The 57,671-nt window shown below is 49.8% G+C and carries 55 protein-coding genes and 3 pseudogenes (1 of these 58 running past the window's edge); 33 read left to right on the top strand and 25 right to left on the bottom strand.

Going from position 1 to position 57,671, the window contains the following annotated elements; genetic code table 11:
* From NZM05_03280 to NZM05_03300, 5 genes are all read left to right on the top strand, one after another.
* Positions 1-337, top strand: a 337-nt coding sequence (locus NZM05_03280) for a hypothetical protein (protein ID MCS7012644.1), incomplete at its 5' end; no start/stop codon positions are given.
* Between the two features lie 64 nt (positions 338-401).
* A complete protein-coding gene (gene purS, locus NZM05_03285) occupies positions 402-671 on the top strand; it encodes a phosphoribosylformylglycinamidine synthase subunit PurS (GenBank protein MCS7012645.1) in 270 nt (89 codons plus the stop codon).
* Between the two features lie 17 nt (positions 672-688).
* Positions 689-1,399 (top strand): phosphoribosylformylglycinamidine synthase subunit PurQ, encoded by a 711-nt coding sequence (purQ, locus tag NZM05_03290; protein MCS7012646.1) that lies wholly within the window; start codon positions 689-691, stop codon positions 1,397-1,399.
* Positions 1,400-1,414: 15 nt separating this feature from the next.
* Positions 1,415-2,287: a hypothetical protein gene (locus NZM05_03295; GenBank protein MCS7012647.1), complete on the top strand. Its 873-nt coding sequence runs from the start codon at positions 1,415-1,417 to the stop codon at positions 2,285-2,287.
* Between the two features lie 3 nt (positions 2,288-2,290).
* Entirely contained in the window at positions 2,291-2,641 is a 351-nt protein-coding gene (locus tag NZM05_03300) for a phage holin family protein (protein ID MCS7012648.1), read from the top strand.
* Positions 2,642-2,681: 40 nt separating this feature from the next.
* Here the strand turns inward: NZM05_03300 and NZM05_03305 are convergent, their stop codons facing one another.
* The 14 genes from NZM05_03305 to NZM05_03370 all read right to left on the bottom strand — a co-directional run bounded on the left by NZM05_03305 (position 2,682) and on the right by NZM05_03370 (position 17,496).
* Positions 2,682-3,671 carry a tetratricopeptide repeat protein gene (locus NZM05_03305; protein ID MCS7012649.1) on the bottom strand — a complete coding sequence of 330 codons (990 nt, stop codon included), beginning with the start codon at positions 3,669-3,671 and terminating at the stop codon, positions 2,682-2,684.
* Positions 3,672-3,860: 189 nt separating this feature from the next.
* Entirely contained in the window at positions 3,861-5,810 is a 1,950-nt protein-coding gene (gene asnB, locus NZM05_03310; GenBank protein ID MCS7012650.1) for an asparagine synthase (glutamine-hydrolyzing), read from the bottom strand.
* 203 nt (positions 5,811-6,013) lie between these two features.
* Positions 6,014-6,151: an Rpn family recombination-promoting nuclease/putative transposase gene (locus tag NZM05_03315; GenBank protein ID MCS7012651.1), complete on the bottom strand. Its 138-nt coding sequence runs from the start codon at positions 6,149-6,151 to the stop codon at positions 6,014-6,016.
* A 163-nt stretch (positions 6,152-6,314) separates the two neighbouring features.
* Positions 6,315-8,024: a heparinase II/III family protein gene (locus NZM05_03320; GenBank protein MCS7012652.1), complete on the bottom strand. Its 1,710-nt coding sequence runs from the start codon at positions 8,022-8,024 to the stop codon at positions 6,315-6,317.
* Positions 8,021-8,878, bottom strand: a complete 858-nt coding sequence (locus tag NZM05_03325; protein MCS7012653.1) for a class I SAM-dependent methyltransferase — start codon at positions 8,876-8,878, stop codon at positions 8,021-8,023. The genes NZM05_03320 and NZM05_03325 overlap by 4 nt, the downstream gene beginning before the upstream one ends.
* A gap of 8 nt (positions 8,879-8,886) precedes the next feature.
* Positions 8,887-9,900 carry a class I SAM-dependent methyltransferase gene (locus tag NZM05_03330; GenBank protein ID MCS7012654.1) on the bottom strand — a complete coding sequence of 338 codons (1,014 nt, stop codon included), beginning with the start codon at positions 9,898-9,900 and terminating at the stop codon, positions 8,887-8,889.
* 8 nt (positions 9,901-9,908) lie between these two features.
* Positions 9,909-11,147, bottom strand: a complete 1,239-nt coding sequence (locus tag NZM05_03335) for a glycosyltransferase family 9 protein (protein MCS7012655.1) — start codon at positions 11,145-11,147, stop codon at positions 9,909-9,911.
* 8 nt (positions 11,148-11,155) lie between these two features.
* Positions 11,156-12,040 (bottom strand): hypothetical protein, encoded by an 885-nt coding sequence (locus tag NZM05_03340; protein MCS7012656.1) that lies wholly within the window; start codon positions 12,038-12,040, stop codon positions 11,156-11,158.
* Positions 12,041-13,363: a polysaccharide biosynthesis C-terminal domain-containing protein gene (locus NZM05_03345; GenBank protein MCS7012657.1), complete on the bottom strand. Its 1,323-nt coding sequence runs from the start codon at positions 13,361-13,363 to the stop codon at positions 12,041-12,043.
* A 1-nt stretch (position 13,364) separates the two neighbouring features.
* Positions 13,365-14,555, bottom strand: coding sequence for a glycosyltransferase family 4 protein (locus NZM05_03350; protein ID MCS7012658.1), 1,191 nt, complete (start codon positions 14,553-14,555; stop codon positions 13,365-13,367).
* A 33-nt stretch (positions 14,556-14,588) separates the two neighbouring features.
* Positions 14,589-15,389, bottom strand: coding sequence for a class I SAM-dependent methyltransferase (locus NZM05_03355; GenBank protein MCS7012659.1), 801 nt, complete (start codon positions 15,387-15,389; stop codon positions 14,589-14,591).
* A gap of 5 nt (positions 15,390-15,394) precedes the next feature.
* Positions 15,395-15,805, bottom strand: a complete 411-nt coding sequence (locus tag NZM05_03360) for a hypothetical protein (GenBank protein ID MCS7012660.1) — start codon at positions 15,803-15,805, stop codon at positions 15,395-15,397.
* On the bottom strand, positions 15,802-16,611 hold the full coding sequence (gene rlmB / locus NZM05_03365) for a 23S rRNA (guanosine(2251)-2'-O)-methyltransferase RlmB (GenBank protein ID MCS7012661.1): 810 nt from the start codon (positions 16,609-16,611) through the stop codon (positions 15,802-15,804). The genes NZM05_03360 and rlmB overlap by 4 nt, the downstream gene beginning before the upstream one ends.
* 12 nt (positions 16,612-16,623) lie before the next feature.
* The gene (locus NZM05_03370) at positions 16,624-17,496 is read right to left on the bottom strand and encodes a class II glutamine amidotransferase (GenBank protein ID MCS7012662.1); all 873 of its coding nucleotides are present in this window, start codon (positions 17,494-17,496) and stop codon (positions 16,624-16,626) included.
* 277 nt (positions 17,497-17,773) lie between these two features.
* On the opposite strand from NZM05_03370, the pseudogene NZM05_03375 reads away from it, so the two are divergent.
* The 12 genes and pseudogenes from NZM05_03375 (at position 17,774) to NZM05_03430 (ending at position 31,421) form a co-directional block, all read left to right on the top strand.
* A pseudogene (locus NZM05_03375) lies at positions 17,774-18,481 on the top strand (TIGR00266 family protein).
* A 291-nt stretch (positions 18,482-18,772) separates the two neighbouring features.
* Entirely contained in the window at positions 18,773-20,683 is a 1,911-nt protein-coding gene (locus tag NZM05_03380) for an alpha-amylase family glycosyl hydrolase (protein ID MCS7012663.1), read from the top strand.
* Positions 20,684-20,710: 27 nt separating this feature from the next.
* Entirely contained in the window at positions 20,711-21,622 is a 912-nt protein-coding gene (locus NZM05_03385; GenBank protein MCS7012664.1) for a PfkB family carbohydrate kinase, read from the top strand.
* Positions 21,623-21,874: 252 nt separating this feature from the next.
* The gene (locus NZM05_03390; protein ID MCS7012665.1) at positions 21,875-23,686 is read left to right on the top strand and encodes a RecQ family ATP-dependent DNA helicase; all 1,812 of its coding nucleotides are present in this window, start codon (positions 21,875-21,877) and stop codon (positions 23,684-23,686) included.
* Positions 23,687-23,774: 88 nt separating this feature from the next.
* A complete protein-coding gene (locus NZM05_03395) occupies positions 23,775-25,475 on the top strand; it encodes an electron transfer flavoprotein-ubiquinone oxidoreductase (GenBank protein ID MCS7012666.1) in 1,701 nt (566 codons plus the stop codon).
* Between the two features lie 8 nt (positions 25,476-25,483).
* Positions 25,484-25,648 (top strand): hypothetical protein, encoded by a 165-nt coding sequence (locus tag NZM05_03400; GenBank protein MCS7012667.1) that lies wholly within the window; start codon positions 25,484-25,486, stop codon positions 25,646-25,648.
* Positions 25,649-25,842: 194 nt separating this feature from the next.
* Positions 25,843-26,766, top strand: a complete 924-nt coding sequence (locus NZM05_03405) for a cell wall-active antibiotics response protein (GenBank protein MCS7012668.1) — start codon at positions 25,843-25,845, stop codon at positions 26,764-26,766.
* Positions 26,767-26,916: 150 nt separating this feature from the next.
* The gene (carB, locus tag NZM05_03410; protein MCS7012669.1) at positions 26,917-28,413 is read left to right on the top strand and encodes a carbamoyl-phosphate synthase large subunit; all 1,497 of its coding nucleotides are present in this window, start codon (positions 26,917-26,919) and stop codon (positions 28,411-28,413) included.
* Between the two features lie 252 nt (positions 28,414-28,665).
* Positions 28,666-29,244 (top strand): annotated as a pseudogene (locus tag NZM05_03415) (AAA family ATPase).
* Between the two features lie 411 nt (positions 29,245-29,655).
* Positions 29,656-29,832: pseudogene (locus NZM05_03420) on the top strand (helicase C-terminal domain-containing protein).
* A gap of 135 nt (positions 29,833-29,967) precedes the next feature.
* A complete protein-coding gene (locus tag NZM05_03425; protein ID MCS7012670.1) occupies positions 29,968-31,122 on the top strand; it encodes a DNA methyltransferase in 1,155 nt (384 codons plus the stop codon).
* 68 nt (positions 31,123-31,190) lie between these two features.
* Positions 31,191-31,421: a hypothetical protein gene (locus tag NZM05_03430; protein ID MCS7012671.1), complete on the top strand. Its 231-nt coding sequence runs from the start codon at positions 31,191-31,193 to the stop codon at positions 31,419-31,421.
* 348 nt (positions 31,422-31,769) lie between these two features.
* Here the strand turns inward: NZM05_03430 and NZM05_03435 are convergent, their stop codons facing one another.
* Entirely contained in the window at positions 31,770-31,943 is a 174-nt protein-coding gene (locus tag NZM05_03435) for a hypothetical protein (GenBank protein ID MCS7012672.1), read from the bottom strand.
* A 91-nt stretch (positions 31,944-32,034) separates the two neighbouring features.
* Between NZM05_03435 and NZM05_03440 the strand changes: the two genes are divergently transcribed.
* From NZM05_03440 to NZM05_03490, 11 genes are all read left to right on the top strand, one after another.
* Positions 32,035-32,775, top strand: coding sequence for a dienelactone hydrolase family protein (locus NZM05_03440; protein MCS7012673.1), 741 nt, complete (start codon positions 32,035-32,037; stop codon positions 32,773-32,775).
* A 23-nt stretch (positions 32,776-32,798) separates the two neighbouring features.
* Positions 32,799-33,548, top strand: coding sequence for a dienelactone hydrolase family protein (locus NZM05_03445; protein ID MCS7012674.1), 750 nt, complete (start codon positions 32,799-32,801; stop codon positions 33,546-33,548).
* A complete protein-coding gene (gene cobT, locus NZM05_03450; GenBank protein MCS7012675.1) occupies positions 33,548-34,609 on the top strand; it encodes a nicotinate-nucleotide--dimethylbenzimidazole phosphoribosyltransferase in 1,062 nt (353 codons plus the stop codon). Before NZM05_03445 ends, cobT begins: the two co-directional genes overlap by 1 nt.
* Before the next feature lie 130 nt (positions 34,610-34,739).
* Positions 34,740-34,928, top strand: coding sequence for a hypothetical protein (locus NZM05_03455; protein MCS7012676.1), 189 nt, complete (start codon positions 34,740-34,742; stop codon positions 34,926-34,928).
* A 93-nt stretch (positions 34,929-35,021) separates the two neighbouring features.
* Complete coding sequence (locus tag NZM05_03460; GenBank protein ID MCS7012677.1) at positions 35,022-35,432, top strand: MerC domain-containing protein; 411 nt, start codon at positions 35,022-35,024, stop codon at positions 35,430-35,432.
* 21 nt (positions 35,433-35,453) lie between these two features.
* Positions 35,454-37,883 (top strand): TonB-dependent receptor, encoded by a 2,430-nt coding sequence (locus NZM05_03465; GenBank protein ID MCS7012678.1) that lies wholly within the window; start codon positions 35,454-35,456, stop codon positions 37,881-37,883.
* A 31-nt stretch (positions 37,884-37,914) separates the two neighbouring features.
* Positions 37,915-38,505 (top strand): hypothetical protein, encoded by a 591-nt coding sequence (locus NZM05_03470; GenBank protein ID MCS7012679.1) that lies wholly within the window; start codon positions 37,915-37,917, stop codon positions 38,503-38,505.
* Between the two features lie 204 nt (positions 38,506-38,709).
* Positions 38,710-39,678, top strand: coding sequence for an SDR family oxidoreductase (locus NZM05_03475; protein MCS7012680.1), 969 nt, complete (start codon positions 38,710-38,712; stop codon positions 39,676-39,678).
* Between the two features lie 2 nt (positions 39,679-39,680).
* Complete coding sequence (locus NZM05_03480; protein MCS7012681.1) at positions 39,681-41,033, top strand: DUF2029 domain-containing protein; 1,353 nt, start codon at positions 39,681-39,683, stop codon at positions 41,031-41,033.
* A complete protein-coding gene (folD, locus tag NZM05_03485) occupies positions 41,030-41,920 on the top strand; it encodes a bifunctional methylenetetrahydrofolate dehydrogenase/methenyltetrahydrofolate cyclohydrolase FolD (protein ID MCS7012682.1) in 891 nt (296 codons plus the stop codon). The genes NZM05_03480 and folD overlap by 4 nt, the downstream gene beginning before the upstream one ends.
* 69 nt (positions 41,921-41,989) lie before the next feature.
* The gene (locus tag NZM05_03490) at positions 41,990-42,958 is read left to right on the top strand and encodes an ABC transporter substrate-binding protein (GenBank protein MCS7012683.1); all 969 of its coding nucleotides are present in this window, start codon (positions 41,990-41,992) and stop codon (positions 42,956-42,958) included.
* Here NZM05_03490 and coaD read toward each other — a convergent pair.
* The 7 genes from coaD to NZM05_03525 all read right to left on the bottom strand — a co-directional run bounded on the left by coaD (position 42,946) and on the right by NZM05_03525 (position 47,642).
* Positions 42,946-43,449, bottom strand: a complete 504-nt coding sequence (coaD, locus tag NZM05_03495; GenBank protein ID MCS7012684.1) for a pantetheine-phosphate adenylyltransferase — start codon at positions 43,447-43,449, stop codon at positions 42,946-42,948. The genes NZM05_03490 and coaD overlap by 13 nt on opposite strands.
* Before the next feature lie 39 nt (positions 43,450-43,488).
* Positions 43,489-44,052: a 16S rRNA (guanine(966)-N(2))-methyltransferase RsmD gene (rsmD, locus tag NZM05_03500; GenBank protein ID MCS7012685.1), complete on the bottom strand. Its 564-nt coding sequence runs from the start codon at positions 44,050-44,052 to the stop codon at positions 43,489-43,491.
* Positions 44,053-44,118: 66 nt separating this feature from the next.
* Entirely contained in the window at positions 44,119-45,036 is a 918-nt protein-coding gene (locus NZM05_03505; protein ID MCS7012686.1) for a transketolase, read from the bottom strand.
* A gap of 152 nt (positions 45,037-45,188) precedes the next feature.
* Positions 45,189-45,635 carry a hypothetical protein gene (locus NZM05_03510; GenBank protein MCS7012687.1) on the bottom strand — a complete coding sequence of 149 codons (447 nt, stop codon included), beginning with the start codon at positions 45,633-45,635 and terminating at the stop codon, positions 45,189-45,191.
* A 10-nt stretch (positions 45,636-45,645) separates the two neighbouring features.
* Complete coding sequence (locus NZM05_03515) at positions 45,646-46,236, bottom strand: glycerol-3-phosphate acyltransferase (GenBank protein MCS7012688.1); 591 nt, start codon at positions 46,234-46,236, stop codon at positions 45,646-45,648.
* 8 nt (positions 46,237-46,244) lie between these two features.
* On the bottom strand, positions 46,245-46,904 hold the full coding sequence (locus tag NZM05_03520) for a DedA family protein (protein ID MCS7012689.1): 660 nt from the start codon (positions 46,902-46,904) through the stop codon (positions 46,245-46,247).
* Between the two features lie 18 nt (positions 46,905-46,922).
* The gene (locus tag NZM05_03525; protein ID MCS7012690.1) at positions 46,923-47,642 is read right to left on the bottom strand and encodes a phosphoribosylaminoimidazolesuccinocarboxamide synthase; all 720 of its coding nucleotides are present in this window, start codon (positions 47,640-47,642) and stop codon (positions 46,923-46,925) included.
* A gap of 228 nt (positions 47,643-47,870) precedes the next feature.
* On the opposite strand from NZM05_03525, the gene NZM05_03530 reads away from it, so the two are divergent.
* Positions 47,871-49,310, top strand: a complete 1,440-nt coding sequence (locus NZM05_03530) for an alpha/beta hydrolase-fold protein (protein ID MCS7012691.1) — start codon at positions 47,871-47,873, stop codon at positions 49,308-49,310.
* A gap of 33 nt (positions 49,311-49,343) precedes the next feature.
* Here the strand turns inward: NZM05_03530 and NZM05_03535 are convergent, their stop codons facing one another.
* Genes NZM05_03535 through NZM05_03545 form a run of 3 tightly spaced genes read right to left on the bottom strand, consistent with a single transcriptional unit; the run spans position 49,344 to position 51,945 of the window.
* The gene (locus tag NZM05_03535) at positions 49,344-51,002 is read right to left on the bottom strand and encodes an ATP-binding protein (GenBank protein MCS7012692.1); all 1,659 of its coding nucleotides are present in this window, start codon (positions 51,000-51,002) and stop codon (positions 49,344-49,346) included.
* A gap of 18 nt (positions 51,003-51,020) precedes the next feature.
* On the bottom strand, positions 51,021-51,821 hold the full coding sequence (locus tag NZM05_03540) for a hypothetical protein (GenBank protein ID MCS7012693.1): 801 nt from the start codon (positions 51,819-51,821) through the stop codon (positions 51,021-51,023).
* Positions 51,814-51,945: a hypothetical protein gene (locus NZM05_03545; GenBank protein MCS7012694.1), complete on the bottom strand. Its 132-nt coding sequence runs from the start codon at positions 51,943-51,945 to the stop codon at positions 51,814-51,816. The genes NZM05_03540 and NZM05_03545 overlap by 8 nt, the downstream gene beginning before the upstream one ends.
* A gap of 146 nt (positions 51,946-52,091) precedes the next feature.
* Between NZM05_03545 and NZM05_03550 the strand changes: the two genes are divergently transcribed.
* From NZM05_03550 to NZM05_03565, 4 genes are all read left to right on the top strand, one after another.
* Positions 52,092-53,243 (top strand): geranylgeranyl diphosphate reductase, encoded by a 1,152-nt coding sequence (locus tag NZM05_03550; protein ID MCS7012695.1) that lies wholly within the window; start codon positions 52,092-52,094, stop codon positions 53,241-53,243.
* A 268-nt stretch (positions 53,244-53,511) separates the two neighbouring features.
* Positions 53,512-54,957, top strand: a complete 1,446-nt coding sequence (locus tag NZM05_03555; protein MCS7012696.1) for a bifunctional UDP-3-O-[3-hydroxymyristoyl] N-acetylglucosamine deacetylase/3-hydroxyacyl-ACP dehydratase — start codon at positions 53,512-53,514, stop codon at positions 54,955-54,957.
* 58 nt (positions 54,958-55,015) lie between these two features.
* A complete protein-coding gene (dusB, locus tag NZM05_03560) occupies positions 55,016-56,089 on the top strand; it encodes a tRNA dihydrouridine synthase DusB (GenBank protein MCS7012697.1) in 1,074 nt (357 codons plus the stop codon).
* 83 nt (positions 56,090-56,172) lie between these two features.
* Positions 56,173-57,671 carry the 5' portion of an ATP-binding protein gene (locus NZM05_03565; GenBank protein MCS7012698.1) on the top strand. It continues 772 nt past the right edge of the window, so the window shows 1,499 of its 2,271 coding nt (coding positions 1-1,499); its start codon is at positions 56,173-56,175; its stop codon lies beyond the right edge, outside the window.

Below are 57,671 nucleotides of genomic sequence, written 5' to 3' on the forward strand. Positions count from 1 at the left end.
AACCGCTGCCAAGACGCTCCAAACTTGGAAAGAGTTAGATGATTTTCACACGGTGATGGCTGAGACATACCACCCGATAGAGGAAGGCAACTTTGCGCCAATTCGCGCTCGAGCAGGAGAATTGGCACAGCGCGCAAAAGAGTGGGCAAATTCTTCGCCACCTGCGAACTACACCGTAAAGCCTGAATTCAAAACGGCAATGGATTCGCTGGTGAAGGAGTCGGCGCACTTGGCTGAGATAATTGCAAAGAATGCCCCAAATAGCGAAGTCAAAATTGCGCTAACGGCACTGCATGAGCGATTCCATCAAGTAGAGGGAATGTGCCAGCGAAAGTAAAGAAGCGAGGGCAAAAACACCTTTTTGCGTGAATGAATCTCACCGCAAGCAAACCATCAACCCAATGACGTTCAAAGCACGGGTTAGCGTTACGCTCCGCAAGTCTATTCTTGATGTGCAAGGCAAGGCGGTGCTGCAAGCGCTAAGAAGTCTCTCTTACCAGAGCATTAAATCGGCACGAATGGGCAAGCACATTGAGTTGGAACTGGACGCAAACTCGCCAGAGGAAGCCTATCAGATTGTAAGCGCAGCGTGCCAGAAACTCCTTGCAAATCCTGTAATGGAAGACTTTCACATTGACATTGAACCAGTGGCTGAGCAAACCAGTTCATAGCCATATCTCTGAGCGATATGTCAAAACTGCGATTTGGGATTGTGGTATTTCCGGGCTCCAACTGCGACCATGATGCCCTAACCGTCTGCCAGTCGCTTCCGAATGCAGAGGCAAGGTTACTTTGGCACAAGAACACTGACCTTGAGGGCAGCGATGTGATTATTTTGCCGGGCGGGTTTTCTTTTGGCGATTACCTTCGTCCGGGCGCCATTGCGCGCGTTTCACCTATTATGCAAGAGGTCGTGCGGCACGCCAAACTTGGCAAACCCGTGCTCGGCATCTGCAATGGCTTCCAAATTCTCTGTGAGGCAGGGCTGTTGCCGGGCGTATTGCTAAGGAACATTCACCGACGCTTTGTGTGCAAAATGGTGCATCTCAAAGTGCTGGATAATCAATCCATTTTTATGGGCGACTACCAAGTAGGTGAGGTGCTACGTATGCCAATTGCGCACGGAGATGGAAATTACTTTGCACCACCTGAAGTATTGGACGAATTGGAAGCCAACGGGCAGGTGGTGCTCAAGTATTGCGATGCCACTGGCAACATCACTGATGCGGCAAATCCAAATGGCGCCGCACGCAACATTGCAGGGATTCTGAATCGAGAAAAAAACGTGATGGGACTGATGCCACACCCAGAGCGCGCCGCTGAAGCCCTGTTAGGCTCGACCGATGGACGCCGACTCTTTGAATCACTGGTGCAACGTGCCGTGGTGCAAGCAATGTAGACTGCATCCGCATAGATGAGCCGAAGCTACCAAATCTTAGCGCTATGGGTAATGCTAACTTGGGGACTGTGCGCCATAGCGCATACCTCAGCGTGGGCACAGCGTCAGCCGTATCCGCTTACGCTAAGTTATGACAAACAAGCCTACCGCGCCTTCTTGAAACGCTATGATGCATTCAAAAAAAAGTATCGCTTCAGCTACCTAACCGAAGTGCTGGACTCAGTGGCTTGCACCGTTGGGCAACTGGCATATGCGATGCAGCCAATTCAATTGCCGATTGCCAAATATCTGGCAAGTAATGATAGCACAGCGGCTTTGCTAAGAGCACTGCGCGAGTTCATAGACGAGAACGAAGGCCTGTTTCACACCAATTCAAAAGAGGTGGTGTTGCTTTCGCTGCGCGAGGTGGAGGACGCAATTGCTATTCTCTTTGAACGTGCGCAATACGGAAAGCTACGTGCTGGGGGCGAGACGCGTGGACGCTTGGAGTTTATCATGAATCGCAAAGGCGAAATCGCCGTGCTGGCTTCAACTACCACGCGTGTGCTGTCAGGATTACCCCAAAAGCCCACTATTTCAACCGATAAGCTCTACAAGAAGCTGATGGGCAAGCGGCTAAAGTTTAGCGTTGAGGATAAGCAAATTCAGTATGAGGTGGACCGCATTGATGTCATTAAGCCCGGGCCACTCTGCGTCTATGAAAAGAAAGAAGTGAGAACACTGACCAACAAGCAAGGCAAAGTGGAAAGTCGCTTGCAGCGTGCGACAGTGCACTTAGCTTATGAGGTGGAAATTGACATCAAATACAAGAAACCCATCGCACGCATCTATATTGATGCAATCACAGGCGAAGAGCTGGCAACGGAGTATCCTTTCCACACGAACTAACCAATGCTATCCCGACTGTTGCTAATCTGGCTGGTCAATGCCGTAGCCGTGTATGCAACGGCGATGCTGGTGCCAGACATTACGGTAAAGAGTTTCTGGTCTGCCTTGCTGGCGGCGCTGGTGTTAGGGTTGGTGAATACATTTCTGCGTCCCATTCTGACCTTGCTCTCGCTACCACTCATTGTCTTCACCTTGGGACTCTTTCTGCTGGTCATTAATGCCCTCATGCTGCTACTGGCTTCTGCTATTCTGCCGGGCTTTGAGGTGAAAGGATTTTTCACGGCGGTGCTTGGCTCGCTTTGCATTAGCATCGTGGCATACCTACTAAGCTGGCTGCTTGGAATAGGCGAGTAGTACCTGCTATGCTCTTCTTGCAGTGAGTCCTGCACCAGCGCTACAATTTTCTTAGTTTTTCGAGTCGCTCTTTTGCGTCTTTGGTCAGGTCGCTGGTTTGCTTTTCCAATGAGAGAAATTTCTCAAACTGCTGAGTAGCTTTTTCTTTGTCGCCTTTGGCTTGATGAGCCACGCCAAGATAGTAGTGTCCTGCTATCCATTTCCTATTTAAGGCAAGAGCTTTTTCAAGCTGTGTGATGGCAGCGTCGTATTCGCCTTTCTCAGTAAGATAGCGTCCAGACATTGCGTATCCGTAGTGGAGGTCAGGAAAGTCAGCGACGAGCTTTTTGCTAATTGCTCCTGCACGCTCATAGTCTTTCTTGGCAAGCAGTTCGCTTGCGGCTGTGTATCCATAGTAAGCAAAGTTGTCACGATAGAGTTCGAGCGAGGACTCATCTTTGGGCGGCACGATGCTGAAATGCTTGTCAGCATACTTGTCATACTCTTTCTTGTAGAAGTGCACGATGCACCAAAGCATTTGAGCCTTGTTAGCATCAATCGCTTCAAAGGCTTTAGCTTGACGCATCGCTTCATCCCAACTGCCACCTACAATACCAGGAGCCTGCATATGGAAGGCAACCAGTGCAAAGCGAGCATTAAGACTGCGTGGGTCTAATTCAACGGCCTTTTCAATTGAGCGTTTGATGCGTCCAACGGAGCCGATTTGCGAAAAAATACCAGCTTTTTGCACACTGCGTCCAAGTGACTGTGCAAATGCAAGGTGGTAGGTGCTGCTGTTCGGATGTAGCTCAATGCATCTTTCATGATGCTTTGAAGCCTCCTCTAACTTGCCTTGATGAAAGTATGCGAGACCCAAGTAGTAGTGAGCGGAGTCGTCATTTGGATTGGCTTTTAATTGCTCCTGCAGCATAGTTTCTATGTCTTTGAACTGTCCTTTTTTGAGCAAGTGTTTCACCTCCGCATAGTTTTGTGCAAAGAGGAGGGATGCTGGCAGCAGAAAGAGTAGCAAAAGCAAACAAGTGAAGTTCATCGTGCCAAAGTTGAGTGTTGATTGAGAAAAGCAATAGATGTGTAAAGATGCCAAATTCAACGGAGAAGATGGCGCACAGTTGCAAAATGCGATGCTGACGGAGAGCTATTGCAGTAGCGCAATCAGATTGCTACAAATTGTGCGCAAGTAAGTTGCTGAGAGAGGAACTGATGTGGCGCAAGCGGCAAGTTATGCTGATTGATGCTCAAAGTGCTGGGCATACCACTCTGCCAGCACCAGAAGTGTCCAAAGCTGCACGCCATAGTTACGCTCGCCCTTTCGGTGGGCTTCAAAGAGCCGCTTGATATACTTTTTGCTAAAGAGGTTGAGCGACATCAAACCTGACCCTAAGATGCGCGCTTCGGCAATTGGCGAGAGTTTCCCGCTTCGTAGCCATTCACTGGAAGGCGCAGCAAAGCCTTGCTTTTTGCGATAGATAATGTTGCGTGGGATAATACCTTCTGCGGCTTTTTTCAGAATGTATTTTGGCTCACCACGCTTTACCTTCAAGCTCTCTGGAATGCGAAAGGCGAACTCGACTAACCTGTGGTCAAGGAAAGGCACGCGTGCTTCAATTGAGACAGCCATAGACATTTTGTCGACACGCATGAGCAGCAGCTCCGCTAATCGGCTCTTAAACTCGGCATAAATCATTTTGCGCAAGTAGTCCTCGCCGCGTGCATCAGGCAGCAGTCGCTCTAACTCTGCAAAGAACTTCTCTGCAATTCGGCCGCTGGATTGCATCTTGCGGCGGAAAGAATCCAGCAGCAAATGCTTCTTCATTTCTTCGGTAAAGCTCACAGCCCCGCCATAGAAGGGAATATCGTTTTCACTAGCACGCCTTGCATATTCAGTGGGCAAGGAATCACCGCGCAAAGTTTTAGCAGCTTGGTAAGCGAGGTCTTTTATGGCTTGTGGCAAAAGGGAGTGATAGTAGTTGTAATAGCGCCATTCGCGTAGATAGTGCAGGTAACCGGAGAATTCTTCGTCAGAGCCTTCACCGACCTGCACCACAATCGTGCCCGAGTCGCGTGCAAGTTTGCTCACAAAATAAAGGGGCACGCAAACAGGGTCAGCATTTGGTTCATCCTGATGCCAAACCATTTTCGGCAAAAAGTCAATCGCATCTTGTTCTGTGAGAAGAATTTCGTGATGATTGGTGGCAAACTCCTTAGCGATTTGTCGGGCGTATTCGAGTTCGTTGTATTTCTCTAAATCTTTGAAGCCGACGGTAAAGGTCTCCACGGGGCGTGACATCAGTTCTGACATCAGTGCCACATTCATTGAGGAGTCAATACCACCCGAGAGCATCACACCGAAGGGCACGTCGGACATCATTCGCAGTTTAATGGAGTCGCGAAGCAGACGCCGAATGTGCTCTACGCAAAACGATTCTACATAGAATTTTTCCTGTGGAAAATGCTCGGTCTCGTGGGTTAAGTCCCAATACTTTACCTTTCGCATCTCACCATGCCGATTAATGATGGCGTAGTGTCCCGCTTCCAGCTTATAAATGCCTTTGAACATGGTTTCACCGGGCGGCGTAGTAAGCAGCGAGAGATAGTCGTAAAGCCCTTGCAGATTGAGTTCCCTTGTGATGCTAGGGTGTTTCAGCATGGCCTTGATTTCAGAGGCGAAGAAAAGCGCACCATGTTGGAAAGAGTAATACAAGGGTTTAACGCCAATGCGGTCGCGGATAAGATAGAGTTCTTGCGAGCGCGAATCCCACAGTGCAATTGCGAACATGCCGTAGAATTTGCTAACGCATTCAATTCCCCACTCCTGATAAGCATAGAGGATGGTTTCGGTGTCGGAGCGACCTTTGTAGCGATAGCCTTTTTTTTCAAGTTCTTTGCGCAGTTCTAAGTGGTTGTAAATTTCACCGTTGAAGACAAGCCAAATATCGCCTTCTGGATTTTTGGAGTTGAGTGCATTGCTCATTGGCTGATGTCCAGCTGGTGAGAGGTCAATAATCGCAAGTCGCCGAAAGCCGAGACCGATTTTGCAGTCAGGCGAGAGATAGATACCCTCGTCATCAGGACCACGGTGGACCATCTCTGCCGTCATCGCTCTCAGTATCTCTTCTGAGAGAAGTAAAGGTGAACCACTGTAGTTAAAAATGCCGACAATGCCACACATTTTAGGTTATGCAGATTTCTGCTTTTTCTTTTTGCGCTGCTGAGTGATTTGTGTGCTTTGGCAAGAAACTTCTGCAAAGCAATAAATCTTTGCAAGCCGCTGTGGCTCTGCTTTACGAATGCGTTGAGCTAGTGCCGAGCAACCACTTTTCCGTGTGTACGACCTCGTTTGCTGGGGCTACAATAAGTTTGACGATAGCGATGCTAAGATGACTTTGCCAGCTCCACAATCTCATCAAGGTAGATGCGCCGAAGATACCGCTTTGCTAGTTCCGCATAGACGCCTGTTGGTCTCACTTCTGCTCGACATAATGGATACATCATCACCGCTTGCCGCTGCATTATGCTGGCAAAGATAGAAGAAAATTTCCGAAAAGAATTGCGCATAGAACAGGCAGTTCTGTTAGAAAAGCGAATCTCCAAGAAGTGGATGGACACTCGCTGTAAAAGAACATGGAAAGACTTGCGGTAAAGCTAAAAAGGCTTAGTGAAAATAGAATCGTTGTCATCGTCGTTCAATTTTTATCGTGCCTTGCCAGTTGTCTTCAAACTCAATCAAAAGTTCCGCCTTCAAATTTTTCGTTTTCTGGTAGTAGCCCTTTGAGTAACTGCTATCTCTAAGCGCGATGCTTTGTATGCCCTCAATCCGAATCACTGCATTACCAGCGATAATGATATTCCCACTAACTACTGGTGTAAGATTGGGATGAAAATGGAGGCGTGAGACAGCTGTATGCGTCCCACTGGCTATGAGTTTATCTTGGAGCGCAATTGTGTGCGTTGCTTTATCGAACCGAATAGTGCGGCGATGTAAGACAGAGTTGTTCACAATTTCCGCAATGATTTCATCTTGCTCGCTGTTGTTTCGCCACGAAACTAACTTGGGTTTTGTCGTATCTGCGGCAATTGACCAAAGATTGCGGAATAGCACAAGTTCTTTGCCGTCGATTTGGATAGTGTTATGGGCTTCAATGCTACGGAAGCATTGGCGTTCTGATTGATATAAGGTGTAGTTGAAAGTACCAGAATCTACAATAAGCTCTTCGCCACAGAAGAATAGTTCAAAAGAGAGCGTGTCGTTGTGTCCGTGTCCACCATAACCGTTCATCCCGATGTCGCCAAAATCGAAAAAGAGGTGTGTATTGTGATGGCGCAGCGATGCAAAACCACCTTGCTTAAAGATTGCTGATTGTGCATTGTGGAGGTCAGCTGACAGCGGCGGCGCAGCGCTTAGCCCGAAATTATTGCTCAGCAGTCTGCTATTGAGCACTGTGCCACTGTCATCGTCACCGACATTGCAGAGTGTGCCATTGGGTTTGGTTGCGGCGACCAGAAACTGATGCATTTTGCCAAGTTTGCGGTAAAAGCTAGGCGAAAGCCTTAGACTATTTGCTTCTGAGACAAGTCGGGAGAGTTCAAACATTTCAAGCACGAAGCGGTGATACGATACAGACTTTTCGTAATCCACGCCGTCATCATAGACTTGCTCGCACATAGATTCCTCGACAATGGCAAAGCCTTTTCGCACATATTTTCTCTCGCCAAGAAAAATGCCGAGCCAAAGCAGTCCCATGCCATTGGAGAGGTAGTGATTGCCATTTCGTCGCCCAAACTCAATGTTCCAATAGATAAACGCTGCGTGTTCTGAGAGGCTTTTGAGCATTGACTTGACGAGCGATGCAGGTGCAAGATGACCAAGCAGGACAAGCGTTGCAATCCAATTGACTGCGCGAATCGCCGCTTCCATTGGCACGACCCAGTGCACGCCAAAGCCTAACGGATTTTGTTCAAGCCAACCATGAACTTGCGCAGTGATTTCATCAAGCAGTTTTTGATCGCGCTTTTGCAAAAATGCGGCGGCAAGCAAGGGCAAATGCTGAAAGCGCGAGAGTTCCCAGACCACTTTCACGTCGGCTTTTGGCGAATCGAGAAAATTGAATGATGAAGCAGGTGCGGCGTCGTTCCACGCATAGTCAGAAAGCGGGTCATAGTGCCAATTGATTTGTTCAGGCAATTGAAACTGGTGTCCAAAAATCATGAAGCGATGCGCAAGCAGTGCATCAATCTCTTCTGGTGAAATAGTTGGCGGAGCGAGGAAAGAAAAGTCGCCGTATCGCTTGACGAGCGAGGTAGGAGAAAGCCTTGAATGAAACCGTTTCCAGCACGACTGACGAAGTGTCTTAAGAAGAACTCTGGCTATGATGAGAGACGTCATTTCACATACCTTGGTTTAGCCACGACAAGCATATTAGACGAAAGCATTTTTAACAGCCCATGTTTTCCCGCCTCGTCATCATAGTAAACTTTTGCTTTGAAACCACACTCAAAAAGCAGAGACTTTAGCTGCCGAAAACTTTTGACATTGATATGAACTTGGTCATAGTAAATCTGCTCTGGGGTGCGTATCGTGCCGCGCCATTTTTTCACTATTCGCAAGTAGAGCTTGAAGAGCATTTGCAAGAGATTGGTGTCCGTGTCGTTGCAAATCGCCAATCCGTTTGGGGTGTGAATAAGCAATTCGCCGCGTGGCGAAAGCAGATGGCGAATTTTCTTTAACAAAGGAATTAATTCTGCGTCTGAGAGATGTTCCGATACATCGTTGAGTAAGACAAAATCGTAGACGTCTTCGCCGCTCAGAGTTGCGACGTCGGCGCATATAAACTTACAAGGCAAGGATAGGGCAGCCGACTTTTGAATGGCTTTCTCTATAGACGGTCTGGAAAAATCTATTCCCACTACTTCTTTTACGTTTCTCGTTGCTAGCGCAATTGCAAAGTCGCCGCTTCCGCAACCAATGTCTAGTATGCGTGCATCGTGAAATAATTTCTTTGAGATGTATTCAAAGGCGTTTCTGTGATAGATGTTTAGGCGAAACTTCCCAGGTTCTTCCAGATAGAGTTCATGATTATTGATTGCGTTGATGTATGCATCGTCATAGAGCGCGGCAACATCACGCGACGAGAGCGTGCGACGGTAAGAATCGAAAAATTTTTTGAGCAAGATAGACGCTTCTGGCTGACCAAGACGCTCAACGAGAGCCGAAATTTGCTCACGAGATAGATAAAGCATATTTGTGATTAATGCTTCTGAGCAATGATGACCAAGTTTTCTCCTTCTTGGCGTTTCGCAAGCGGTAGTTTTGCGTCGCTTGTCTCGAAGTATGTCGGCAAGAATCGCACTTCTTCTGCTGCCTTCTGAATTTGTTCGTTCAACCACTCTTTGGTCTCTGCTCGGGACAACCATATATGCTTTATGTTAGCTAGCTGCTGTCGCAATCCTACCGCTTCATAGAATCTTTCTTTCAAAGAAGGCTCTAACATTTTTTTTCTCTCTTGGTATCCAACTAGCGCATTATTGTAAGTGAAAGATTTCACGACGGTGAAGCCGTGGTCTCTTAACAGGCGCGTTAAATTCTCCGCATTGAAGAAATAAATGTGAAACGGGATAAATCCGCTCCAAAGCTCTCGATGAACTTCAATGTGTTTGGCGTTCCCGTTTGGCGTATCTATAATCAAAATTCCGCCCACTTTGACAAGTTGCGCAACCGCTGCAACAAACTGTGCGGGGTCAAGCACATGCTCAATTACATCGAAAGCAACTGCCACGTCGTATTTAACTGTGCATTCTCTTGCATATAGCTCTGCAGTGCCGCGGAATACGGGCACATTGAATGTTTTGCTTGCGAAGTTCGCTGCAAAGTTTGATAGCTCCACGCCTTGAACGTCCCAACCTAACGCTTTGAGCAGAGCCAGTTGATACCCTTTTGCCGACCCAATTTCAATCAGTTTTCTCTGCCTTGCGTCTATGTTTAGCAACGCTACGCTTCTCAAATACTGAGATTTAATGCGGCTTATCTCGTGTGACGCAAGTTCATTAAAAAAGTAGTAGTTCTTTTTGTATAACTTCGGGAATTCTTCTTTGCGCAAGCGTGGTGAGTTAAAAATCAAACCGCATGACTTGCATTGCCGCAAGCGAAAAATGCCCGGATAACCGAATTGCTTGAAATTCAAGTCCATAAACGGGTGGCTTTCACGCTCCCCGCAAATAGTGCACGGGATGTTCGCTTCAACTTTTCGCGGATCTAATTTCATCTTTGCAATCAAATCCTATTTTGCTTTTGAGACAATGCGGAATATTTTTCAGATAGCGCGCTTTGCACAGCCTCTATTACCAAATGCTCGCTGAGTTGATTCAGGCAATTGCGATGTCCGCAGTTCAGCGCGCTTAGCCCTTTCTCGTTCAATATGCCTAATCGCAGACAAGGCGCGCATTCAATCTGAGGGAAAATATCAGCAAACGGACCTTCCTTCCATTTTCGGAATCCCCAGTAGAACGAAGGACCAAAAATGCGTACTGTGGGCGTGTCCACTAAAATCGCCAAATGCCCTATACCGCTGTCGCTACTGAGCACTATCGCTGCGTGTCTAATTAGGGCGGCAACGGTCAACAAATCAAGATGAAAGCAACCCCTTAGAGGAATATTGACCAATGCTTGCAGTTCATTAAGACTACTTGATTCGGTTGGCGTGCCAACCACGACGACGCTGACTCCTTGCGCACTCAACCACTCGACTACCTTCGCCAATTTGGAGAGAGGAAGTTTCTTGTAGTCTTGCGCGCTCGATGCGCTCATGTGCAGGACTGAAAACGGTTTAGGACGATTTTGCAACGCTTCCCACAGTTCATTCTGACTCAGCCAGTGAATAGCAAGTCGCTGCGCTTCGGCGGGGAGCACGAGGTTCCACCGCCATTCCACCGCGCGCGGCGCGTAAGTTGGTTCAATGCCACGTAAGATTTCTTGATGAATCAAAATCTCCGAGCGCATCTCGCTTTCCCAAAAAAGTAAAACGCGATGCTCGAACAAGCGTTCATAGATCTTTCGAAGCGGGTGACGGTCAACGATTGCAAGCAAATGCTTTGGCGTTGAGCGCAGCGCGGGCAAGAGCGTTGAGAGGCTATACGATGAAATGTAGGAAATGAGCGCGCAGTCGAACTGTTTTCTCATCAACTTGAGATTTTGCGTAAATGCTTCTTTCCATGAAGCAGGCGTCGGCGAAATTGCAATCAGTTCGTCATAAAGTTCTGGAAACGCTTGAAAAATGGTCGGTGCGCCAGAAGCAGTCGAGACAAGCAGAGCGATATGCGCATTCGGACGTTTTTCTCGAAGAATCGCCAGCGTGGGAATCATCATAATCGCATCGCCAACGCCGCCAAATGCCATAACCAAAATCCGTTTTGGATTGTCTACGCTGCGCTTTGGCAGCCACTTCATCGCAAATGCCCAGATGAGCATAACCGCTCTGAGAAGTTTCGCCGCTTTCAACTGCGTTTGCTTCATTTTAGGGTCTAATCAATCTCCACTAATGGGAGCGACGTTAGAATTTTCTCCTCTTCCTCTGGCGAAAGTGCAATTGGCGCGCCGCTTGCATCTCGACTCAGGCGATAGCATCCTTTCACGAATGCCTCGTTCGCGCTTCGCTCTGGCAAAATGTCTGGCTTCAAATCGCGCCGCACAAAGAAGGCATTTGTTCCTGCGCTCGAGCAACCAACCAAAGCGTATCCTTTTTTTTGGGCTAAGCGGTATAGCGCGTTGAGCGAAGCGCCAAAGTAAATTCCAGAAGGGTGTGCAGCAAGGCGTGCAAAGTCAGGCTTGTAAGGAATTGTAACTGCTCTATGTGCCCCAAAACGAAAATTATACTCTACGACAACAATCGCGGGCAGCACAACGGATATGGCGTTCCAAATCCAGTAATCATTGCCATCAATGTCAATAGATAGCAGGCCTATCTCGCCTACAAACCCATTTTCTTGCAGCAGTTGATTGATATTCTCAGCGGTGATGAACGCGCAGATTGCGGTCAAATCATATTGCCAAGAAATTTCATCGCGTCGAATAAAGTCAACGCTTTCGGCGTCTCTGTCTATGACCAGCCCTTTCCATTGACCTTGTTTCAAGAGAAAGCGCGTGTTGGACTCGCGGTAATCTTGCACGCCAAGTTCAACGAAGACTTTGTTTTTTATCGGGACGTGGCGCACAAGAAACTGAATAATCCCGTCTTCGCCCATCTGTGAAAACGCTTTGAACTCGCTCTCCGCAAGCAAGGTCGCCGAAGAAGTTTGTCGCAACTCGACTCGCCCAAGAGCCATTTGAATATGCTCGAGTCGCTGTTCCAACTCTGCGATGCCAAGAAATCGGCGCAAGAGTTTTTGAAAGCCTCTCCGCAGGTTCATTCAGATGCCGAAACGTTGTCGCGTTTTTTCAATGCTTGCGCGCACGTCATTTTTGAGTTCAATGGCAAGCGTACCCGTTTGTCTAAGATCAAGCTTCGTGATAACAGAAAACGCGATGAGCGTAAGCGCGGCAAAAAGCGCGTAGGCGATGCTTGAAGCGATCGCAGCGCCATTGACGCCTAACTTTGGAATGAGCCATATGTCCAGCGCAATCGTTGCCAGCATCGCCAAGAAAGCGTTGTAGAGATTGACGTCAGGGCGGCCGATGCTTGCCAAATACGGCCCTAACACGTTGGCGACGCCGAGAATGACGGCGCCGGGCAAAAGCAAAAAAAGCGGTTCGGCTGCCAGAGCAAATTTTTCGGAAAACAGCGCGATGATAATGACTTTGCCTGCGATGAAAAGCCCCGCTGCCGCCGCCGCGCCAATCAGCAAAGATAGCAACGCGAGTTTGAACGACGCCTCTCGCGCTTTGGGATTGCCTGCCGCCGCCGTCGCCACGATTGCGTTAGACATAGACGCTGAGAGTATCCACAAAGTCTCTGCGATGCGCACCGCCGTTACGTAAATGCCTAACTCGCTGCTTCCCAAGTAAAATTCCACGAAGTAGGTATCGAGGCGATAGTTGAGAAACTGCATAATCGCGCCGAGATAAACGAATGTCGAGATTTGCGCAACGCGCTTGATGTCAGAAAGGCGAAGCGCTTCATTAAACGTCTGCCGAAAGTCGTTTTGACACTTCCAAACGATCGCTATGAGCGCGCAGATGAAGGTCAAAAGATATGAGGCTATCGCAACGGCGCTTGTCAGCCACCCCGCTAACGCCGCAACTGAAATCACCATAAGCCCGCACGCCTGACTGCCTAGCAAGACATAGTTATGAAAAATAATTTCACCTTTGCCAATGAGCAGTCCCAGCAAAAATCCGTTCAGAAAGACAAATGGCAACGTCTGTGCCGCCAGAAAGAGATAGTCGTCGGAGAGCGTTTTTGGCAATACAAACGTAAGCCAACCGCTGCCGCGCCCGATTAGGAACATCGCTACGGATACCGCCGTCGCTATCAGCGCCGCATAGAGCGACAGTTGAATGAGTTTTGGATGCGAGACGTCGCCGCGCGCTCCGACCACCGCGTTTGCGAAAGGGATGCCGAAACTGAACAGCGCCGTCAGTCCCGTTATGGTCGTAACGAATAGCGCATATTCGCCTTTGCCGCTTGTGCCAAGAACGCGCGAGATAAGCACGTCAATGAGCAGACCAATGACGAACTTGTTGAACAAGTTTGTCGCTACCGCGTGGGCGGACTGCCGCGCAACGATTCCCATTTTACCGATTCAACAAGGTTTCGCAGGTCGCTACGACGCGCCGCGCGTTTTCTTTCCATGAGAATTTCTCGACGGCGTCTTTTCGCGCGGCTTGCCCCAAGCGCTGGCGCAAGTCCGGGCGTTCGGCGAGGTAGAGAATTTTTTCGGCAAGGTCGACATGGTCGCGGTGTTTCATAATGAGCCCGTTTCTCTCGTGATGGATCACGTCGGCGATTTGACCAACGCCTGCCGCAATGATCGCTTTGCCCATTCCCATATACTCAAATAGTTTTGTCGGTGACCCGAAAAACATCGTGCCATCCGCATTCTGAACATGCGGCGAGAGCAGCACGTCACAGAGCGAAAGATACTTCGGCACGAGATGATGCGGCACAAGCCCAAGCATCGTAACATATTCATGCATGCCATCTTCATCTAAAATTTCTTCCACTGTCTTTCTCAACTTTCCGTCGCCAATTAAAACGAAATGCGCATTCGGATTTTTTTCAATCGTTGGCTTAACTGCTTTTGCCAAGACTTCAACGCCGTGCCACTCGCCAAACGTGCCAACAAACCCACAAAGAAACTTTCCGCGCCACCTCGCCTGCAAGTCTTGCGGCAAAGACTTGAAAAATGCGCAAGCGTCAATCGCATCGGAAAACTCGCTGACATCAACGCCGTTTGGATTCACATAAACCTTCTCGGCTGGCACGTCAAACTGACGCAGCAATTCCGCTCGGAGCGCTTCCGACACCACGAAAATCGCTTTGGCCGCTTCAAACTGAACCGCTTCGCTTCGTGCCAAAAGCCCGCCAAAAATCAAAAGTCCCCAATTTTTTTTCACCCAAGTCTCAATACCGTTGACTTCCAAAAACAGGGGAATCCGATGCGCTGCTGCAATCTGTGAGGTTGCATAAACAAACTCGCTATGGCGCTGATAAATCACATCAGGCTTTTCGCGGTCGAGAATCTTCGGGAGTTCTCGCTTCAAAGTTTGATTGTGCGCAATTGAAGCGATTTCGGGCAGATTTGAATAGAAAGGGTTGTATTCAATCGGGTAGAATTTGCAACGCGCATCAACGGGCGATGCCGCCGCCGTGACAACCTCCACGCCAAGTTCGCACAGTCCGCCAACAAAGCCCTTCACATGCGAAAACGAACCACCAACTTGCTGTGCTCCCGTAAAATCTGTACGAAGGAACAAGAGCTTCATTTCGCATCAAGGATACTTTGCCGAAATAGGTCATCACTTCCTTCCATAAATCATCATATAAAATCCTGCCCAGCTGGCAAAAAGGGTTTGATTGAGTGCATTGAGCCACTTGGGAAAACGCCGCCGAATTACATCGCAGGCTTGAAACTGCACATCTCTAAACTTCGAGAACATCTGCCGTAACTCTTTACGAGAATAAGCCTTCCCTAATGGATTATGCTGGCCGTCATAGATGCGCACCCACTCTTCATAGCCCCAGAACTTCCCTTTGGTTAAACCATAAAGAAAGTAAAGTGGCACGCCAAGCCAAACATGAAGCGAATGCTTGTGGTAGAGCATAATGACAATCTCGCCATCAGGCTTCAGAACACGATAAATTTCATCAATCGCTTGTTGCGTGTTGGGCGTGTGATGCAAAACCCCAAACGAATAGACCACATCAAATGAGTGGTCGGCAAACGGCAAATTCTCTGCATCAGCGACCAGAAACTGACCCTCTACACCGTAAAGCTCAAAGCGTTTCCGTGAGAGCGCAATGCTCTCTTCGGTAAGGTCTATGCCTGTTACAATCGCACCATTTCGAGCAAATTGCAAAAGATCCGTGCCCAGCCCACAGCCCACTTCCAAAAGTGTCTTGCCCTTGAAGGCTTTAAACTTGCAGAGCGTCTCCATAAAGGGCTGTGTGGCATAGCGATAGCGCTCAACTTCATCAAAGAAGGCTTTGCTGCCACGCTCCGATGCTGTGAATTGCGTGCCACATGGATGTGCATTCCAGTAGTCGTGGACGCCTGATTTGATCGCCTCAGTAGGCGATGTCGCAACAAGATGATTCATTGACCTCACTTAATAAGCCAATTTCGGCGTTTCAGCGATTCTAACTCCAAGTAAGTTTCCAGCACCACGAAGGCGCTCGCAATAGTTTCCGCAAAGAGCTTCCAGATGTCCGCAAAAATAAAACGCCAAAAGGAATACATCTCTTTGTCACCTGCTTCGTCAATGATGGCTGCATGCAACTTACCGGCAAGAAAGAGAAAGAGCTTTATCATCAGCCTGTAGCGCTGCAAGCGCAGAACTTTCGTGCCAAAGAAAATCTTGCCCTTGGCTTGCCGCAAGCGCCTGAGCGTGGCAAGAGGCGTTACCAACTCCTTTTCCGAAAATGGCTCAACCAATGTGCTGTCAGGCAATGAGTGAGCCGCTAAAATTTTCTGTGCATCACCCGACAAAAGAAAGAGCATAACAGTCTCCATCATCGCTCGGCATCAGCTTTTGTCATTGGCAGATGAGCTTGACGCTGACGCACCACCTCGTAGAGCAAGATGCCAGCAGCAACACTTGCGTTGAGCGAATCCGTTTTGCCAAACATTGGCACACGTACCACTTCATCACAGCTCTCGTGCACCAAACGTCGCATACCTTTGCCCTCTGAGCCAATGACCAGCGCAACATTCATTGTGTAGTCAAAATCAGTGTAAAGTCTCGGCGCATCTGCATCGGTGCCGACAACCCAAATGCCCCTGTCTTTGAGCAAGCGAATCGTTTGTGCAAGATTGGTAACACGGGCAATCGGTGCATGGGAAACCGCGCCAGCAGATATTTTGTGAACCGTAGAGTTAATTGGCGCAGAGCGATCGCGTGGCAGAATGATAAGATCAACGCCAGCAGCTTCTGCAGTGCGAATGATGGCGCCCAAGTTTTGTGGGTCTTCAATACTATCAAGGATCAGCAGGAAAAAGGGCTTGTGACGAGGCACACTGAGGACATCCTCTACTTCTAAGAAGCGAATGTCGCTGGCAATGGCCACTACACCTTGATGCTTATTGCTACGCGCAAGGTCTGAGAGCTTCTGGTTGCTGGCTTTGCCGATGGAGATACGGTTGCGCTTTGCCGTGATGAGAATTTCCAGTAGGCGCTTGTCGTGCGCATTGATTTGAAAGTAAATTTTGGCAATGCGGTCAGGGTGAGCTTTCAGTAGCTCGGCAACGGCGTTACGCCCGTAGATAACCTCTGGCGCAGTCTGCTCTTGTGCAGTGCCTTGAAAGGTTTCTTGATCTGGCATATCGCCCCGTTCTCAGTTCTCGGTTGGCGTTGAGAGTCGCAGCGTAACAGGGCGCGCTGTAGGCAAGTGCCCATCTTTGAGAAATGGATTGGGAATTGCAACAAAGCTAAACTCTCGGTGCTCGTTGATAACCATCATCATATTAAGTGGGAAGGGTTGCCAAGAACTGTCACGGTAATCCAGTGGTTCAGAAGCGACGACGATGGCATCAGGGAACATTGGACTGCTCTGCGAGTAGTAGAGCGTAGCGGATTTCTCAATGGTGGTGTATCGCGTAATGACGGTGGTTCTGCCATCGGTGAGCGCCATATTGAGAATGAGGTCAGAGCCGTGCTTTTCAGCCAGCGCATTGAGCCGCGCAATGGTTTCCAGCATCGCTTCAGCCATCGTAAGAGAAGGCTGGGCATCACGAATAGAAAGGTAGAGGTGGAAGATGTGCTCAGAATCCGTTGTGCCAATAAGGTGCGAATAAAACGGGTCTGAGATTTGCTGGCGAATGGCGCGCATCATTGCACGCTTGAAGTCACTGATAATGCCGTTGTGCATAAAGATTTGATTCTTCCACTGAAAGGGGTGCGAGTTGGCCTGATGCACCAAAAGCCCAGGCGAAGCGGCACGCACATGCACAAAAATCGTGGGTGAGATGATTTTGTCAGCAATGCGTGCAATGTTGATGTCATGCCAGAATGGCTTTTCGGAGGTAATGACGGCTGGCTCAGGATGCACATCGAGGTTATACCACGCAAGCCCATAGCCGTCCACATTGATAGGCGTAATGATCATCTCGCGCGGCTGACGCGCTTGCTCGACAAAGTTATGCGGTGGGTCAAAAATAAGTTTTTTGAGCGTAATCGGCTTACCGCAATACACCGCAAATCTGCACATAGAAAGAAGCGTTAAAAGTTTAGGAAAAGCGTTGGTCAATTTCGCCTACCTTCCTTCCGTAGTGAAAGAGCCTGTAAGATACAGCAAATTTGCATTGCGCAAAAACGATAGAAGAAGCAATCGGGTCAGATAAAGTGGCAGAGGCGGTCGACATTTGGGCAATTTTTCATTGAGCTGAAACGTATAACTTTCGCTATATTTGCAAAGCCTTCTTGTGCAGGTGGCGCAAGTAGCAGAGAACCCTAAATTTTCTTCAACACTCAAAGCAACAAAAGATATGCCAGCAGACATCATTGACTACAAAATTTTCGGCGATGATATGCAAGCCGTTGAGATTGAGCTTGACCCAGGCGAAGCAGTGCGTGCAGAGGTCGGCGCTATGCTTTATATGGAAGATGGAATTCAAATGCAGACATCAATGGGCCAAGAAGGGGGGAGTTTCGGTAGCAAACTCTTTGCAGGTCTCAAGCGCGTCATTACAGGCGAGAGTTTTTTTATCACCTCATATGTGAATGCGGGACAAGGCAAGAGGCGTGTAGCATTTGCTGCACCCTACCCCGGAAAAATTGTCCCGCTGGATTTGCAAGCCTTAGGCGGTGAGTTTCTCTGCCAAAAAGACGGGTTTCTCTGCGCAGCCAAAGGCATTGAAATTGAGGTTGCCTTCACAAAGAAAATCGGCACAGGGCTGTTTGGTGGCGAAGGATTCATTTTGCAACGCTTAAAGGGCGATGGGTTAGCATTTATTCACGCAGGCGGCACAATCATTCAACGCACACTATCTGCAGGTGAGTCGCTGCGCGTCGATACGGGTTGCTTGGTGGCTTTTGCCCCTACCGTAGACTACGACATTGAGTTTGTCGGTGGATTCAAAAATGCACTCTTCGGTGGCGAGGGCTTGTTTTTAGCCAAATTAACCGGCCCTGGGGTAGTCTATTTGCAGAGCCTACCTTTCTCTCGATTGGCTGACCGTATCGTAAGCGCTTCCTACGGTGGCAGAGAAGAAGGTGGAATCGGCATCGGCAGCATCTTCGGCAGCGGCGACTAAGCGACTTGCACCGAAACTTACCTCTAACCTTTCTCTTCACGCAAAGAGAATCCTTCTATTGGTTTAATTAGGGGGAAGGGTAAGAATTTGCCTGAACTTGCAAACGCTATGCGCGACTGGAGAGCGCTTTTGTGTCCCTTTCAATGAATTTCATAAATTGCGGCAAAGACAATCTATCAACAAAATCGCTACGTCCATTAGGGAAACTCTCAATACAGCAGCATACCACGAATGGCTCTGGAAAAATTGCTGGTAGCCCTCCAAGCTCTTCCGCGCTACGACCAACCCTACTTCCTGCCCACGCTTTGGCATAAAGGCACACTGGGCAAAGAAGCCGTTGAACCGCGCCAATACTACACCACGCTAATTGAACGCCTTTTAGCTACGCCAAAAGTCGCACGCCCACAGACCGAAAACGGGGAGTGGACGCGTGACGCTGTCATCTATAACCTTTTTGTGCGCACGGCGACCGCTTTTGACCATAACCAGAATGGTCAGCTTGACCTCGAGACGCCAAATGCCTTTCGTGAGACGGGCACATTTTTGAAATCCATTGCCTTGCTGCCCTATCTTCAGCGTTTAGGTGTAAGCGTAGTGCATCTGCTGCCAATTACCGCTATTGGCAGCGATGGCAACAAAGGGAATTTAGGCTCCCCGTATGCTATCAAGAATCCTTACAAGCTGGATGAACGGCTCTCAGAGCCGATTTTGGGACTAACAGTAGAAGATGAATTCAAAGCCTTTGTAGAAGCAGCGCATCGCTTAGGCTTACGCGTGGTAGTCGAGTTTGTGTTTCGCACGGCGGCAAAAGACAGCGATTGGATTCCTGAGCATCCTGACTGGTTCTACTGGATTGATGCCGCTGTGCCTGACCGCCCTGCTGGCTCAAACGATGAGACCTGCTACGGTAACCCGATTTTTACAGCCACTGAGCTAAAGCGCATCGCAGAGAAAGTAGAACGAGGCGATTTCCATAATCTGCCTGAGCCAAGTCCCACTTACCGCGCCTTTTTTACTGAGACGCCCTATAAAGTTGAAAAGCAGAATGGGCAGTATCGTGGTCTGACAAGCAGTCAGCGCCTTTGCCGCATTCCTGGTGCTTTTGCAGATTGGCCACCACAGGACACCCAGCCACCTTGGAACGACGTAACCTACCTTCGGCTCTACACACACCCGCGCTACAACTACATCGCTTACAACACCATTCGAATGTATGAAGCGAACTTAGCAAAACCAGAGTATATCAATCAGCCACTTTGGGATAAAATCATTGGCATCATTCCCTACTACCAAGATGCCTTTGGTATTGATGGGGTGATGATTGATATGGGGCATGCATTGCCAAGCGACCTTAAAAAGTCAATGGTCAATGCCGCACGGGCTAAAAATCCTGACTTTGCGTTCTGGGACGAAAACTTCGCCGCCACAGCTAAAAGCCGAAAAGAGGGATATAACGCCGTAATCGGCTCACTGCCATTTGTGATGCATAAGCCAGCGGAACTGCACAAGATGCTACGTCAGTGGGCACAGTCAGGCGTGGTGATACCTTGCTTTGCAACTGCTGAAAGCCACAACACGCCGCGCGCAGCCGCGCGCTTTGGGAACGCTATCTACGGGCGAAATTTTGCGAAGTTTGCCTTTGCCCTCTCTGCATTTCTGCCAGCAATTCCGTTCATTCACAATGGAGCTGAAATTTGTGAAACCTATCCAATCAATACTGGCTTGGATTTCTCGCCAGAGGAACTGAAGCACTACCCATCGCATCGCTTGCCGCTCTTTAGCGCATTTGCTTTTGATTGGGAGAATGGGAATGGACAAGAACCACTGGTGGAGTTTATTGCAACGGTGCTACAAGTGCGCCAGCGCTATCTTAGCGTCATCACGCAGCACCGTGCTCAGTCGTTCAAACTGCTAAGTGACGAGCGTTCCCCCATACTGGTCTTTACACGCCAAGCAGGCCACATAGAACTGCTCTATGTGGGGAATATGAATGTGCGTGGGGCAGAACAAATCAGAATCCCGCTGCGCACAGCACAGGCATCGCTGAAAGATTTGCTGTCAGGGCATTGCTTTCCTGTTGAATCGGGCTTGCTGTCTGTGGAACTACAAGCAGGTGAAAGTGCGCTGTTTGAAATTTCATAACTTTACGCTCTAACAAAATCGTTTGCTATGTCGCTACTGGTTGTAGGTTCATTGGCGTTTGACGACCTTGAAACGCCCTTTGGCACATCGCGCAACACGCTGGGTGGGTCAGCAACATACATTTCTATCGCTGCCAGTTTCTTTACCGACAACATTCAATTGGTCGGTGTGGTGGGGGACGATTTCGGCGAAGAAAATCTGAACATCTTTCGGGAGCGAAATATTGACTTGCATGGCGTCAAAATCGTGCCAAATGGCAAAACCTTTCGTTGGTCAGGACGCTACCACTACGATATGAACACACGCGACACAATTGAGACGCAGCTAAATGTGCTGGCAGAATTTGATGCGGTGATTCCTCACCAGTATCAGCAAGCTAAATTTGTTTGCTTAGGCAACATTGACCCCGTGCTGCAAAAGCGTGTGCTCGAGCAAATCTCTCGCCCTAAGCTGGTCATCTGCGACACAATGAACTTCTGGATTGAAGGCAAGCCTAATGAACTGCGTGAGACGCTCTCAATGGTCGATGCCTTCATCATCAATGACAGCGAGGCACGTCTGCTAGCCAAAGAACCGAACCTGATTAAATGCGCGCGCATCATTCGTGAGATGGGACCGAAAATTCTCGTCATCAAAAAGGGAGAACATGGTGCACTGCTTTTTACCGACAGTGGCGTATTCTCAGCACCTGCTTACCCGCTGGAGTTCATCTACGACCCCACTGGTGCAGGCGACACCTTTGCTGGCGGATTTATCGGCTACCTTGCGAAAACTGGCGACATCAATGAGCAAACTTTGCGAAAAGCAGTGCTCTATGGCAGCACAATGGCAAGTTTCTGCGTAGAACGGTTTGGCGTAGCACGTCTGCTGGAGCTCAGCCCACTTGAAATTTTCGACCGCTATCAAAGTTTCTTAGAGCTGTCTCGCATCGAGGAATAGGGGCGAAACAAGCACCTCAGCCTTACACAGCAGGCGTTCCCAAAGGTGAGCACACAACACTGAACACTGGAGAATTCCCGAGTAGGTAATGCACGACGTGGCGTGTTGTGCAGTGCGCTGGCATAACTGGAAAAATCCTGAACTAAAACAGCGGTGCAAGGAAAAAAGCTATAAGAGCTTGGATATGTGAAACAATGCTTCGCAACTTGTAGTGCTTACGCAAAGCACTGGCAAAAACCCCTGCGACCATAGATGAGCAGTTGGAGAGATAGGACAAAGCAGACCACTGCACATACAGAGATTGCAATTGGCGACAGCTTAGATACGCTGCGCGCCAAAGCTTTATCCATACTGAATACTGTCTTTGGATATGATGCGTTTCGTGGCGGGCAAGAGAGCGTGATTTTGAGCTTGCTGAGCGGACGTGATACGCTGGGTGTGATGCCAACAGGTCAGGGTAAATCCATTTGCTACCAACTGCCTGCATTGATTTTGCCGGGCATTACGCTGGTGATTTCGCCGCTCATTGCGCTGATGAAAGACCAAGTCGATACATTGCGCGCACGGGGCATTCCAGCTGCAGCGCTCAACAGTCAAACAAGTGTGGGGGCAACGCAAAAAATTTTTCTGTCGCTTCGCCAGAACGCCCTAAAGCTGCTCTTCATTGCCCCAGAGCGACTGCAGAATGTGCAATTTGTTCAAGCAATGCAGGGAGTGCCTATTTCACTGGTCGCCGTTGATGAAGCGCACTGTATTTCCGAGTGGGGATACGATTTTCGTCCAAGCTACCAAAAAATTGCCTCAGGGCTTGCCAGTCTGCACTTGCCAAAGCGTCCAATTATGCTGGCGCTAACTGCCACAGCAACCGAAGAAGTGCTGGAAGACATTAAGACTTATCTTGAGCTGCAAGACCCACATCTCTACATTGGTGGCTTCGAGCGACCGAACCTTAGTCTATCTGTTTTTGAGTTGGAAAATAAGCGAGGAAAGCTACTGGAAATCTTGCAGGCAGTGCCGGGCGCGGCAATGGTCTATACAATGAGTCGCCAGCTATGCGAAACCACAGCACACTTTCTGAATCAAAACGGCATTTCTGCCACATACTACCACGCAGGGCTTTCTGATGAGGCGCGCACACGCATTCAGGAAGCATACTTTCAAAATCGCTGGCGCGTGATTTGCGCCACCAGTGCATTTGGTATGGGCATCAATAAACCCGATGTGCGCGTGGTGGTGCATCTTGAACCACCTGAGACGCTGGAAGCATACTATCAGGAAGCAGGTCGCGCAGGGCGGGACGGCAAAAAAGCCTATGCGGTGCTGCTCTTCTCCAGAAGCGACTTAGAGCGTCGCCGCTACCTTTTGGAGCAAAGTTTTTTCTCACGCGACGATGTGGAAATTCTCTTCAAAGAGTTGCGCGCACAAGGCATTGAGCTTGAGCTTAGGCGAGACGAATTTTTAGAGATGCTGCATAGCAAATATGGCACGCGTTTCAGCAATGCCAAGCTCTCTGCAATTTGCGATTTTCTGGAACGGCATCACCTGATTGCACAACACTCGCACCACAGTCGCTCTGAATGGCTGAGGCTCCACCTTGACCGTGCTGATTTTGATGCACGTTTCCGCACTGCACAGGGCACGGAACGCAAAATCCTCGAGCAAATTTTGCGTTCCTTTGGCAGCGCATGCTTTGGACAAGGCGTTTCCTTCTCTCTTGAAAGCTTTGCTGAAAAAGCAGGCGTAGCGCTCGAGGAAGCGCTGGCACATTTCCAACACTGGCAAAAGCTCCACCTCTGTGACTTTCAATCCGATGAACTGCTTTCGCTAACCATCTTAGCCCCGCACTTATTGCCAAAAAAGCTGCCGCTTGACTGGGAGTTACTAAAGCGGCGGCATCAAGCAGCATTGAATCGCTTCCGAGCTATTGAGCGATATCTCCACTATGCCCTCTGCCGACGCAACTTTATCTTGGATTATTTTGGCGAAGCACGCTACACCGAGAAGTGTGGGATTTGTGACAATTGCTTAGGTCGACACCAACGAAACGCGTCTGCTCTCTCCTAAGCACAACAGAGTTTGAGTGAAGAGCATTTCGAAAAAGTGAAAAGCGTGCTATCTTTCTTTTCCACTAACTTGTTTTTGGAGTAAAGCTATGTCCTTCCCTAACATTCAGCGCGAAACGCTGGAGATGGATGTCCTGTTCGTCGGCGCAGGACCAGCCAACTTATCGGCCGCCATTCATTTGCAGAATCTCATTGAAGCGCACAATGCGCAATCTGCCGAGAAGCTGGAGCCACAAATCGCTATTCTTGAAAAGGGGCAGCGTGTAGGTGATCATCTGCTCTCAGGAGCGATCTTGGATCCGATTGCACTGCGTGAACTATTGCCAAACTATCGGGAGCTGGGCTGCCCAATTGAAGCGGAGGTAACGCAGGAATCACTTTACTTTCTCACTGAGAAGCGAAAAATTCCCTTTCCGTTTGTGCCCCCGCCGATGCACAATATTGGCTACTACATTATCTCACTCAATAAGTTTGGAGCGTGGCTAGGTCAGATTGCAGAAGCAAAAGGGATAAATATTTTCACGGGCTTTGCAGGCGCAGAAATGCTGCTCGAAGGCACGCGAGTGGTAGGGGTGCGCACCGATGACAAAGGGATTGACAAGTTTGGCAACCCGAAACCCAACTTTGAGCCCGGAATGAACATTCGTGCCAAGGTGACCGTGTTAGGTGAAGGGCCACGTGGGTCACTGACCAAGCAAATTGTGCCGAAGCTGGGCTTAGACCGTGGGCGCAACCCTCAGGCTTACGAAACAGGTGTCAAAGAGATTTGGGAAATTCCTGAGGGGCGCATCAGAAAAGGCACAGTGATTCACACAATGGGCTTTCCACTTCCAGCGGATATCTATGGTGGCAGTTGGATTTACGCAATGAGTGATACAACGCTTTCAGTCGGTTTCGTAACTGCTCTTGATGCTGAAGACCCGACCAATGACCCGCACTTCAACTTGCAAAAATTCAAAACACATCCTTTTGTGCGCCGTCTCTTAGAGGGAGGTAAAATAGTCGGTTACGGTGCAAAGACCATCTCAGGCGGAGGATACTTCTCTATGCCTCAACTGTATGCCGATGGGCTTTTGCTCACTGGTGAATCAGGCGGTTTTCTCAATATGATGCGTCTCAAAGGCATTCACCTTGCGATGAAGTCAGGAATGCTGGCGGCAGAAACACTCTTCGAAGCCTTAAAGCAAAACGATTTTTCTGCAAGTACCTTGAAGCGCTACGAAGAAAAATTCCAAAATTCGTGGGCAAAAAAAGAGCTATACCGTGCACGCAACTTCCGACAGGCGTTTAACTATGGACTTTACTTCGGTATGCTGCGTGTGGGGGCACAAATGCTCTTCGGTGGGCGTGTGCTCAAAGAGCGACTTCCGCTCGAAGCTGACCATACCCATATGTCACGCTTTTCAAGAGCGTGGCGTGAAAAATACCTGCGCAATAAAGCGCAGTTCAAGTTCGACGGCAAGCTCACTTTTGATAAGCTTACCGATGTCTATGAGTCTAAGACGATGCACGAGGAAAATCAGCCGTGCCATCTCTACATTCGCCCTGAGATTATAGCGGACATTTGTAACAACAAGTGCATTACGGAGTATGGAAACCCGTGCCAGCATTTCTGTCCAGCAAATGTCTATGAAATGGTCTCAACAGATAGCCTGATGGGAACGAAGAAACTGCACATCAATGCGTCAAACTGCGTGCACTGCAAAACATGCGACATTGCTGACCCATATCAAGCCATTACTTGGAAAGTGCCTGAGGGTGGCGGCGGACCTGTTTATACAAATGGGTAACCTCCTCTATGAGCAAAACCGAGCGCCCAGCCTTGCCGGCACGCATTTCCTTTCATGAGTGGCTTTGGGCGCTGCTCTTTTCGCCAGGCATACTGTTTACGCTGCTTTATTTGCTTGCAACCCTGCTAATGCATTCGCCTCTACGCTGGCTTCTGGAGTGGGCTGCAGAGTAGTGCTATGCAAGCTGAACCAGCAAGGGGAGCGAAGAATGAGTGCGGGTTACAAAGGAGTCCTGAGGCGCAAGTTGGCTCGGGGCTGCGCACAGAGCAGACTCAAAGTGAAACATTTAAGCAAAAATAAGGTAAGACTTGTGAGGGCTTAAAGCCGTGACGACGGTCACGATTTTCCAAACCATTTCTAACCACGAATGACGCAGGCGCTACATCAAACGGCGGTCTTTCGGTCTCGGCTGTTTGCAGCCAGCTTACTCTGCCTTGTGTGTCTTAGCTCAGTGTCTTTTTCTCAAGTGGTGCGCCGAGCCGCAATGCCGCTAACGACTGAAAAGTCGATCGCTGTGCAGTTAGAATTGGGAGCAATTCGGCTTCAGCTCGGCTCGCAAAATCACGGCAATGCATTTGAGTATGAGTTTCATTCAACCGACACAGCAGCGCTGACAGCAGAATACATAATTCGTGACCAAGTTGGACGACTGGTGCTCCAACATCGTTCCTCTTCCGATGAACCAAAAGGGCGACGCGTCCGATTTAACTGGCGCTCACTCTTTGGCGATGACGAGACACGCCCCACCTCACAGGAAAATCTTCTTAGGCTACTGTTGCCAACTGATATACCTGTAGAGTTAGACTTCTCCGTCGGTGCAGCCTCAAATGAGCTGGATATGTCGGGCTTGCGCGTCTCAAGCCTTACGCTGTCTTCAGGTGCCTGTGCGACGCATCTACGCTTCAATGCACCGAACCCGATTCCAATGAAGCGGTTGCAGCTCTCAGCAGGTGCGTCCAAATTAGTAGTGGCAGGACTAAGCAATGCGAACTTCGAAGAGCTGGATTTCAATGGCGGTGCGTCGGATGTAGTGCTGGATTTTAGTGGCAGCGAACTCCGCTCCTCAAAAGCAAGTATCTCTATCGGGGCGGGGTCAGTGAAGATGCTAGTGCCGAAGGAATTAGGCGTAAAAGTCAAATATGCCGATAACTTTTTTTCTTCGTTCAAGCTCCCTGAGGATTTTATGCAAGATGGGGAGTGGTTCTACAGCGGCAATTTCTCTGAGGCAAAACACGTTTTAGAACTGCACATTTCCAGTGGTGTAGGTTCGGTTCGCCTGCGCTGGAAGTAGAGCCTTTTATCTGCCAAACACCCTGCGGCAAGCTGACCTGTATTCACTATTTCCACAGTGCTCTGATGCGGTGAGACCGTTCCGCTGTCAGAAAACAGAAATCTCTGGCTTTTGTTGTATCTTGCGCTCCAAGTTAAGCTACCACTCATCGTGCCGAAACGCAAGGATATCAAATCCATTCTCATCATCGGCGCAGGTCCGATTGTGATTGGTCAGGCTTGCGAGTTTGACTATTCAGGCACACAAGCCTGCCGGGCGCTGCGCCAGGAAGGGTATCGCATCATTTTGGTGAATTCTAATCCTGCCACCATTATGACGGACGCCGACGTGGCGGACCGCACCTACATTGAACCGATAACCCCTGAGTATGTGCTCAAGGTGATTGAGCGCGAAAAGCCCGATGCGCTGTTGCCAACAATGGGGGGACAAACGGCACTGAATGTGGCAGTCAAGCTCGCTGAGTCAGGCGAACTGGAACGCAACGGCGTGGAGCTTATCGGTGCCAAGCTCCGAGCGATTCGCAAAGCGGAAAACCGTGAGCTATTTGCGGAAGCAATGAAAAAAATTGGTTTGGAGGTGCCGCGTGGCATTTTCGTGCGCAGCGAGTCCGAAGCGGAATTAGCAATGCAGCAGCTCGGTTTGCCACTTGTAGTGCGTCCTTCCTTCACGCTGGGGGGCACAGGTGGTGGAATTGTGGAAACGGAAGAAGAATATCTCGAAATTGTGCGGCGCGCGCTCTCCGCTAGTCCAATCGGCGAAGTGTTGGTCGAGGAATCCATCGTGGGCTGGAAGGAATTTGAGCTGGAGGTGATTCGCGACGTCGCCGATAATGTGATTATTGTTTGCTCAATTGAAAACGTTGACCCAATGGGCGTGCATACAGGCGATAGCATTACTGTTGCACCCGCTCAGACCCTCACCGATAAGCAGTATCAGGCAATGCGCGATGCAGCCATCAAAATCATTCGGGAAATTGGTGTCGAAACTGGTGGCTCAAACATTCAATTTGCGGTGCACCCTGAAACAGGGCGAATGATTGTCATTGAAATGAACCCGCGCGTGTCGCGTTCATCGGCGCTGGCATCGAAGGCAACAGGCTTCCCGATTGCCAAAGTGGCAGCGAAACTGGCAGTAGGATACCGATTAGATGAAATTCAAAACGACATTACCAGAACGACACCTGCATCGTTTGAACCAGCGATTGATTACTGTGTGGTAAAAGTGCCTCGCTGGGATTTTGAGAAATTTCGTAATGTCGAAGACCGATTGGGAATCCAGATGAAGTCGGTCGGTGAAGTGATGGCATTTGGTCGCACATTCAAGGAAGCCTTGCAGAAAGCACTGCGCTCTCTGGAGAATGGTCGTGCAGGCTTAGGAGCTGATGGCAAAGATAAGGTAGATGTCTTCTCGCTGTCTGATGAAGCAAAACTGCGCTACAAACACGAACTGCTTTCACGCATTCGCATTCCAACTTCAGACCGCATTTTCCTGATTCGCCAAGCCATGCTGACTGGCGCAAACGTGGAAGAAATTTATCAAGCCACGAAAATTGATCGATGGTTTCTGCATCAAATCCGCCAGATTGTAGAAATGGAGCTAGAACTGCGCCAGCTGGCTCACGCAGAAGTGCATACCTGGCCCTCGTAACGCATGGTCTTCGTGGATTGCTAGCCGTACCGGTTAAAGCAAGTGAGTGGGTGAGACGAATGTGCAGTAGCCAGTAGTAGCCGCTGCCCCTGCGACAGTGCCGTTTCTGGCGTTATTTGCTTGGAATACCCAGCATATCTACATTGCCAAGCGCCCAACAACTGCCTGAACGCTATGCCTAAACTCACAAACGACCTGACCCAAGCCGAACCGCTAAGCTTCACGCCTGAATTTCTAAGTGCATACAACTTGATGGAACACACAGCCGACCATCTGTTCATTACGGGCAGCGCAGGTACGGGGAAATCCACTTTGCTCAGCTACTTTCGGGAAAACACCGCTAAAAATGTGGTGGTGCTTGCTCCGACAGGCATTGCTGCACTGAATGCAGGGGGGCAGACGATTCACTCGTTTTTCAAATTTCCGCTGGGCGTGGTAACTGCCAAAAGCATTACAGAATCGCCACGCAAGGAATTCTACCAAGCAATTGACACGATTGTGATTGATGAGGTTTCAATGGTGCGTGCCGACATCATTGATGGCATTGATTCCTTTATGCGCATAAATGGGCGAAATAAGAAAAAGCCTTTCGGTGGCGTGCAGATGATTTTCATTGGCGACCTGTTTCAACTGCCGCCTGTGCTATCTGGCGATGATGAAAAGAGTCTCTTTATGTCGCTCTACGAGACACCTTACTTTTTCAGTGCATCGGTGTTTGGAAAAGTCCAGCTGCGAACCTTGCAGCTGAGGCAAATTTTTCGGCAAAGCGATGCAGCGTTCATTGAGCTTCTGCAAGCGATTCGCACAAATTGCGTAGAGCCTTCTCACTTAGAGAGGCTCAACATGCGTGTGAAGCCTGAATTTTTGCCCAGCGAGGAGGATTTTTTCATCACGCTGACGACGACAAACGAGCGTGCAAGTGAGATGAACATAAAGTGTTTGTCGATGCTAAAAGCAGAGCCGAAGCAGCTTATGGGGACAATTGAAGGCATCTTTGACCGCAAAGCGCTGCCAACAGAGGAAACGCTGACGCTGAAAAAAGGGGCGCAGGTAATGTTTGTGCGAAACGACCCCTACAAGCGGTGGGTAAACGGCACGATTGGCAAAGTACGCGAGATTCTGCCAGATGCAGTGAAAGTGGAAATTGAGCGCAACGGGGTTCGGAAGGTGGTAACAGCTGAGCGGGTAGAATGGCAAATGTTGAAGTATGATTTTGATGCAAAAACTAAAGAAATCTTTTCGGAGCCGATTGGTGCCTTTACACAGTTTCCGCTGCGGCTGGCATGGGCGGTCACAATTCATAAAAGTCAAGGCAAGACATTTGACAAGGTAGTGATTGATTTAGGGCGTGGCACATTTGCGCATGGACAGCTCTATGTGGCGCTATCCCGCTGCCGCTCACTGGAAGGAATTGTGCTGAGGCGCCCAGTGCGTTCTGACGATGTCAAAGTGGATTTGCGTATTGTGGACTTTATGCGCCAGCTTTCAAGCTCCAGTTGAATGCTCTAACTTCAGAAAGCGTTGTCATAGATGAATGAATTGCCGTGTATCTGAATGGAACTCACCAAGATTAAAAATGCAAAGCACGCCACACTAACGCTTTTTGAGGGGGCAGTGCAGCAATCAGACATTCACACTGAGCTGAACTCTACGCGTGAGCACCTGACATCCTTCTTAGAAAAGTTGCTGCAACTGCAAAATTTAGATTACATCAGGCAAGAAATCTCTCAGTTGCAAGAAAGCTGTCTTTTGAGTGAACAGCGCGGGGTGGAGAGTGTAGAAGAAAATGAGGGAGTAAGCGTAAGTGTTCAGAATTTGTCACAACAGCTTTCGCAAATCCTCAGTGCCCAGACACTCGAGCGAGCACACTACTATATCAAGCGTCTCAAAAAAGCACTTTCCGAAGTCAAGGTGTCTCACATCAATGACTTGAATCTGAATCAGTGGCAAGAGTATGATGACATTTTAACGGATAGTCTCTGGATATTAGGAAAGCGAGATACTTCAGGGGCACACCACGCGGGTTACTGGGGAAATTTCGTGCCTGAAATTCCTCGTCAGTTTTTCAAGCGCTATACCAAGAAAGGGGATTGGGTGCTAGATACTTTTCTTGGAAGTGGCACGACACTCATTGAATGCAGAAGGCAAGGGCGCAACGGCATTGGCATTGAATTGCAACCGAAAGTGGCTCAATTAGCAGAAATGGCAGTTTCAAATGAGCCGAACCCTCATCATGTGCAAACGCGCATCATCATTGGGGATAGCACAGAGATAGACTACCACAGCGAGCTATGCAATGCAGGCATTAAACAAGTCCAGCTTCTTATGATGCATCCACCTTACTGGGATATCATCAAGTTTAGTGATGACAAGCGAGACCTCTCAAACGCTGGCTGCCTAAGTGCTTTTTTAGCGATGCTAAGCAAGGTGATAGATAGAACATACCCTGTATTGGAAAAAGGGCGATACTTTGCTTTGGTGATTGGCGACAAGTATTCAGGTGGCGAGTGGATACCACTTGGATTCTACGCTATGCAAGAGGCGCTAAAGCGAGGTTACAAGTTGAAGTCTATCATCGTCAAAAATTTTGAGGAGACGAGAGGGAAACGAAGTCAGCATGCACTTTGGCGATACCGTGCGTTGGTGGGGGGGTTCTACATCTTCAAACACGAGTATATCTTTCTCTTTAGGAAAGAAAGCGATTCCTGAAATCATGCAGATGAGCCGTGCTCAGCTGGAGAGGCAAGCATTCAGCCTGACTGCAAAGCACTGGGATTATGAAGCGAGCGTGCCGAAGGTATCAAGACGAAGGGGGGTTTGACGCTAACCCACGCCTATACATTGTCTACCTAAGCGAAGATATACCCCTCCACGACTTGAAACAAAAGATCGATGCGCTCAACTTTTCAGAACCCATAGTGGTCAGCTTTGACTACCAACACAAGCGCCCGAGAACGGTGCGGCACTACGAAACACGGTGTTTTGTGCTGCTGCTAGGCGGGGAGTAAAGAGAGATGCTTGTTGGGCTAAACGAAGTAAGTTCCTGTAAAATCATCACTTAGGCAGCCTCTCCGTAGAAAATCCGTAGCGAACGTGGCTCTTTTATGTCCTACCTTTGCACCGTGCAAACCAGCGATGGTAAGCGAAGTCAGGAATGTTGTTCTTTCCCTTGATTCCCAACTTCAGCGGGAACAATTTGGCAGCGGCAACATAGCGCAAGCCTGAAGGTGAGGAAGCTGACCTTCAAGGTCTTGCGTTATGTTTTTTGATGCAACGCATTAGTGCAAGCTGATGCACGCAAAAGAAAAACGCCCAAACTGCAAGAGCTTGGGCGTTACTGAATTGCGAAGCTGATTTTACTGACCTTCTTCCTTCTTCTTCTTCTTGCCTTTCTTCTTCTCAGCTTTCTTCTCCGCAGAATCCGCTACGACGGAGACCTTGTCGGACTTCGGAGCCGTAGCTTTCGAAGCTGAAGTAGCGGCAAACAGCAAAAGAGACCCCATTAGAACAGCGAAAAGAATGCGTTTCATTTTTTTCTCCTGATTGGTTTAAGTTCTGAGAGAGCTGTTGCAGTTTTTTGCAACGGCGCAAAATTTAACTTTCCGCAGACAAAATGTGCAAATGCATTTGCGATATTTGGTCATGCAACTAACTGGCATCGGGCTGTGGTGGCTGGTATCAGCACAGGCATCAATTGGTCTGCATGCACAATCTTTGCCAGCTCCGTCACCTGTGGCATACTTAGCCCGACCAACGGCAAAGACGCAAGCAGCAGTCTTAGTAGTGCATGACAATTTCGGTGTAGATGCGTGGATACGCTCACTATGCGATTCGCTAGCGCAGGCAGGGTTTTTAGCGGCAGCTGTCGATTTGTATCGTGGCAGAGTGCCAGAAGACTTTATGGAAGCACACGAACTCGAGCGTGCTTTGCCAGAAAAAGACGCGCAGCAACGAGTGGTGGACGCTGCAAACTACCTCAGAAATGTCGAGAAAGTGCGGCGAATTGGGCTTTTGGGTATTGCAATAGGTGGCTCGATTGCGCTGGAAGTACTTGCATGTCAAGGCATAGAGTTTCAAGCCTGCGTTGTAAATTACGCTGCGCTGCCAACTGCTGATAGCCTCATAAAACCAATCACATGCCCACTTATGCTGCATGTGGGCGAACGGGACATCGGCATTGACCGTGCAAGCGTGGCACAATTCACATCAAAGATGCAGGGATTCCAGAAAAGCGTGGAGCTTTGCTCTTATCCTAAGGCGGGCTTCGGATTCTTGCGACCAACCGCCGAAGGCTTCCGCCCAAATGACGCTACACTGGCGTGGCAACGCACTGTGTTATTTTTCAAAAAACATCTCTTTTAACCACCAATCTATCATCTACCACAATGAAGACACTTATCCTGCTTGCTTTGCTTGTTCATACAGCGATGCCTCTGCAAGCCAAAATTGTCACGAAGACCGTAACCTATAAGTCAGGCGATGAAGATGTCTCGGCTTACCTTGCGATGCCAGAGGCAAAAGGCAAATATCCAGCAGTGATAATGATTCACGAATGGTGGGGACTGAACGACTGGATTAAGGATATGGCAAATGCGCTAGCCAGCGAAGGGTATGTGGTCTTGGCAGTTGACCTCTATCGTGGCAAGGTGGCAACAAAGCCAGATGAAGCAGGGGCATTGATGAGCGGGCTGCCCAAAGACCGTGCTGCCAGAGATTTGAAGAGTGCTTATGCCTACCTGCAAACTCTGCCCGAGGTAAATACAGCAAAAATTGGCTCAATTGGGTGGTGTATGGGTGGCTCTTACTCGCTGCTCGCTGCGCGAGAACTGGGCGAAAAACTGGCGGCGTGCGTCATCAACTACGGTCGCCTAAGTAGCGACAAAAATGAGCTGGCGACGGTCAAAGCCAGTGTGCTTGGTATCTTCGGCGGTCAAGACCGTGGCATTCCTATTGAGAGCGTGCGTGCATTTGAAACCGCATTGAAAGAACTGGGCAGGAGCGTCGAAATCAAAATCTATGATGACTCAGGGCACGCCTTTATGAATCCCAACAACACGCGCGGCTACAACAAAGCCAATGCAGAAGACGCTTGGCGGCGCACATTAGAATTTTTCAAGAAAACCCTAAAAGGATAATGACCTCGGAGGACGGCATTAGAAAGCAGGCGCAGGAAAAATTTGACCAGAAAACTAAACCGCAAGGCTCTCTTGGCAGATTGGAAGAGCTGGGTGTGCAGCTAGCAGCCGTGCAAAATACCCTCACGCCCCGTGCCAAGCGCAAGCGAATGCTGGTCTTTGCAGCCAGTCACGGCATTGCAGATGAAGGGGTAAGTGCTTACCCAAAGGAAGTCACAGCCCAAATGACCTTGAATTTTCTGCAAGGCGGAGCCGCCATCAATGTGCTGGCAAGGCTGGGTGGAATAGATGTGCGTGTTATCAACGCAGGGGTTGAGGGAGAGTTCTCTACAGTAAGTGCGCCGAACTTTCGCAACGCGCCAATCCGACAAGGCACGCGCAATTTTCTCTATCAGCCCGCAATGACCAAAGAAGAGTGCCAACGGGCACTTGAATTGGGCAAAAGCGAAGTGGAGCAGGCAAAAAGTGAGGGCATAGAGCTATTAGGCATTGGCGAGATGGGCATTGGCAATACCACAGCCGCTTCAGCACTCTGTGCAGCCTTGCTACCTATTCCGACTGAATACTTGGTGGGGCGTGGCACAGGTATTGATGATGAACGATGGGCGCACAAGGTGCAAGTAGTAAAAGCAGCGATAGCGTTGCACCAACCGAGTTGCATCACGCCAGAAGACTGGCTAGCAGCCGTCGGCGGCTACGAAATTGCGGCGATGACGGGCGCAATCCTTGCTGCTTTTGAACAGCAAATTGCGATGGTGGTCGATGGATTTATCGCAACAGCGGCAGCACTGGTCGCAGTTAAGAAAAACCCTGCAGTGAAGTCCGTTTGCTTTTTCGGGCATTGTTCTGATGAAGCAGGGCATCGCTGGGTGCTCTCGCATCTTGGCGTTGAGCCAATTTTGTCCCTAAAGATGCGCTTAGGTGAAGGCACAGGCGCAGCGCTGGCCATGCACATCATTGAAGCAGCGGCAAACCTGCTGACTGAGATGGCAACTTTTGAATCAGCCGGAGTCTCACAGAAAACAGAAGTGCCGAAGACTAAGCACGCTGCTCTCTCCTGAGCATCGCACCTATCTCCGCTCGCAGAGACGCTATCCATGCGACGCCCAATCTGATGAGAGCGTGATTTTTGATTTGAAATTTCAGAGCGTAAATTTGCGGCTCTAATAAAAACGAGAGAAACTTTAAGGTATGGCAAAAAAGGAAGCAAAGACTGCTGCAACCAAGAAGAAAGTGGAGCTTGGCTTTAAGGCTGTGAAGCTCGTCTATTCCACCAAATCACCGAAAACGGGGCACTGGCGATTTTCCGAAAAGCTGGTGAAAATTCCCAGCGGACAGGACGACATAAAGTTTTTGGAGCAGGAAATTAAGAAAGCGTAAAATGTGTTTCCCTTTTGGCTTCTCTTTTTGCAGGAAGCCAAATTTTTTGAGCAAAGCTAAAATGCAAGCTGTTTGCAAAACGGAACACTGCAAATGAAAAGCATTCGCCTTGGGATATTGAGCCTCGATATGGTAGGCTTCTCGGCTTCGGCAGCCTGCGCCATTCACTGTGCAGCGATGCCTTTTCTGGTAACCAGCTTGCCGATGTTGGGGCTTGGGTTTTTAGCTAGTCCACTGGTTGAGCAGCTCTGCATCGTCTTTGGCTTGGTGGTCGGGGTCTTAGCACTGAGGCACGGCTTTCGGCATCACCACAACGCCACGGCTATCCTGATTCTCACCATCGGGTTTGCTGCCATTTTTGTAGCGCACTCTGGCTGGGTCGGTGAAGAGCTGGAGGAAGTGGTAACACCAGTTGGCGCATCGGTCGTGGCACTGGCACACTTAGTAAATTGGCGGCTGAGCCGAAATGCTTGCCAAAGTGAAAACTGCGGACACACTGCTTAATTTTTTTTGAATATTTTTGAAATGCAAATCGTTTGCAGAAAAGGTGTCGCTCTTGTGGTGTATTCAGCTATTGTTGCAAGTGCATTTGCAGAGCCTGCGTGGGCGCAAACAGCAGTGCTTTACGGCACAGTGCGCGACCGTGAAACAGGCGAGCCACTTCCCTCTGCTACAGTGAAGGTGCAGGGCACAGCTCTCTGCACAAAAACCGATGCACAAGGCAAATATCGCTTAGAAGGCGTGCCCATCGGCAGGCTTGAGCTGCAAGCAAGTTTCGTTGGATACAAGCCAGAGACCATCTGGCTGCAGCGAACTGGTGCGGCGCAAGAAGTCAATTTCGCCCTGGAGCCGCACGAAGTAGAGAAAGCAGAAGTGGAGGTTCAATCGGAGCGAGAGCGGGCAGTGCTGCAGGCTGCTACTCAGTCAATTGCAACGATGAGTGCCGCTGACTTGGACAAACATCGTGGGCAGACATTAGGTGAGACGCTCAGTCAGTTGCCGGGCGTAACCATCTTGCAAACTGGCCCCTCTATTGCAAAGCCCGTTGTGCGTGGGTTGCACAGTCAGCGCGTGCTAGTAATAAATGCGGGTGTGCGTCAGGAAGGGCAGCAGTGGGGAGCAGAGCACGCACCAGAGATTGACCCTTTTGCCGTGGCGAAAATTGAAGTGCTAAAAGGTGCGGCTAGCGTCGAGTACGGTGCTGATGCAATTGGCGGTGTAGTTCGCTTGGAGCCACGGTTGCTACCGACTGAAGCCAGTCCCAAAGGTGAACTGACACTCAACCTCTTTAGCAACAACGCTCAAGGGGCATTGTCGGGACTTTTGGAGGGCAAATTAGGCGAGCAGATTGGTTGGCGTGTGCAAGCAAGTTGGCGTCGAGCAGGTGATGCAGCAGCACCAAGTTACTTCCTCACCAATACTGGCTTTACTGAACTCAATTTTTCAGCACACGCTGGTTACACAGGTGATTGGGGAGAACTCACAGCGTATTACAGCCGCTTTTCCACTGAACTGGGGATTTTGAAAAGTGCGCACATTGGTAATGTAACTGACCTTGTGCGCAGTATGCAACGCTTGCAGCCCACTATCACCGACCCATTTTCATTTGCAATTGATTTTCCTCGTCAGCGCATTTCGCATGACTTGGTGTCGCTGCGGGCAAACCTGCAAATGGCGACGCTGGGCAAAGTGCAACTAGCATATGGCTACCAGCAAAATATCCGTCAGGAATTTGATGCCCACGTGCCGATTGGCACTGACCCCAGCCGCCGTGAGGTGCCGGCCTTTGACCTCACGCTCTTTACGCACACTGCTGAAGCACGCTTTCAGCACAGTCCGATTGGCAAGCTTTTAGGCACAATCGGTGTGGCACTAACGGCACAGTCGAACCACAACTTGGGACGTGCGGCATTGATTCCAAACTTTGCGGCCACAACCCTTGGCGGTTTCTGGCGAGAAGAATGGGTGCAGGACAATTGGACGCTAAGCGCAGGCGTGCGATACGATGTGCGCTGGCAGTCGGCTTCGCCCTACGGCAGCAGCCGAATTGCGCAGCAACTGGCACGGGGCGAAATTCCAAACCAGCAGATGTTCCAAACCATAACGGGGGCACTGGGAGCAATCTGGCAGTTTGCCAAAGAGTGGTCACTGGCCGTGAATGTAGCGACAGCGTGGCGACCGCCCAGCATCAATGAGCTGTACAGCGACGGGGTGCATCATGGCACAGCACAATACGAAATTGGCAATCCGCGCCTTGATGTCGAGCGCAGCTTAGGCATTGATGCGACCTTGCGCCACTTCGGCATGCGCACACGCCTCGAGCTTTCTTTCTACCAAAACACAATCCTGAGCTTCATCTACCTCTTTCCACGCGTTGAGCCGATTATCACCATTCGAGGGGCGTTTCCAGCATTTGAGTATCAGCAAGCGAATGCCACGCTGCATGGCGTTGATGGCTTTTTTGAGTGGAAAGTGGCTGAGCATGTAGAGCTGTATGCCTCGCTTGCGCTGGTACGGGGCTGGAACGACAGACAGAATGAACCACTGATTGGGATGCCGTCAGATAGGCTCACGCTGGGCACTCACCTCGACTTACCGGAACTGGCTGGACTGGAAAAGCCTTACCTCGAGATAAGCACAACACTCGTGCGACGGCAAGACTGGTATCCAAAGTTAGAGATGCCAGCGGAGTTGCCGCCTGCAGTCTCTGACCCAGAAGCCTATCAATTTTATGTGCAAAATCTCACTGCACCGCCAGCAGGCTATGGGCTACTGAATCTAACGCTCGGCACAGAGTTTTCGCTGTGGGGACAACGTGCTGCGCTAATTGTCTCCGTGCATAACGCTCTTGACCAGCGCTACCGCAACTATCTCAGCCGCTATCGCTACTTCGCAGATGACCCCGGCAGAAATGTGATTGTGCGCTGGCAAGTCGCGTTTGGAGAGTTTCGCTAAAAATTTTCATTAACCTAAACAGTGGAGGACAATGACTTACACAAAACTGCGAATCGTTCGCAACTCAAGCTTAACCTTGCTGCTCTTGGCGTTGCTAGCACTAACCAGCTGCCGCCGCACCGATAACCCCGCTGATGCAAGAGAGCAGGAGAAAATCACAACGCTCAAACTAAAACTGACGCCGACCACAGGCGGTGCACCAGTAGAAGCCACTTGGCGCGACCTTGATGGGCCAGGAGGCAATCCGCCGACGATTACGCCACTAAACTTGCGTGCAGGGGTAACCTACAACGGCGAAGTGGAAGTCAAGGACGAGTCTAAAAACCCGGCAGAAGACAAGACCGAAGAGATTGAAGAAGAGGGTGATGAGCATCTCTTTATCTACACCGTTGGTGGCAATGCAGCAGGGCGGCTCATCATCACTCGCACCGATAGGGATAGAAACGGACTGGAAATTGGTCTGAAATATCGGGCACAAGTTACTGCAGGCGGTGCGACTGATGGCACCTTGCGCGTGGTGCTCTATCACTATTCTGGCTCTGTGCGCAAAACCGCTGCCTATTCACCCAGCAACGAAATTGACATTGACGCTACATTTCGTGTAAATATCGCTGCACAGTAAAAAGTGGAATTCTCGCAGAGGGGCAGTCTCCCCCGTCCTGCCTCTATGCAAAAAACGTGAGCAAGCATCAAGCTGACTACTGTCACCCAACAGGGGCGTAATAGTGAGGGAACATCATAGCCATCTCTGCAACAGGCCACTTACAGGCGGGAAAGGAATGCAGGCAATTATTAAATTTGCTGCAAAAACGGTTCACCGCTTAGAATGTCAGAACAACCAACCACCGTCATCACGGGTGCTGCAGGGTTCTTAGGCTCACACCTTTGCGACCGCTTTCTCCAAGAAGGACATCGAGTGATTGGTATTGATAACTTCATTACAGGCAGCCCTGACAACATTGCACATCTGTTTGGCAACCCAAACTTCAAGTTTATTCGCCACGATGTCTCAAATTTTATTTATGTGGAGGGACGAGTCGATAACGTCCTGCACTTTGCCTCGCCTGCTAGCCCAGTTGATTATGTCAAAATCCCGATTCAAACGCTAAAAGTTGGCTCGCTAGGCACGCATAACACGCTGGGCTTGGCTAAGGCTAAAAAAGCACGCTACATGCTGGCTTCGACATCTGAAGTCTATGGCGACCCGCTCGAGCACCCGCAAAAAGAAACTTACTGGGGGCATGTCAATCCAATCGGCATACGCGGTTGCTACGACGAAGCCAAGCGCTTTGCCGAAGCGATGACAATGGCCTATCACCGCCATCACGGCTTGGACACACGCATTCTACGCATCTTTAACACCTACGGGGAACGAATGCGCTTGGATGATGGACGCGCATTACCGTCGTTTGTGAGTTCCGCCATCAAAGGCGAACCGATGACCGTGTTTGGCGATGGTTCACAGACAAGAAGTTTCTGCTATGTCTCTGACCTCGTGGAAGGCGTCTGGCGACTCTTGCACACCGAGATTTACGAGCCTGTAAACATTGGTAACCCGAGTGAGATTACGATTTTGGATTTTGCAAAGGAAGTGCAAGCGATTGTGCGTGAGCTAACTGGTAAGGAAGTTCCAATTACATTTAAGCCATTGCCAGCCGACGACCCCAGGCAACGCCGCCCTGACATTACCCGTGCGCGTGAAGTCTTAGGATGGGAGCCAAAAGTAGACCGCGCCGAAGGCTTGCGCCGCACGATTACATACTTCCTAAAACAAGCTGGGCAGCTTCCTGACTGAAAATGCTCGCACGCTTGCGCTCAAATGGCTTTCCTATTCTTCGGATTGGACTCTATGTCCTCATTGCCGTTGCAATTTTGCTCGAAGCAATCAAGCCCATTCATCGCGGCAAAGACTTGGGCGTGTTTATTCATGCCGCACGCCTGATGTTGGAGAAGAAAAACATCTACCAAATTCCAACGCCCGAAGGACACCCATACAAGTATCCGCCGTTTTATGCCGTGCTACACATTCCGCTGGTATTTGTGCCCGTAGAACTGGCTGTCGTGGCTTGGAATGTCTTTACTGTGGTGCTCTTTTCGCTCTCGCTCCGCTGGTTTTACGAATACCTGACTGGCGAGACCTTTTCTACGCTTCCTCTGAAGCAACAGTGGATATTAGGCACGCTGACCACGTTGCTATGTGCGCGCTTTGTGCTCTATCATCTGACACTGGCGCAAGCGAACATTCCCGTTATGGCGCTTAGCATTTGGGCACTGCGATGCCTGCGTCAAAACAAAGCCATCGCAGGGGGCTTCTGGCTGGGTCTGGCAATTGCAATCAAGCTACTTGTGGCGCCACTGGCTTTCTGGCTACTTTTGCAGCGCAGGGTGCGTGCGCTCGGGGGAGTCATGCTTGGCGTCGCTGCATCCGTGCTCTTCCCGACGATTGTGTTGGGCGTGGAAACCAATGTGGCCTATCACCGCGATTGGCTACAAGATTTCTTCTTCGGCAAACTTCACCGCTTGGAAGAGTGGACAGATGTAACAAATGTCTCGCCTCATGTGCAGCTCTATCGCTGGTTTAGTGATGCAGTGGCGTTTGAACATAACGGAAACCCTGTGCGCCTGACGCTCTGGCACATCTCGCCAGAGATGCTGCAACTGGCGAGTGCGCTGCTCACGCTTGCACTGCTCAGCATCATACCGTTGTATGCCTTCTGTTTTCGCAATTATAGCGCGCTTGTAAGGGAAGGGGGTGGGGCGGCACTGGTTTTTGCCTTGATTCCACTGCTGGCAAGCATCTCACAAAAGCACTATTTCGTTCTGCTCATGCCCAGTTGCCTCTATGCTGCCTACCTTTGGCATCTTCGGCGCTTGCAGAGCCGCAGGTTTTACTGGCTTGTGGCGCTATTTTTTGCAACCACGACACTCACTGCCGATGGCTTTTGCGGAATGTATCTCAGCCAATTGCTGACGGGACATGGTATCCTCCCTTTCGGCGTTCTACTGATGATTGCTGCACTGTTTTGCGCAGGCTTTGATTTGGAGAAAACGCTGCACGCTGCCCGAAGTGGCAACGGAGAAAGTAACTTGCAGCGTGCGATGGTCGCTTCAAGCTTAATTGCCACCACAAAAAAACCAACTGCACAATGATTTTGCTCGATGGCAAAAAAATCTCAGACGAGATTAAGTCTGAGCTTGCGCAGCAAATTGCGGCGCTGCGTGCGCAAACGGGTGAGGTGCCTGGATTAGCAGTGATCTTAGTGGGTGAAAATCCTGCTTCACAGATTTATGTGCGCAACAAAGCAAAGGCATGCGCTGAGGTCGGGATTCGCTCTACGGTCATTGAACTGCCGGAGCATATTTCGCAGGCAGAGCTTTTGGAGAAAATTGCAGCACTAAACGCCGATGCGTCGGTGCATGGCATTTTGGTGCAGCAGCCTTTGCCTAAGCAGATTGATGACTTTGCTGTAACGCTAGCGATTGCACCCCACAAGGATGTGGACGGCTTTCACCCAGAAAATGTAGGGCGACTGGTAATTGGTCGTCTCGAGGATTGCTTTGTGAGCTGCACGCCTTTCGGGGTGTTGGAACTTTTGAGGCGATACCGAATTGAAACGGCAGGCAAGCACTGTGTGGTTTTAGGGCGCAGCAATATCGTTGGCAAGCCAATGGCAAACCTGATGCTACAGAAATTGGAGGGAATGAACGCAACGGTTACCGTTTGCCACTCGGCTTCGCACGATATTCCATCGCTGACTAAGCAAGCAGACATCTTGATTGCGGCAATTGGCAAGGCGCACTTTGTGAAGGCAGAAATGGTGAAAGCAGGAGCCGTCGTGATTGACGTGGGTATTAACCGCATTGCCGATTCGACAACCAAGTCAGGCACACGCATTGTAGGTGATGTAGATTTTGATGCCGTCTCAAAGGTTGCTTCAGCGATTACGCCTGTGCCCGGCGGCGTTGGCCCAATGACGATTGCTATGCTGTTGCAGAACACCGTGAAATCCTTTTTGCGCATGATGCAAAAGTCATAAGAAATCGGCACAGAGATGCACTGAAAGTGCGCTCGAGCGCTCTGACCTACATCTCAACACAAACTGACAATGCGACACAAGACCTTTCTTTTCACTACAATTGCATGTGCGTGGCTGCTGAGCCTGCTCCACTTCTATGGCTGTGGAGGGTCAAGCTCCCAGCCTATGCGTCCGAAAATTGGCTATGTGCTCATGGTGCGAGATGCCACGCTGGAAGAAGCCCGTCGCGGTTTCTTTGATGCCTTGCGCGACTCTGGCTTTGAGCAGGGAAAAACGCTCGAGGTAATTGACCAGAATGCTGAGGGCGACATTGCAAATCTCAATCAAATTCTGGACTACTTTTTAGCGCAACGCGTGATGCTCATTGCCACAAATCCGACTGTTGCAACCGTTGCCGCCGTGAGCAAAACGCAAACTGTGCCAATTTGTATGATGGTCTCACCGCGCCCTGACTTAGCGGCGCTTTCAAAGTCGCCAAGCGAAGCGCCTAAGAATCTGTTTGGCGTCTATGAAACCCTAAGCTACATTGATACCAGCATCGCCCTCATCAAAGATGTGTTCCCAAATGCCAAGCGTATCGGCACGATTTTTAACACCAGTGAGCCAAACTCGGTCAATGCAATGAACCGACTGCGCGCAATGTGCAACCTCTTGGGGTATGAGCTAATTGAAGCAGGTATCACGAACTCAAACGAATCCCAGCAAGCCGCACAGAATTTGCTGTCCAAAAACATCGATGTGTTTTTTGCCTTGCCAGACAACATTATTTTCTCCAGCTTCGAGACCATCAAGCAAACACTGGACAGCAAGCGTGTGCCAATTGTGACCTCTGAAGTTGGACTGGTAAAGCGGGGAGCACTCTTTGCCTACGGAGCAGATATGTATGAATGGGGTCGGCAGGCAGGTCAAATTGCAGTTCGCATTCTTAGGGGCGAATCAGGACGGCTGGAAGAGGTGCGCGTGCGCAAACGCGTCTTCAATGCCCGCATTGCCGAAACCTTCAATCTCCCTATTCCAGAAAGCTTTCAGCGGCTCTGATTCGCACTCGAGTAGCCGAACTTGTGCTGCAAGGCGCGCACCACAGGCGGCGGCACAAAATCAGAAACATCACCGCCCAAGCTTGCAACTTCCCGAATGATGGAGGAAGTAAGGTAAGTGTATTTTTCATTCGGCATCAAAAATACGGTGGTAATCTCTGGACAGAGATGGCGATTCATTAGCGCAATTTGAAACTCATACTCAAAATCTGCAACCTGACGCAAGCCGCGAATAATAGCGTGGGCACCTTTTTTTCGTGCATAGTCAATAAGCAACCCGCCCTCGAATTTCTCCACATACACACGCTCATAGTTTGCAACGGATTCCTGTATCATCGCAAGGCGTTCATCAAGCGTAAAGAGCGTTTTTTTCTGGCTATTGACAGCTACAACAATGCTAACCTCATCAAAGATGCTGAGTGCACGCTCCAGCACGTCAATATGCCCGAAAGTAAATGGGTCAAAAGTGCCCGGATAGATTGCGTGTTTCATCTCGACTGGCTTTCTTGGCGCCGATGGGCACGCTCTCTTTTAGTGTGCTGCAGGCGCTGGTTTATCGTTCGGAGAAAAGAAACTCAAGACGGTCGTGCCGAATGTTTTTTGCAGTTCAAACTCACGGTGCATTGCAAATTGCTGGCTCCGATGATGCTCCAAAACAAGATAGCCGCCTTCTCGGAGTAAGTTGCGTGAAAAAATTTTCTCGAGCAAACGGTGATGCGCACTGAATTTGTAAGGCGGATCTGCAAAGATGAGGTCGTACTGCTCAGTGGTCTTGTCCAAAAAATGCATTGCGTCAATACGCCAAACTTTGGCTTGTGCACTAAGTGAGAAGGCAGCCAAAGATTGCTGAATGGCTCTGGCGGCTTCAGGGAGATGCTCGACAAAGGTGCAAAATGCAGCGCCACGGCTAAGGGCTTCTATACCCAAAATACCACTGCCAGCAAAGAGGTCGAGTACATAGAGATTCTCAAAATCAATGCGAGCGGCTAAGGTGTCAAAAAGGGTTTGCCGCACTCGGTCGGTTGTGGGACGCACATCTTGAGAACTGATGGTGCGAACAGTGCGCCGCTTCAATTTGCCTGCAATGATTCGCATCGTCGCAAAGTGAGAAGTTGTGCCGCACCTGTCTCCAAAAAATAGGCTCAGAAAGTTATGCAGACTTCAAAAATCGCCGAATTGCGTAGGTGGCAATTCCAGCAAGGCTTTTTCTGCCAGTTCCTTTGAAGGTGGCTTGCCATGCCAATTGCTACCGTCAGGCATTGTGCCTTCAAAGAAAGAGACCCCCTTGCCCATTGTGGTTTTTGCCAAAATCACAACTGGCTTACCATGCCCACATTGGGCTTGTGCAGCTTTGACAGTATCAATCACGCTGGCCATAGAATTACCGTCGCAATGAAACACATGCCAGCCGAAGGCTTCCCACTTGTCTGCAAACGGTTCGATATTCATCACTTTGCTCACTTCGCCATCAATCTGCTGATTGTTCCAATCCACAATACCGATGAGGTTATCAACCTTGTGATGGGCGGCAAACATGGCCGCTTCCCAGATTTGCCCTTCTTGGCACTCGCCATCACCCATTAGGCAATAGACAAGGTATGGGTTTTTGTCCAAGCGAAAGGCCAGTGCAGCACCCACAGCGACGGAAAGCCCTTGCCCCAGCGAGCCAGAGGCTACGCGAATGCCGGGCAAGTGCGTATCGGTGGCAGGGTGTCCTTGCAAGCGAGAGTTGATTTTGCGAAATGTAGCAAGCTCAGAGAGGGGAAAGTAGCCAGCGCGTGCCAACGCTGCATACCAAATCGGTGAAATGTGTCCGTTGGAGAGGAACAGAAAGTCTTGGTCTTTGCCGCTCCAAAAAGTCTCGGGATTGTGGCGCAAAAGATGAAAGTAAAGCGCGGTGAAAACGTCGGCCATACCCAGTGAACCGCCTGTATGACCTGACTGCGCCATAGCCAGCATTCGCACCACATCACGACGGAGTTGGCGGGCCAGTTCTTCCAGTTCTTCAAGGGTGTTGAGGCGGGAGACAGTTCTGCCTTTTGAAGGCTGCAAGGCAGGCGGGTCTATGACAGCTATCATCTTTGCTGGTGTATTTGAATTGTTGGTCTCGAAAACTGCTATAAAAAGGAAACAAAAATTTACCCAAAGCGTTGGTGATGCGCTTCACCGTAGCAAGCCTCACTCTGACAGCGCCAAGCAAAAAGGGGAGAAAAAGCCGACGAGACTGGCACTCACTTTGCAAGTTCTCTTCCGGCATTGCGAAGATACCAGTATCCTTTGTATCGCACAAAGAGCACATCTCTGCCTTTGCGTTCAAAATAGGCACAACTGAATTCATCGTTCCACTCTGGACTGCGTCCCTTAACTTCTTGCAGCGCCGCTTGGAGTGCTGGCGCATTCATCTTGAACTGTGCTATCAGCGCTTCAAACGAAACCTTAGAAAGCGTCTGGTCTACATCAGGTGGGTAAAAATAGCGTGCAATGAGGGTGTGGTAGTCTTCGGATTTCAGCAGAGCTAACATTGAGTCAATTGTAGCTTTAACTTCCTGTTCTGCTTCAAGCCTTGCCTTGTGTGCAAGAGCCGCATCACGCTGCTTTACTGGATACTGCGCCACGGCCGACTTGGCGAAAGTGGCAAGTAAAGCGAAGAGTATTGCATAGCTCTGCGGTGTGTGCATCTTCAAGTTGCTATCCACCTTTGAAGGCTTCTTTCATTACATCACGGTGTGCGAGCAAGATAAGTCCTGAGAGAAAAATGATAAAAGGTAAGGCTTCGACTGGCTCAAAGAGTGGCACAATGAGCACAACAGAGACTGTGGCAGCAATGTTGCAGAAGTGTAGTTTTCGTGAGTATAGCCACGCCAGCACCCAGACAACAAGCCAAGCAATAAGCATAGATTTCATAAAGAGCAACGTGGCACCTGCAGCCGTCGCTAAACCACGCCCCCCTTTGAAGCCAAGCCAGATGCTGTAGCAATGCCCTAGCACGGCAAAGAAGGTTGCCCACATCTTAGGGGCCAGTGCCTCTTTGCCCGATAATCCCGTGCTAAAATAAGCGTCTGCTAGTAACACTACGGCGACGCCTTTCAGCGCATCTAAGACGCCCACCGTAATACCAATCGCTTTCGAGCCAGTGACATCGTAGCTGTTCATCGCACCCACGTTGCCTGTGCCCAGTGTTCGAATGTCTTTGCCCGTCAAGGCTTTGAGAATCAAAAACGCAAAGGGAATAGAGCCGATAAGGTATGACAAAGCAGCTAAGAGAAATGCATCCCACATATCGGTATTCAGCGTAACGGTGTCTTGTGCGAAACGGTTTTTGCTTTTCTCACCCAGCGATAAATCAAAAAGCCAATAAGCGCAAAAACTACGACGGTAAGGAGCGTGCCATAAGTCGTGATATAGTCGCCTAGTGTCTCCCAATTGTCGCCCAGAAGGTAACCGCCGAAAACCAGCAAGATGTTCCAGCTGACGGCACTGATGGCAGCGCAAAGGTGCGTCAGCAGTGGATTGAGGCGCGAAAACCCAGCGGAAATGGAGATAATGGAGCGTGAGCCAGTTAGGAATCGATTCGCAAGAATAAGTCCGTAGCCATACTTTGCAAATCGTGTGCGAATCTCGGGTAAGTGCTCAGCAGGAAAGAATCGCTGCACAAGCCGTGCAATGCGTGAATTGAGTTTAGCATTCGGCTCACCGTGAAAGCGCAAGGAAACCCAGTATCCGATGCCATACATAGTAGCAAAACCCAACACCGACCCCGCACTTGCCCACATGACGCAAGCAGCAAATGAAAGGTCAGTATGCGGCACGAGTGTGCCAACAAACGCAACCGGCATATCGCCCGGAATAGGTGGTACGACATTTTCCAGATACGCAATCGTAAAGAGCGAAAGATATATGGCGCTGCTGTCCAGTGTTTTGATAAGTGTGATGATGTCTTCAAGCATAATAGTGTGCGATTAATCTCAGCCCAAAAGTCGTCGTCTCACTTCTTGATAGGCTTCCTCGACTTTGCCTAAGTCGAATCGGAAGCGGTCTTTGTCGAGTTTTTCGCCCGTCTGGGCGTCCCAGAGACGGCAGGTGTCGGGGCTAATTTCATCACCGAGCAAAATCTCTGTTCTGCCATCGAGCGTGTGGAATCGCCCAAACTCTAACTTGAAGTCCACAAGTTTCAAATCTTTTTGTAGAAATAAGTCTTGTAGCACCGCATTGACCTTTGATGCCAGCTGGCGGAGCTTTTCAAGCTCTTCGCGTGAGGCAAGTCCCAGCACAGCCGCATGGTCATCATTGAGTAGTGGGTCACCCAGTGCGTCGTTTTTGAAGTAGAACTCGATAATTGGCGTTGGCAATTCATCACCTTCTTTGAAACCGTAGCGCTTGACCAGCGAACCGGCCGCAATGTTGCGCGTGACGACCTCAATTTTGATAATCTCCAGCTTTTTGCAGAGCATGTCTCGCTCTGAGAGCTTGCTGACAAAATGCGTTGGAATGCCAAAATCAGTCAGGTATGAGAAAAGAAAACACGAAAGTTCATTATTGACGATGCCTTTGCCCGCAATCGTGCCGCGCTTTTCGGCATTAAATGCTGTTGCATCGTCTTTGAACTCCTGAATAATGAGCGAGGGATTTGAGGTCGCATAAACCTTTTTGGCTTTGCCTTCGTAGAGCAATTCTTTTTTGGCAATGTGAGCAAGTGTGGTCATAGTGGTTTGTGCTTTAACTATGGGCTTCAAACTTATAGATTCATCTAAGATAATCCAATCCGCTGCGCAGGTGCGGCGGAAGCGGTGCGTAAGGTTGTGCTGCGGCGACCGTCTTTGCTACTGGGAAGGTAAGCGTATCACATCAAGCATTACTGCTTCGCTTTTCAGTAAGCGTAGTGTATTTTGGATAGTAGGTTTCTCCCACCGAGTGTGCAAACGACGCTGAGAATGGAATTCTACGAGCGAATCAAGCAGGCGCTTGTGGCGCTGTCGAACCTCTCGAATGCATCACTCCGCCAACATCTTTTGGGAGCGCTGTGGGAGACGCTCCGCTCGCATCATAGTGTTCCGATGACGGCTGGCGAGGAAGCCACCTTTCTTTACTTCGGTCATGCCGATACGGTGCACTGGCACGGCGACTTCAACCAGTGGGGCGGACAAAAGGGTATGGTCACCGAAGGCAAGCGACTGGGTAAATCAGACCTCTGGCTTTTGGAAAAGGTGTTTCCGGCTGATGCAAGGCTGGATTACAAAATTGTGCTCAATCACCGTGAATGGCTCTTGGACCCTGCCAATCCGTATCGGTGCAAAAGTGGCTTCGGCTACAGCTCAGAGCTGCGAATGCCACGCTATGTGTATCCCATATCCAGTTTGCGCCGACCTGATGTGCCAAGAGGCACAATGAGCGAGACGCTGCGCTTGCAAAGTCGCCATTTGGGCTATGCGGTGGCAATTCAAGTTTATCTTCCTTTTGGCTATGAGCGACTAAGTCGCCTGCCGGCTCTGTATGTAACCGATGGGCACGAATACGCTGATGATGAAATGGGGGCACTATGCACCACACTCGATAACCTGATTTACGACAAGCGCCTTGAACCTGTAGTGGCTGTCTTCATTGACCCGCGCAATCCTGACAACCCGAATGAAAACCGACGGCTTGAAGAGTATCCAGCAAATCCCAAGTTTCTAAAATTTGTAACCAAAGAGGTTGTGCCGCTAATTGACGCACTGTTCAATACAGATGCAAAGGCTTCAGCACGTGCTTTTATTGGCACATCGTTTGGCGGTTTGTGTGCAGCCTATGTAGGCATCAAAGCGCCAGATGTGTTCCAGCAAATTGGGGTGCAATCGCCTTCATTTTGGAAATATCCAGAGATTTTCGAACTCTATGAAAAGTCGCCCCGTTTGCCGCTTAGGATTTACATCAGCTCTGGCACCATTCACGACACTGCGTTGCGAGCACGCCAGATGCACGATGTGCTTACACGCAAGGGCTATGAGCACTTTTACCGTGAGACCAATGAGAGCCACTCTTGGGGCACATGGCGCGGAACACTGGAGGAAATGATGCTCTACTTTTTTGGCAAGCCTACTTCTACGCAAGTGCTCAGACCGCGTCCTGAAAATGACACCAATTTCAAGCTCTCCGCAATGCCCGCCATAACCCAGATTCATTACACACTTGCCCAGCGAGAAAAAGTAACCATTCAGCTCTATGACCTTTCTGGAAAGGAACTCGGTCGGCTTGCGTGCAAAGCGCAAAAGCGAGGGCACCACACCGTTGACTTACCCAAGCTTGATGCGGGGCTTTACTTTTATCGCCTGCAAATCGGGGCAATGTGCAAAACGCAGCTCTTCAAAGTGACATGACACTTTGAGAAAGAAAGGTGCTGGCTGTGCAAACTAATCAGGGAACATTTCCTTGATGCGGCTTTCTACGGCTTCGTGTTTGGCGCGTCCTTCTTTGTAGCCCATTGCAGCGTAAAACTCTGCGTCATAGTTACGCGTGCGAATCACAACGGGCATTGGCAAGGCATGCCCAAGTATCAAGGCTTGCTGGCGAGTGTCGAGGCTGGCAAGAATGTTGCGCATCCCACCAGCATTGCTCACACCGCTGAGCGCTGCGTTGATGTCTTTTTCATCCGAAAGCGCTGCGATGATTTTTGTGCCAATCTGGCTCAGAATTTCATCGTCAATGCCAGACGGGCGCTGGTCGACCAGCAAAAGTGAGACATAATACTTGCGAAGTTCTCGAGCAATTTTGCCAAATGAAGTCTGTGAAGCGGCACGTGGATTTAGAAACTTATGCGCTTCTTCAACAGCGATAACAAGTTGCTTGGGTTTATCCAGTTTGTTCTGGGTGCGCAAAAAGGTATCGGTTGCGTCTTTGTAGGCTTCCTCTACACGGCGTGTGATCACATTGGCGACAAGCAAGTAGCTAATCATATCTTCATACTTACCGAACTCTACCACGACACTCACGCCGCGGCGCAAATCGCTAATGAGGTCATCAATGATATTAAGCTTGCCTGCTTGTGGCTCAAAGTCTAAGAATTTGCACTGCGTGCGCAGCCTTTCCATACGTCGCCAGAGCGCTTGCATGGAGGAGTAGAGCAAGTTTTTTCGGTCTGCAAACTGCATAGCTTGCTCAGGGTCGTCCATCAGGCGCATAAATTCACCAAGCCAATTTGCACCGAAGGCTTGTTTAAGAATGCTGGTGTATTCTGCAGCAGTCGGATTGAGGCGCAGCTCTTCTTGAAGAAGCAAAATGTCTTCTGGCTCGATTTGGTCAATGCCGAGCCGGACTTCGCGGTCGCAATGTGCGCCACGTCGGCGCGTGCCTTCAGGGTCAAGCGAGTAAATCTTAACCTTGCCACGCGACGCAAAGAGCGGCTGCAACCCTTTAACCGACGACTGTCCCTCGCCTTCAAATGTGCCCTTTGTGCCATATTCATTGTGCATATCAAAAACCAGTGCAACTGCAGCATCAGTTTTGATAAGTCCAGCAAGCAACAGGCGTGTGATGAAGGTTTTGCCTGTTCCTGTGCGACCAAAGACAGCGCTGCTGCGCTCAGCAAAGCGCTCCATATCCAAGCAAACAGGCTGCTTCATATCGAGCGGCGTGCCAATGAAGAAATACTTGCGCCCTTGCGCTGCATTCTGTGACTCCGATCCAAACACAAGCGCAATATCGTCATCAGTGGCTTCAGCTACAGAAGCAAAGTGAGATGGAATCGTTTTCACTGGCTCCAAAATGGCAGGACGAGCGTGCTTGTCGCACATCAGCATTGGACGCAGCGACACAACCGTATAAGCCAATGAGCCTGAGACAACCTGCCGAATAAGGTCATGCTGAAAGTCTGGCGGATTGGAAAGCAGACTATCGTTGCTGGCAGCAAGGCGAATGTCGGTAATGATGGAAAAGAAGTCATACTGCCTGCCTTCCACAACTAAAAACTTCCCTGCTTTGATGCTCTCGAGAGGCACATGCTCCAAGAGCTTCATTTCCAATCCTTCCAGCAAAGAACCACGAATAACTTTGCCCAGTATGGTTCTATCCATTGTTCCTTCACTCCATAGTTATTTTTTCTTCAACCTTGTCGCTTTCGCCTTTGATGCGCTCTGTTTCTGCTTAGTAGCGGCTGCTGATTTGGTCGATTGCTTAACTTGGCGCTTCGCTAAGGTAGATTTTGCACTGGCTTTTGTGCGGGCTGCTGGAGCTGCTTTCTTCTTAGCTGATGCAGTGCGTTTTGAGGACGGTGAAGCAACTTTGCCTGAGGAAGCCTTGACGGCTTTTTTCGCGGTTTTCTTCTTTGCTTGTGCTGCAGCTGATTGTCTAGCAGCCAATTTCTTAGAAGCGGCGCGTGATGCTTTGGCAGTCGCAGGTGTAGCGGGAGGCAATTCCTTAGAACGCCCGTTGATAATTTCTTCGGTAAGTGCCTCAGCAAGAGCACGCGCTTCTTGCTCTTCCTCATGCTCTGGTGCAGGCTTCTGCTGATGTGATTGCTGCACATACCGCACAAACGCAGCGTGTAGCTCATGCGCCAATTCTTTGTCGTCACTTTCTAACGCTTGAAAGTAGTGCTGCGCCATTCCAATTCCAGTGTCCAGCACTGTGCCTGACTCATAGACAGCGCCCATCTCAACATTTACAATCCAAACATCATACTTTGGCTCACTGTCCTCATCGTTCTCATAGACTTGATAAAACTCACAGTGCGCAATGCCTGCTTCACCTTCAGTTATGAACATGTCTTCAATGGACTTCGGCGCCTTGCCAAACCACTTCGGATAGGCATCGAAGAGTTGCGCACGCTGCACTTCGGAGAGTTCTTCAAGGTTATCGGGGGTAACGTCGAGCTTCTTTTCAAATCTAAGCATAGCGAAAAATGGTTGGTTGCTGCACCGTCGCCATATAGGTGCAGAGGAATTTAGCCGAAAGAAAATACATCTTAGCTAAATCATTTCGCAAAGTATCGCCTGCTTGAAGGCAGCGGTGTTTCAAACCCTCGGAGCGTGCTGCCTACCCGACCCTTCTGCAGCTTAAAAAATCGTCCAAAACGACTACTGAGCTACTCAAAACGGCTGCAGTAAAGGCGGAAGGCAGTGTAACTTGCTCCTGCAACTCATAAACCTTTTGGGAGTGCAAGTATGAAGTGCGATGTAGCAGTTATTGGCGGAGGGCCGGGCGGCGCAACGGCAGCAAACGAGCTGGCTAAAGCAGGCGTTGATGTCGTGTTGATTGAGCGCAACCTTAACAATGCAAAACCTTGCGGGGGCGCAATTCCACTGGGCTTAATTGAGGAGTTTGAGATTCCAGATGAGCTGGTGGAGCGCAAGGTAACACAAATGGCGGTGCGCTCGCCGAAAGGACGCATCATTGAAATGTCAATGCCAAACGGGTATGTCGGAATGGTGCGCCGTGAGCGATTTGATAAGTTCTTGCGGGAGCGCGCGGCACAGTCGGGTGCCGAACTGCTCGAAGCGAAAATGCAGAGCGTAAAAGCAGTAGGAGACGGCTACACCATTTCAGTCGATGCAACCGGTCAAGGCATCTCGCAAATTCAGGCGAAGTTTGTGCTCGGTGCCGACGGAGCAAACTCCAAAACCGCACACGACCTGTCTTTTCCACCCAATGAATTCAAAGCAGTCGCTCTTCAGCAGCGCTTCCACTATGCGCCTGAGCTGGCGCGATACCAAAATCTGGTGGAGATTTGGTTCGATGGAGAAGTCTCACCCGATTTTTATGCGTGGGTGTTTCCAAAAGCCGACCATATTGCCGTAGGCACAGGCACTGAAGATACACGTGGCAACATCAAACAACTGCAAAAACGCTTCCGCGAAAAGCTCCAGCTTCACATGGAGCCTTACTATGAAGAAGCGGCTAAAATTCCAATGCATCCACGCAAGCTCTTTGCGCGTGACACTGTCGCACTCATCGGCGATGCAGCAGGACTGGTAACCCCCTCTAACGGCGAAGGCATTTTCTTTGCGATGAAAAGCGGTAAGATGGCGGCTCACACTTTGCTGGATATTCTTGCCAAAAGAGAGCAATCTCTCTCGAGATACGAGAAAACCTTCCGTAGAACTTATTTCACGATATATGCAGGCTTAGCTCTCCTGCAATGGGTGTATTATCGCAACGACCGCTTGCGCGAAAGTTTCGTAGCAATCTGCGAAGACAAGCACGTGCAGCAAATTACCTTCGACTCTTATCTCTACAAGAAAATGGTGCCAGCCCCGCTTTGGGTGCAGGCCAAAATCACGGCAAAAAATCTCTACCACCTTGTGCGGGGGCACTAAGCCACGCTTGTGTGTGCAGCAGAAGTGCTCCTTCCCCTTGATTCTACAATTTCGCAGTGCAGCAGGGCAAGAGGGGTGGTAGCGCAAAGAGACGATTGCACTCCACCTGCTTGCTCAGGTGCACAGCGTCAAGGCTCTGAGCGACCGCTGTGTGTGTGGTCGTTTAGTGCTGCATTGTCGGTCTGTCTCAGCTATGGCTGGCTCCACCTTTTCAAACCCGAAAAAATCCCTATCTTTAAAGTTTCACAACTTAAACAATGCCCGAACTATGCTCGCTTATCAGCGCACCATTAAAAGAGAGGTCTCAATTTGGGGCTGGGGACTGCACACAGGGCAGGAGTGTATGATTACCTTCAAGCCTGCACCTGAAGATTATGGCTACCGCTTTGTGCGTGCCGATATGCCAGATTCACCAGAAATCCCAGCAGATATTGACCATGTGGTAGATATTCGGCGCGGCACGACCATCGCAGTCGGTGAAGCTAAGGTGCATACTACAGAGCACGTGCTTGCAGCACTGTACGGCTTGCAAATTGATAACTGCCGCATTGAGCTAACTGGTCCTGAGCCACCTGTCTTAGATGGCAGTAGCAAACCTTTTGTCGATGCGCTGCTTTCTGTTGGTTTCGAGCAGCAGTCTGCACCTAAAAATTACCTCATCATTGATGAAACGGTCGAATATGTCGATGAAGCGCGCGGCGTGCATATTGTAGGGCTACCCTTAGATGGCTTTCGCGCCACCATTATGATTGATTACAAAAACCCTGCGCTCGGCTCACAGCACACAGGTATTTTCGATATGGAAAAGGAGTTTGCGACCGAGTTTGCTGGAGCGCGCACCTTCTGCTTTCTGAGTGAAGTTGCCGAGCTGGCTAATCAAGGGCTAATCAAAGGCGCAGATATTGACAATGCAATTGTGATTGTCGACCGCCCCTTCTCACAAAGCGAACTGGATGACTTAGCCCGCAAGCTGTCCAGAAACAAAAACGGTGTGCATCTTGAAATCGGCGAAAATGGAATTCTCAACAACCGCCAACTGCGCTATCCCAATGAACCAGCACGACACAAGCTTTTAGACTTGCTGGGCGACTTAGCCTTAATTGGAATGCCAATTAAAGCGCAGATTTTGGCTGCACGTCCAGGACATGCTGCCAATGTGGAGTTTGTAAAGAAACTGCGCAAACTCATTGAGAAAAATAAACTCACACGCAAGTATCAGCATGAGCGGCGCGCGGGCATTGTCTTCGATGCAGCAGCAATTGCGCGCATTTTGCCACACCGCTATCCTTTTCTGCTCATAGACCGCATTCTGGAGTTCAAACTCGATGAAAAAATCGTAGCGGTGAAAAACGTAACCATCAACGAACCCTTCTTTCAGGGGCATTTTCCGGGTAACCCAATTATGCCCGGCGTGCTCATTTTGGAGGCGATGGCGCAATCAGGCGGCATTTTGCTACTTAACGGCAACGAGGGCTTTCAAGATAAAGATGTCTATTTTATGGGCATTGACAAAGCACGCTTCCGCAAACCCGTCACGCCCGGCGACACGCTCATTATTGAGTCTGTTGTAAAGAATCGTCGAAAAAGCGTCTGCCAATTTGTCTCGCAAGCTTTTGTGAGAGGTGAGCTGGTATGCGAGGCAGAATTAATGGCGACAGTTGTGCCCAGACAAAGAACCGAAAACGGCAAGTCTGTGCATCTCGAGAGTAAGTAACAGACTTTGCCACATGCGGCGTCTCAAAGGAAACTCTTATGCACTAAAGGCAGAAGCTATGCGAATCGGGAATCTTCAATTCACGCAGCCGATTGTCTTAGCACCGATGGAAGATGTAACCGATCCATCGTTTCGACGCTTGTGTAAGCGCTTTGGCGCCGACATTGTCTATACGGAATTCATCAGTTCTGAAGGCTTGGTGCGCGGCGCAGCTAAATCTATGCGCAAGCTCAAGGTTTTCGATGACGAGCGCCCGGTAGCTATTCAAATTTTCGGCAATCAGGTCGAGGCAATGGTAGAAGCAGCGCTGATTGCCGAAGCTGCAAATCCTGACTTCATTGACATTAATTATGGCTGTCCCACAAAGCAAGTGGCAGGGCGTGGGGCAGGTTCTGGACTGCTTTGCAATCCGAAGCTGATGGAAGAGATTACCTCAGCGGTGGTCAAAGCGGTCAAGCTCCCTGTGACAGCAAAAACCCGCATCGGTTGGGACGAAAATTCCATTTCCATTTTGGACACCGTCAAGCGCTTGGAGGGCTGTGGGATTCAAGCGCTCACCATTCACGGACGCACACGCGCGCAGATGTTCAAAGGAACGGCTAACTGGGAGTGGATTGCACGTGCCAAAGAAATTGCTACCATTCCCATCATTGGTAATGGCGACATCTGGCAAGCATCTGACGTCGTGCGACGCTTTGCAGAAACCAAAGTCGATGGCGTGATGATTGGTCGTGGCGCAATTGGCAACCCGTTTATCTTCCGAGAAGCCAAGCACCTTTTGCAAACAGGGCAGCCGCTGCCACCACCAACCCACCATGAGCGCATTCAAGTTGCAATGGAGCACCTTCGAATGTCGGTCGAGTGGAAAGGGGAAAAGTATGGGGTGCTGGAAATGCGTCGTCATTACTCGAGCTACCTGAGAGGGTTACCGAATGTGAGCAAAGTGCGCGACCGCATTGTGCGAGAAAATGACTGGCGTGTTGTACTGGAAATTTTGACTGAATACGAGCAAGAGTGCGACCGTCATCTGGCTGAAGGCACATTTGAGCGTTATGCTGAATTTCGTAACGACCACTCCAAGAAGTGGATGCCTGACCCAGACCCTAATTTTGCAGTAGTGGCTGAAATGTAGTTGCTTATTGTAGTGTGCGGAGTACAAAGCTGAAGTGTTTAGTCTGCTGGCTGGGCGTGTGTATAAGCGCGCTTTTTTCTACAGTGCCGCTTGCCGTGAGCCTGACAACTGACGCATTGCTCCAGCCTTCGGAGCGCCTTGCTCGACTCTCATCGCTCATTCGCTTTTACTGGCGCACCAATCTCGATAGCATTTTGCACTACGCCAGAGAGCTGGACTCATTAGGTATCGCCTTCGGCAACCTTAATGCGCAAGCCGATGCAGCAGACGCAATAAGCTATGCCCTTGAACGCCGTGCGGAATACGACACCGCACTTGTTCTGCGTAAGAAAGCGCTTTCACTCTACTTAGAGCTAAGTCGCCTTGATAGAGTGGCGTGGAGTTACCATAGCTTAGGTAACCTCTACGACTATTTAGGCCTGCCTGATGCCGCACTGTCGTTTCACTTCAAAGCGCTTAGGCTGCGTGACTCGCTAGGCCTGACAAAAGACTTGCTCTGGTCATACAACCGCATTGCCGACATTTATCTCAGTCAAGGCAAAGATGACCTTGCGCGGTCTTACCGTGAAAAAGCCCTCGAGCTTGCAAAAGCACTGAATGATCCATCAGCACTTTGTGCGACAATCGGTGCACTGGCAAAGCACGAAGTTCAAACTAACCCCAATCAAGCTGAGCAGTATGCGCGCCAATCTCTGGCACTGGCAGACTCTCTGGGCGATAAGTTCTATGCTGCGACCGCTATCAGTGTGTTAGGCGATGTGGAACTCTTTCGCAATCACCCAAAATCTGCGTTATCTCACTATCGCAAAGCGCTGATGCTGTTCGAAGAGTTTGGCGCAAAGCGGCTTGTAAGCAGAACACTAATCGATATTGGTAATGCCTATTTGAGGCTTGGTGCTTACGACAGTGCAGCGGCGGTCGCCGCCAAAGCACTTTCAACAGCGATGCTCTCTCACTCTCGCAATGAAGAAAAAGCGGCGTGGCTGCTTCTAACCGATATTGCCGTTGAGAGGCAAGACTACAAGCAGGCTGTAGCTTTTCAGATGCAGTATATTGTGCTGCGAGATTCAATTTTGTCGGAAGAGCGTGAGCGCAACATTGCCTTTTTGCAGGAAGAATTTGAAACACGCCGCAAGGAGCAACTGCTTCAGCATTTAGCCCGAGAAAAAGAACTTGAACAAAATCGGCGTAACTTACTGCTTGCAGCAACAGGGATTATCACAGCACTCGGCCTTGGCATCTTTGCACTGTTAGTCGCCCTCAATCGCCAAAAACAGATACGCTTGCAAGAAACAGAAGCCAGAGCCAAGGTGCTCGAGAAAATGAATGAGATTCAAGCTTCGCTCCGTGCAGAAGCGGAGATGGCGCAGCTGGATTTAGAGAAAGCAAACCGAGCGCTCTCAGAAGCCTTGCAGAAACTGGCGGAAAAGCACGCTGAAGCAGAGCAAGAGCGAGAGAAGGCAATTACCGCAAGCAACAAACTGGCTGAAGCCCTTGCAGCAATTGAGCGCCAGCGCGATGAACTGGCTGAACAGCGTCGCATTGCCGAAGAAGCTAGTGCATTCAAAAGTGAGCTTTTGGC

This window comes from Chloroherpetonaceae bacterium (genome assembly GCA_025056565.1).
Taxonomy (GTDB): Bacteria; Bacteroidota; Chlorobiia; order Chlorobiales; family Thermochlorobacteraceae; genus Thermochlorobacter.

What these genes read in the sequence shown, in the direction of transcription:
- NZM05_03335 (MCS7012655.1), bottom strand. Translation starts at nt 11,147, where the DNA reads ATGAAGCAAACGCAGTTGAAAGCGGCGAAACTTCTCAGAGCGGTTATG.
- NZM05_03445 (MCS7012674.1), top strand. Translation starts at nt 32,799, where the DNA reads ATGAAGACACTTATCCTGCTTGCTTTGCTTGTTCATACAGCGATGCCT.
- NZM05_03460 (MCS7012677.1), top strand. Translation starts at nt 35,022, where the DNA reads ATGAAAAGCATTCGCCTTGGGATATTGAGCCTCGATATGGTAGGCTTC.
- rsmD (MCS7012685.1), bottom strand. Translation starts at nt 44,052, where the DNA reads ATGCGAATCATTGCAGGCAAATTGAAGCGGCGCACTGTTCGCACCATC.
- NZM05_03295 (MCS7012647.1), top strand. Translation starts at nt 1,415, where the DNA reads ATGAGCCGAAGCTACCAAATCTTAGCGCTATGGGTAATGCTAACTTGG.
- purQ (MCS7012646.1), top strand. Translation starts at nt 689, where the DNA reads ATGTCAAAACTGCGATTTGGGATTGTGGTATTTCCGGGCTCCAACTGC.
- NZM05_03320 (MCS7012652.1), bottom strand. Translation starts at nt 8,024, where the DNA reads ATGACGTCTCTCATCATAGCCAGAGTTCTTCTTAAGACACTTCGTCAG.
- NZM05_03425 (MCS7012670.1), top strand. Translation starts at nt 29,968, where the DNA reads ATGGAACTCACCAAGATTAAAAATGCAAAGCACGCCACACTAACGCTT.
- NZM05_03510 (MCS7012687.1), bottom strand. Translation starts at nt 45,635, where the DNA reads ATGCACACACCGCAGAGCTATGCAATACTCTTCGCTTTACTTGCCACT.
- NZM05_03455 (MCS7012676.1), top strand. Translation starts at nt 34,740, where the DNA reads ATGGCAAAAAAGGAAGCAAAGACTGCTGCAACCAAGAAGAAAGTGGAG.
- dusB (MCS7012697.1), top strand. Translation starts at nt 55,016, where the DNA reads ATGCGAATCGGGAATCTTCAATTCACGCAGCCGATTGTCTTAGCACCG.
- NZM05_03465 (MCS7012678.1), top strand. Translation starts at nt 35,454, where the DNA reads ATGCAAATCGTTTGCAGAAAAGGTGTCGCTCTTGTGGTGTATTCAGCT.
- folD (MCS7012682.1), top strand. Translation starts at nt 41,030, where the DNA reads ATGATTTTGCTCGATGGCAAAAAAATCTCAGACGAGATTAAGTCTGAG.
- NZM05_03540 (MCS7012693.1), bottom strand. Translation starts at nt 51,821, where the DNA reads ATGCTTAGATTTGAAAAGAAGCTCGACGTTACCCCCGATAACCTTGAA.
- asnB (MCS7012650.1), bottom strand. Translation starts at nt 5,810, where the DNA reads ATGTGTGGCATTGTCGGCATTTTTAACTACAGTGGTTCACCTTTACTT.
- NZM05_03305 (MCS7012649.1), bottom strand. Translation starts at nt 3,671, where the DNA reads ATGAACTTCACTTGTTTGCTTTTGCTACTCTTTCTGCTGCCAGCATCC.
- NZM05_03350 (MCS7012658.1), bottom strand. Translation starts at nt 14,555, where the DNA reads ATGAAGCTCTTGTTCCTTCGTACAGATTTTACGGGAGCACAGCAAGTT.
- NZM05_03440 (MCS7012673.1), top strand. Translation starts at nt 32,035, where the DNA reads ATGCATTTGCGATATTTGGTCATGCAACTAACTGGCATCGGGCTGTGG.
- NZM05_03400 (MCS7012667.1), top strand. Translation starts at nt 25,484, where the DNA reads ATGAGCAAAACCGAGCGCCCAGCCTTGCCGGCACGCATTTCCTTTCAT.
- NZM05_03405 (MCS7012668.1), top strand. Translation starts at nt 25,843, where the DNA reads ATGACGCAGGCGCTACATCAAACGGCGGTCTTTCGGTCTCGGCTGTTT.
- NZM05_03535 (MCS7012692.1), bottom strand. Translation starts at nt 51,002, where the DNA reads ATGGATAGAACCATACTGGGCAAAGTTATTCGTGGTTCTTTGCTGGAA.
- NZM05_03430 (MCS7012671.1), top strand. Translation starts at nt 31,191, where the DNA reads ATGAAGCGAGCGTGCCGAAGGTATCAAGACGAAGGGGGGTTTGACGCT.
- NZM05_03355 (MCS7012659.1), bottom strand. Translation starts at nt 15,389, where the DNA reads ATGAATCATCTTGTTGCGACATCGCCTACTGAGGCGATCAAATCAGGC.
- NZM05_03325 (MCS7012653.1), bottom strand. Translation starts at nt 8,878, where the DNA reads ATGCTTTATCTATCTCGTGAGCAAATTTCGGCTCTCGTTGAGCGTCTT.
- NZM05_03370 (MCS7012662.1), bottom strand. Translation starts at nt 17,496, where the DNA reads ATGTGCAGATTTGCGGTGTATTGCGGTAAGCCGATTACGCTCAAAAAA.
- NZM05_03515 (MCS7012688.1), bottom strand. Translation starts at nt 46,236, where the DNA reads ATGTGGGATGCATTTCTCTTAGCTGCTTTGTCATACCTTATCGGCTCT.
- cobT (MCS7012675.1), top strand. Translation starts at nt 33,548, where the DNA reads ATGACCTCGGAGGACGGCATTAGAAAGCAGGCGCAGGAAAAATTTGAC.
- NZM05_03360 (MCS7012660.1), bottom strand. Translation starts at nt 15,805, where the DNA reads ATGATGGAGACTGTTATGCTCTTTCTTTTGTCGGGTGATGCACAGAAA.
- coaD (MCS7012684.1), bottom strand. Translation starts at nt 43,449, where the DNA reads ATGAAACACGCAATCTATCCGGGCACTTTTGACCCATTTACTTTCGGG.
- NZM05_03520 (MCS7012689.1), bottom strand. Translation starts at nt 46,904, where the DNA reads ATGCTTGAAGACATCATCACACTTATCAAAACACTGGACAGCAGCGCC.
- rlmB (MCS7012661.1), bottom strand. Translation starts at nt 16,611, where the DNA reads ATGCCAGATCAAGAAACCTTTCAAGGCACTGCACAAGAGCAGACTGCG.
- NZM05_03340 (MCS7012656.1), bottom strand. Translation starts at nt 12,040, where the DNA reads ATGAACCTGCGGAGAGGCTTTCAAAAACTCTTGCGCCGATTTCTTGGC.
- NZM05_03475 (MCS7012680.1), top strand. Translation starts at nt 38,710, where the DNA reads ATGTCAGAACAACCAACCACCGTCATCACGGGTGCTGCAGGGTTCTTA.
- NZM05_03490 (MCS7012683.1), top strand. Translation starts at nt 41,990, where the DNA reads ATGCGACACAAGACCTTTCTTTTCACTACAATTGCATGTGCGTGGCTG.
- NZM05_03385 (MCS7012664.1), top strand. Translation starts at nt 20,711, where the DNA reads ATGTCGCTACTGGTTGTAGGTTCATTGGCGTTTGACGACCTTGAAACG.
- NZM05_03550 (MCS7012695.1), top strand. Translation starts at nt 52,092, where the DNA reads ATGAAGTGCGATGTAGCAGTTATTGGCGGAGGGCCGGGCGGCGCAACG.
- NZM05_03315 (MCS7012651.1), bottom strand. Translation starts at nt 6,151, where the DNA reads ATGCAGCGGCAAGCGGTGATGATGTATCCATTATGTCGAGCAGAAGTG.
- NZM05_03505 (MCS7012686.1), bottom strand. Translation starts at nt 45,036, where the DNA reads ATGATAGCTGTCATAGACCCGCCTGCCTTGCAGCCTTCAAAAGGCAGA.
- NZM05_03480 (MCS7012681.1), top strand. Translation starts at nt 39,681, where the DNA reads ATGCTCGCACGCTTGCGCTCAAATGGCTTTCCTATTCTTCGGATTGGA.
- NZM05_03345 (MCS7012657.1), bottom strand. Translation starts at nt 13,363, where the DNA reads ATGGGAATCGTTGCGCGGCAGTCCGCCCACGCGGTAGCGACAAACTTG.
- NZM05_03300 (MCS7012648.1), top strand. Translation starts at nt 2,291, where the DNA reads ATGCTATCCCGACTGTTGCTAATCTGGCTGGTCAATGCCGTAGCCGTG.
- purS (MCS7012645.1), top strand. Translation starts at nt 402, where the DNA reads ATGACGTTCAAAGCACGGGTTAGCGTTACGCTCCGCAAGTCTATTCTT.
- NZM05_03435 (MCS7012672.1), bottom strand. Translation starts at nt 31,943, where the DNA reads ATGAAACGCATTCTTTTCGCTGTTCTAATGGGGTCTCTTTTGCTGTTT.
- NZM05_03390 (MCS7012665.1), top strand. Translation starts at nt 21,875, where the DNA reads ATGAGCAGTTGGAGAGATAGGACAAAGCAGACCACTGCACATACAGAG.
- NZM05_03470 (MCS7012679.1), top strand. Translation starts at nt 37,915, where the DNA reads ATGACTTACACAAAACTGCGAATCGTTCGCAACTCAAGCTTAACCTTG.
- NZM05_03330 (MCS7012654.1), bottom strand. Translation starts at nt 9,900, where the DNA reads ATGAAATTAGATCCGCGAAAAGTTGAAGCGAACATCCCGTGCACTATT.
- NZM05_03555 (MCS7012696.1), top strand. Translation starts at nt 53,512, where the DNA reads ATGCTCGCTTATCAGCGCACCATTAAAAGAGAGGTCTCAATTTGGGGC.
- NZM05_03380 (MCS7012663.1), top strand. Translation starts at nt 18,773, where the DNA reads ATGGCTCTGGAAAAATTGCTGGTAGCCCTCCAAGCTCTTCCGCGCTAC.
- NZM05_03395 (MCS7012666.1), top strand. Translation starts at nt 23,775, where the DNA reads ATGTCCTTCCCTAACATTCAGCGCGAAACGCTGGAGATGGATGTCCTG.